At 59.8% G+C, this 57671-nt stretch carries 47 protein-coding genes and 1 pseudogene (2 of these 48 cut by a window edge); 21 read left to right on the top strand and 27 right to left on the bottom strand.

Annotated elements, in window-relative coordinates; all coding sequences use genetic code 11:
- The 3 genes from CX511_RS02680 to rarD all read left to right on the top strand — a co-directional run.
- Window positions 1-158: the 3' end of a PhoX family protein gene (locus CX511_RS02680; protein WP_045180612.1), read on the top strand. 1744 nt of this gene lie to the left of the window's left edge; only the last 158 of its 1902 coding nucleotides appear in the window; the start codon falls outside the window, past its left edge; the stop codon is at window positions 156-158.
- A gap of 205 nt (window positions 159-363) precedes the next feature.
- Window positions 364-1338 (top strand): serine/threonine protein kinase, encoded by a 975-nt coding sequence (locus CX511_RS02675; protein ID WP_045180616.1) that lies wholly within the window; start codon window positions 364-366, stop codon window positions 1336-1338.
- A 63-nt stretch (window positions 1339-1401) separates the two neighbouring features.
- Entirely contained in the window at window positions 1402-2289 is an 888-nt protein-coding gene (rarD, locus tag CX511_RS02670) for an EamA family transporter RarD (protein ID WP_045180620.1), read from the top strand.
- A 211-nt stretch (window positions 2290-2500) separates the two neighbouring features.
- Here rarD and CX511_RS02665 read toward each other — a convergent pair whose 3' ends face one another.
- A complete protein-coding gene (locus CX511_RS02665) occupies window positions 2501-3019 on the bottom strand; it encodes a glycine cleavage system transcriptional repressor (RefSeq protein ID WP_045180622.1) in 519 nt (172 codons plus the stop codon).
- Window positions 3020-3454: 435 nt separating this feature from the next.
- Here CX511_RS02665 and CX511_RS02660 point away from each other — a divergent pair, with 435 nt between their 5' ends.
- Window positions 3455-5632: a malate synthase G gene (locus CX511_RS02660; RefSeq protein WP_045180626.1), complete on the top strand. Its 2178-nt coding sequence runs from the start codon at window positions 3455-3457 to the stop codon at window positions 5630-5632.
- A 101-nt stretch (window positions 5633-5733) separates the two neighbouring features.
- Here the strand turns inward: CX511_RS02660 and CX511_RS02655 are convergent, their stop codons facing one another.
- Complete coding sequence (locus CX511_RS02655) at window positions 5734-6183, bottom strand: response regulator (protein WP_045180629.1); 450 nt, start codon at window positions 6181-6183, stop codon at window positions 5734-5736.
- A 236-nt stretch (window positions 6184-6419) separates the two neighbouring features.
- On the opposite strand from CX511_RS02655, the gene CX511_RS02650 reads away from it, so the two are divergent.
- From CX511_RS02650 to CX511_RS02615, 8 genes are all read left to right on the top strand, one after another.
- Window positions 6420-8357 (top strand): DUF294 nucleotidyltransferase-like domain-containing protein, encoded by a 1938-nt coding sequence (locus tag CX511_RS02650; RefSeq protein ID WP_045181250.1) that lies wholly within the window; start codon window positions 6420-6422, stop codon window positions 8355-8357.
- A complete protein-coding gene (locus tag CX511_RS02645; protein ID WP_045180632.1) occupies window positions 8354-9058 on the top strand; it encodes a 3'-5' exonuclease in 705 nt (234 codons plus the stop codon). Before CX511_RS02650 ends, CX511_RS02645 begins: the two co-directional genes overlap by 4 nt.
- 95 nt (window positions 9059-9153) lie before the next feature.
- Window positions 9154-9672, top strand: a complete 519-nt coding sequence (locus CX511_RS02640) for an RNA polymerase sigma factor (protein ID WP_045180634.1) — start codon at window positions 9154-9156, stop codon at window positions 9670-9672.
- Complete coding sequence (locus CX511_RS02635; protein ID WP_045180637.1) at window positions 9669-10628, top strand: FecR domain-containing protein; 960 nt, start codon at window positions 9669-9671, stop codon at window positions 10626-10628. Before CX511_RS02640 ends, CX511_RS02635 begins: the two co-directional genes overlap by 4 nt.
- A gap of 199 nt (window positions 10629-10827) precedes the next feature.
- Window positions 10828-13251 carry a TonB-dependent siderophore receptor gene (locus tag CX511_RS02630; RefSeq protein WP_045180641.1) on the top strand — a complete coding sequence of 808 codons (2424 nt, stop codon included), beginning with the start codon at window positions 10828-10830 and terminating at the stop codon, window positions 13249-13251.
- Between the two features lie 8 nt (window positions 13252-13259).
- Complete coding sequence (locus CX511_RS02625; RefSeq protein ID WP_045180644.1) at window positions 13260-14378, top strand: PepSY-associated TM helix domain-containing protein; 1119 nt, start codon at window positions 13260-13262, stop codon at window positions 14376-14378.
- Window positions 14375-14566, top strand: coding sequence for a hypothetical protein (locus CX511_RS02620; protein ID WP_045180647.1), 192 nt, complete (start codon window positions 14375-14377; stop codon window positions 14564-14566). The genes CX511_RS02625 and CX511_RS02620 overlap by 4 nt, the downstream gene beginning before the upstream one ends.
- A 69-nt stretch (window positions 14567-14635) precedes the next feature.
- Window positions 14636-17431: a dermonecrotic toxin domain-containing protein gene (locus tag CX511_RS02615; RefSeq protein ID WP_101293380.1), complete on the top strand. Its 2796-nt coding sequence runs from the start codon at window positions 14636-14638 to the stop codon at window positions 17429-17431.
- Here the strand turns inward: CX511_RS02615 and CX511_RS02610 are convergent.
- From CX511_RS02610 to glnE, 8 genes are all read right to left on the bottom strand, one after another.
- Window positions 17404-18846, bottom strand: coding sequence for a lipopolysaccharide kinase InaA family protein (locus CX511_RS02610; protein ID WP_101293381.1), 1443 nt, complete (start codon window positions 18844-18846; stop codon window positions 17404-17406). The two genes, CX511_RS02615 and CX511_RS02610, sit on opposite strands and share 28 nt — an antisense overlap.
- Window positions 18846-19598, bottom strand: coding sequence for a lipopolysaccharide kinase InaA family protein (locus tag CX511_RS02605; RefSeq protein ID WP_045180655.1), 753 nt, complete (start codon window positions 19596-19598; stop codon window positions 18846-18848). Before CX511_RS02605 ends, CX511_RS02610 begins: the two co-directional genes overlap by 1 nt.
- Window positions 19595-20329, bottom strand: a complete 735-nt coding sequence (locus tag CX511_RS02600; protein WP_045180657.1) for a lipopolysaccharide kinase InaA family protein — start codon at window positions 20327-20329, stop codon at window positions 19595-19597. The genes CX511_RS02605 and CX511_RS02600 overlap by 4 nt, the downstream gene beginning before the upstream one ends.
- A complete protein-coding gene (gene rfaP, locus CX511_RS02595) occupies window positions 20329-21135 on the bottom strand; it encodes a lipopolysaccharide core heptose(I) kinase RfaP (protein WP_045180660.1) in 807 nt (268 codons plus the stop codon). Before rfaP ends, CX511_RS02600 begins: the two co-directional genes overlap by 1 nt.
- Complete coding sequence (locus CX511_RS02590) at window positions 21132-22256, bottom strand: glycosyltransferase family 4 protein (RefSeq protein WP_045180663.1); 1125 nt, start codon at window positions 22254-22256, stop codon at window positions 21132-21134. The genes rfaP and CX511_RS02590 overlap by 4 nt, the downstream gene beginning before the upstream one ends.
- Window positions 22256-23314 carry a lipopolysaccharide heptosyltransferase I gene (gene waaC, locus CX511_RS02585; protein ID WP_045180666.1) on the bottom strand — a complete coding sequence of 353 codons (1059 nt, stop codon included), beginning with the start codon at window positions 23312-23314 and terminating at the stop codon, window positions 22256-22258. Before waaC ends, CX511_RS02590 begins: the two co-directional genes overlap by 1 nt.
- Window positions 23315-24364, bottom strand: a complete 1050-nt coding sequence (gene waaF, locus CX511_RS02580) for a lipopolysaccharide heptosyltransferase II (RefSeq protein ID WP_101293382.1) — start codon at window positions 24362-24364, stop codon at window positions 23315-23317.
- Between the two features lie 157 nt (window positions 24365-24521).
- Window positions 24522-27458, bottom strand: a complete 2937-nt coding sequence (gene glnE / locus CX511_RS02575) for a bifunctional [glutamate--ammonia ligase]-adenylyl-L-tyrosine phosphorylase/[glutamate--ammonia-ligase] adenylyltransferase (protein WP_101293383.1) — start codon at window positions 27456-27458, stop codon at window positions 24522-24524.
- A 383-nt stretch (window positions 27459-27841) separates the two neighbouring features.
- Here glnE and aceE point away from each other — a divergent pair, with 383 nt between their 5' ends.
- The 5 genes from aceE (at window position 27842) to CX511_RS02550 (ending at window position 36469) form a co-directional block, all read left to right on the top strand.
- Window positions 27842-30487, top strand: a complete 2646-nt coding sequence (gene aceE / locus CX511_RS02570) for a pyruvate dehydrogenase (acetyl-transferring), homodimeric type (protein WP_045180674.1) — start codon at window positions 27842-27844, stop codon at window positions 30485-30487.
- 13 nt (window positions 30488-30500) lie between these two features.
- Window positions 30501-32129 (top strand): dihydrolipoyllysine-residue acetyltransferase, encoded by a 1629-nt coding sequence (gene aceF, locus CX511_RS02565; protein ID WP_045180676.1) that lies wholly within the window; start codon window positions 30501-30503, stop codon window positions 32127-32129.
- A 269-nt stretch (window positions 32130-32398) separates the two neighbouring features.
- Window positions 32399-35092: a putative bifunctional diguanylate cyclase/phosphodiesterase gene (locus CX511_RS02560; RefSeq protein WP_045180679.1), complete on the top strand. Its 2694-nt coding sequence runs from the start codon at window positions 32399-32401 to the stop codon at window positions 35090-35092.
- 69 nt (window positions 35093-35161) lie between these two features.
- Complete coding sequence (msrA, locus tag CX511_RS02555; protein WP_045180682.1) at window positions 35162-35827, top strand: peptide-methionine (S)-S-oxide reductase MsrA; 666 nt, start codon at window positions 35162-35164, stop codon at window positions 35825-35827.
- A 9-nt stretch (window positions 35828-35836) separates the two neighbouring features.
- Window positions 35837-36469 carry a glutathione S-transferase gene (locus tag CX511_RS02550; protein ID WP_101293384.1) on the top strand — a complete coding sequence of 211 codons (633 nt, stop codon included), beginning with the start codon at window positions 35837-35839 and terminating at the stop codon, window positions 36467-36469.
- Here the strand turns inward: CX511_RS02550 and CX511_RS02545 are convergent.
- The 5 genes from CX511_RS02545 to rloA2 all read right to left on the bottom strand — a co-directional run bounded on the left by CX511_RS02545 (window position 36462) and on the right by rloA2 (window position 40801).
- On the bottom strand, window positions 36462-36650 hold the full coding sequence (locus CX511_RS02545; RefSeq protein WP_143527780.1) for a hypothetical protein: 189 nt from the start codon (window positions 36648-36650) through the stop codon (window positions 36462-36464). The genes CX511_RS02550 and CX511_RS02545 overlap by 8 nt on opposite strands.
- Entirely contained in the window at window positions 36647-37975 is a 1329-nt protein-coding gene (creD, locus tag CX511_RS02540; RefSeq protein ID WP_101293385.1) for a cell envelope integrity protein CreD, read from the bottom strand. The genes CX511_RS02545 and creD overlap by 4 nt, the downstream gene beginning before the upstream one ends.
- Window positions 37976-38071: 96 nt before the next feature.
- Window positions 38072-39505 (bottom strand): two-component system sensor histidine kinase CreC, encoded by a 1434-nt coding sequence (creC, locus tag CX511_RS02535; protein WP_045180691.1) that lies wholly within the window; start codon window positions 39503-39505, stop codon window positions 38072-38074.
- Window positions 39505-40188 (bottom strand): two-component system response regulator CreB, encoded by a 684-nt coding sequence (gene creB, locus CX511_RS02530; protein ID WP_045180695.1) that lies wholly within the window; start codon window positions 40186-40188, stop codon window positions 39505-39507. Before creB ends, creC begins: the two co-directional genes overlap by 1 nt.
- Window positions 40189-40297: 109 nt before the next feature.
- Window positions 40298-40801 (bottom strand): retropepsin-like aspartic peptidase RloA2, encoded by a 504-nt coding sequence (rloA2, locus tag CX511_RS02525; protein ID WP_045180698.1) that lies wholly within the window; start codon window positions 40799-40801, stop codon window positions 40298-40300.
- Window positions 40802-40981: 180 nt separating this feature from the next.
- Between rloA2 and yihG the strand changes: the two genes are divergently transcribed.
- Both yihG and CX511_RS02515 read left to right on the top strand, forming a co-directional pair.
- The gene (yihG, locus tag CX511_RS02520; protein WP_045180701.1) at window positions 40982-41869 is read left to right on the top strand and encodes a 1-acylglycerol-3-phosphate O-acyltransferase, YihG family; all 888 of its coding nucleotides are present in this window, start codon (window positions 40982-40984) and stop codon (window positions 41867-41869) included.
- A gap of 124 nt (window positions 41870-41993) precedes the next feature.
- Window positions 41994-43358: an APC family permease gene (locus CX511_RS02515; protein ID WP_045180704.1), complete on the top strand. Its 1365-nt coding sequence runs from the start codon at window positions 41994-41996 to the stop codon at window positions 43356-43358.
- A gap of 6 nt (window positions 43359-43364) precedes the next feature.
- Here the strand turns inward: CX511_RS02515 and CX511_RS02510 are convergent, their stop codons facing one another.
- The 8 genes from CX511_RS02510 to glyA form a co-directional block, all read right to left on the bottom strand.
- The gene (locus tag CX511_RS02510; RefSeq protein WP_101293386.1) at window positions 43365-43931 is read right to left on the bottom strand and encodes a DUF2780 domain-containing protein; all 567 of its coding nucleotides are present in this window, start codon (window positions 43929-43931) and stop codon (window positions 43365-43367) included.
- A 159-nt stretch (window positions 43932-44090) separates the two neighbouring features.
- A complete protein-coding gene (gene fdhA, locus CX511_RS02505) occupies window positions 44091-45290 on the bottom strand; it encodes a formaldehyde dehydrogenase, glutathione-independent (RefSeq protein ID WP_028942224.1) in 1200 nt (399 codons plus the stop codon).
- A 108-nt stretch (window positions 45291-45398) separates the two neighbouring features.
- Entirely contained in the window at window positions 45399-46256 is an 858-nt protein-coding gene (gene purU / locus CX511_RS02500) for a formyltetrahydrofolate deformylase (protein WP_045180710.1), read from the bottom strand.
- A gap of 10 nt (window positions 46257-46266) precedes the next feature.
- Window positions 46267-46899, bottom strand: a complete 633-nt coding sequence (locus tag CX511_RS02495) for a sarcosine oxidase subunit gamma (protein WP_045180713.1) — start codon at window positions 46897-46899, stop codon at window positions 46267-46269.
- Window positions 46900-46992: 93 nt separating this feature from the next.
- Complete coding sequence (locus CX511_RS02490; RefSeq protein ID WP_045180716.1) at window positions 46993-50010, bottom strand: sarcosine oxidase subunit alpha; 3018 nt, start codon at window positions 50008-50010, stop codon at window positions 46993-46995.
- A complete protein-coding gene (locus CX511_RS02485; protein ID WP_038998327.1) occupies window positions 50007-50336 on the bottom strand; it encodes a sarcosine oxidase subunit delta in 330 nt (109 codons plus the stop codon). Before CX511_RS02485 ends, CX511_RS02490 begins: the two co-directional genes overlap by 4 nt.
- A gap of 14 nt (window positions 50337-50350) precedes the next feature.
- A complete protein-coding gene (locus CX511_RS02480; RefSeq protein WP_038998326.1) occupies window positions 50351-51601 on the bottom strand; it encodes a sarcosine oxidase subunit beta family protein in 1251 nt (416 codons plus the stop codon).
- 20 nt (window positions 51602-51621) lie between these two features.
- Window positions 51622-52875, bottom strand: coding sequence for a serine hydroxymethyltransferase (glyA, locus tag CX511_RS02475; RefSeq protein WP_045180719.1), 1254 nt, complete (start codon window positions 52873-52875; stop codon window positions 51622-51624).
- A 308-nt stretch (window positions 52876-53183) separates the two neighbouring features.
- On the opposite strand from glyA, the gene CX511_RS02470 reads away from it, so the two are divergent.
- Both CX511_RS02470 and CX511_RS02465 read left to right on the top strand, forming a co-directional pair.
- The gene (locus tag CX511_RS02470) at window positions 53184-53927 is read left to right on the top strand and encodes a hypothetical protein (protein ID WP_101293387.1); all 744 of its coding nucleotides are present in this window, start codon (window positions 53184-53186) and stop codon (window positions 53925-53927) included.
- A 129-nt stretch (window positions 53928-54056) separates the two neighbouring features.
- The gene (locus tag CX511_RS02465) at window positions 54057-55097 is read left to right on the top strand and encodes a threonine aldolase family protein (protein ID WP_045180723.1); all 1041 of its coding nucleotides are present in this window, start codon (window positions 54057-54059) and stop codon (window positions 55095-55097) included.
- Between the two features lie 92 nt (window positions 55098-55189).
- On the opposite strand, the gene CX511_RS25540 is transcribed toward CX511_RS02465, so the two are convergent.
- The 4 genes and pseudogenes from CX511_RS25540 to CX511_RS02450 form a co-directional block, all read right to left on the bottom strand.
- Window positions 55190-55918, bottom strand: coding sequence for a methyl-accepting chemotaxis protein (locus CX511_RS25540; RefSeq protein ID WP_422211503.1), 729 nt, complete (start codon window positions 55916-55918; stop codon window positions 55190-55192).
- A gap of 135 nt (window positions 55919-56053) precedes the next feature.
- Window positions 56054-57082: pseudogene (locus tag CX511_RS25535) on the bottom strand (HAMP domain-containing protein); the annotation flags it as partial.
- A gap of 202 nt (window positions 57083-57284) precedes the next feature.
- Window positions 57285-57587, bottom strand: coding sequence for a cell division protein ZapA (locus CX511_RS02455; RefSeq protein ID WP_045180727.1), 303 nt, complete (start codon window positions 57585-57587; stop codon window positions 57285-57287).
- Window positions 57584-57671: the final stretch of a hypothetical protein gene (locus CX511_RS02450; RefSeq protein ID WP_045180729.1), read on the bottom strand. It continues 143 nt past the right edge of the window; the window shows 88 of its 231 coding nt (coding positions 144-231); its start codon lies off the right edge, out of view; the stop codon is at window positions 57584-57586. The genes CX511_RS02455 and CX511_RS02450 overlap by 4 nt, the downstream gene beginning before the upstream one ends.

The following is a 57671-nucleotide window of genomic DNA, read 5'->3' as shown; positions in this document are numbered from 1 at the left end:
GTATCGCTTTTGCGCCAGACCAACGCACCTTGTTCGTGGGGATTCAGCACCCGGGTGAAACGGGCGGGTCGACCTTCCCTGAGCATTTGCCCAATGGCAAACCGCGCTCATCGGTAATGGCAATCACCCGCGAGGATGGTGGGATCATCGGCGCCTGATATTTCCAACAAGACCTGGCGTTGCCCTGACTTTTGGAGACCCAGCCTTGCTGGCGATGAAAATCGACGCAGTGTCAGTTGCTGTGCAGTGCCTGCATCGCTGGCAAGGCCAGCTCCCACAAAGGCTGCATCAATCTGCAGGTACCCCTCAGGTGGGGTACCATGCCTGCATGATGCGGCCACCTGCCGCACAGCAGGAGTCGACATGTCCCACCCCTTCGAAACCCTCACTCCCGACCTGGTCCTCGACGCTGTGGAAAGTATCGGCTTTCTAAGCGATGCCCGCGTGCTGGCACTCAACAGCTACGAGAACCGCGTTTATCAGGTGGGCATCGAAGACGCTGAACCGCTGATTGCCAAGTTCTATCGCCCAGACCGCTGGACCGATGCAGCGATCCTCGAAGAGCATGCCTTCACCGCCGAGCTGGCCGAATGTGAAGTCCCTGTAGTGGCGCCACTTATTCACAACGGCAAGACATTGTTCGAACACAGCGGCTTTCGCTTCACCCTGTTCCCCCGTCGCGGCGGTCGTGCCCCCGAGCCTGGCAACCTCGACCAACTCTACCGTCTCGGCCAGTTGCTCGGGCGCCTGCATGCGGTTGGCGCTACCCGTCCGTTCGAGCACCGTGAAGCCTTGGCAGTGGATAACTTCGGCCATGCGTCGCTGACCACCCTGCTCGAAGGCAACTTCGTACCCAAAAGCCTGCTGCCAGCCTTCGAATCAGTCGCCCGCGATCTGCTCAAGCGCGTCGAAGCCATCTATGCCAACACCCCGCACAAAACCATCCGCCTGCACGGTGACTGCCACCCGGGCAACATGATGTGCCGTGACGAGGTCTTCCACATCGTCGATCTCGATGATTGCCGCATGGGGCCCGCCGTTCAGGATCTTTGGATGATGCTCGCCGGCGACCGTCATGAACGCCTGGGCCAACTGGCCGAACTAATGGATGGCTACAACGAGTTCCACGATTTCGACCCGCGCGAACTGGCCCTGATCGAACCGTTGCGCGCCCTGCGCCTGCTGCATTACAGCGCCTGGCTGGCACGCCGCTGGGACGACCCGGCATTTCCGCGCAGCTTCCCCTGGTTTGGCCAGGAGCGTTACTGGGGCGACCAAATTCTCGCCCTACGCGAGCAGATGGCAGCACTGGATGAAGAACCGCTGAAATTGTTCTGAAGCGCGTACAAGTCTGTCTACAATGGCGATGCTTTTAGATAGCTGCCTAAGCAAGGAATCTGCATGCACGCTGCCAACCCGCGCCGCGGGTACATTCTGGGCCTCACCGCCTACATTATCTGGGGTTTATTCCCGCTCTACTTCAAAGCGCTGCAAAGCGTTCCCTCGGTGGAGATCATTGTCCACCGTGTGCTCTGGTCGGCATTGTTCGGCTCGTTGCTGTTACTGGTCTGGAAGCACCCGGGTTGGTGGCGAGAACTGCGTGAAAACCCTAAACGCCTGGCGATCCTGGCCCTCAGCGGGTCGTTGATTGCCGGTAACTGGCTGACCTATGTCTGGTCGGTAAACAACGGGCGCATGCTCGAAGCGAGTCTTGGCTACTACATCAACCCGCTGATCAATGTGCTGCTGGGCATGATGCTGCTGGGGGAACGCCTGCGCCGCCTTCAGTGGGTTGCGGTGGGCCTGGCCGCAGTGGGTGTAGCCCAGCAGGTCTGGCAGGTGGGTAGCCTGCCGTGGGTTTCGCTGGTGCTGGCCTTGAGCTTTGGCTTCTATGGCCTGATCCGCAAACAGGCCCCGGTCGCAGCCTTGCCGGGGCTGGTAGTGGAAACCTGGATGCTGGTGCCACTGGCCATCGGCTGGCTCCTGCTAAACCCTCTGGCGGCCAGCGCCGATCCCAGCTTCTATACCAGCAGCGAAGCGCTCTGGCTGATTGCAGCAGGCCCGGTCACCCTGATACCACTGGTGTGCTTCAACGCCGCCGCTCGCCACCTGCCCTATACCACCCTGGGCTTCCTGCAGTACCTGGCACCGACGTTGGTACTGCTGCAGGCAGTGCTGCTGTTTGGTGAGCACCTGTCGAGCAGCACGCTGGTTGCCTTCATGTTTATCTGGGCCGGTCTTGCCCTCTACAGCGTCGATGCTTGGTTGAGCCTGCGTCGCCGCAGTTGATCAAAAAACATACAAAACCATGCAGGCCACGTAATTCGTGGCCTGCAGCAACCTCTCCCAAGGTTATCCACACCCTCATCCCCGCGCTTTGTGCACAAGCCACTGATTATTGGTGGTTTTTTGCTCAATTCCCGCAAAGCCACGGCCTGTATGGGCTGGCGCACGCTTCCCCCAGCTTATCCACAGGCCGGTCCCCGGCAAACCGGGATAACTATTCTTCCGGGCGCAACTTGAGTTCTACCATAAGATCGTCCGCCAGCGCCTCAAGCTTGGCTTGAAGTACATCCAGGGAAAGCGTCAGCGGCATCGCCAATAAGGCTTCGGCATGAAACAACGGCTCGCTGCTCATCGGCGCAGGGCGCACGTCAGTGGTAAAGCGCTCAAGATTGACCCCCTGCTCGGCCAGCAGCCTGGTGATGTCCCGCACGATGCCTGGGCGGTCGTTGCCCACCAGGTCCATGGCGATCGGCTTCCAGGTGCACGACGGTTCGATGCCGCTTTCAGCAATCTGCACCCGAATGTCGTGCTCATGCAAGGCGCGCAGCGCCTCAACTAGCTCATCATAGGATTCAGCCGGTACCGCTACGCGCAGGATCCCGGCAAATTGCCCGGCCATACGCGACATACGACTCTCCAACCAGTTACCGTTGTGCTCGGCAATGCACTCGGCAATGCGCTCGACCTGGCCTGCCTTGTCTGGGGCGATTACTGTCAATACGAGATGGTCCACACGCCATTCCTCTGCTGATTGCCTTCGGACGCCCAAAAAACAAGGGCGCGGAGAAAGTATAGGCAAGGCGCGGCAACCTGCCGCAGCAGGCTTTGATGACCAATCGTGTACTGTTTCAAGATTTATCTGGAACAATCTGCCACTTTTTTGAGAACATACTGTCTCCCAGCGTGACCCTCTGCGACCAATTGGTCGCAGAACGACGTATTTAGTCTAATTTTCACAACCGCAGCGCATCATGTAGTATGCCGCAGCGCGGACTACAAAACGTCGAATCGATGTCTGCCAAGGCGCCTGTGAAAATACGCCAATGCCCGCCAGCCTGTCAGGCTGGCAGCACCCAGCCGCCCATAGGGCATGTTCTGGTGCCGTGTTTAGAGAAGCGCGCAAGGCTTAAATAGAAGAGCTGAATAGCTGAGCAGAGTGAGGCAAGCAATGACTGAACACGTTCAAGTCGGTGGCCTTCAGGTCGCCAAAGTCCTGTTCGACTTCGTGAACAACGAAGCCATTCCCGGAACTGGCGTCAACGCCGAACAGTTCTGGGTGGGGGCAGAAAAGATCATCAACGACCTCGCTCCAAAGAACAAAGCACTGCTGGCCAAACGTGACGCACTGCAGGCGCAGATCGATGCCTGGCATCAGGCGCGCCAAGGCCAGGCTCACGATGCCGTGGCTTACAAAGCCTTCCTTCAGGACATCGGTTACCTGCTGCCAGAAGCTGCAGACTTCCAGGCCTCGACCCAGAACGTCGACGACGAAATTGCCCGCATGGCCGGCCCGCAACTGGTTGTACCAGTAATGAATGCGCGCTTTGCCCTGAACGCCTCCAACGCCCGCTGGGGTTCGCTGTACGATGCCCTGTACGGCACCGACGCGATCAGCGAAGCCGGTGGCGCGGAAAAAGGCAAAGGCTACAACAAGGTTCGTGGCGACAAGGTGATTGCCTTCGCCCGTGCCTTCCTCGACGAGTCCGCGCCTCTGGCTGCCGGCTCTCATGTTGACTCCACCGCTTATCACATCGAAGCCGGCAAGCTCGTGGTTGCCCTCAAGGGTGGCAGCAACAGCGGCCTGCGTGATGACACACAACTGATCGGCTACCGCGGCGACGCCTCGGCACCGACTGCGATTCTGCTCAAGCATAACGGCCTGCATTTCGAAATCCAGGTCGATGCCAGCACCCCAGTCGGTCAGACCGACCCCGCCGGGATCAAGGACGTGCTGATGGAAGCCGCCCTGACCACCATCATGGACTGCGAAGACTCGGTCGCCGCCGTTGATGCTGATGACAAGGTGGTGATCTATCGCAACTGGCTCGGCCTGATGAAGGGCGACCTGTCTGAAAGCGTCAGCAAAGGCGACCAGACGTTCACCCGGACCATGAACCCGGACCGCGAATACAGCGCACCGAACGGTGGCACTGTCACTCTGCACGGTCGCTCGCTGCTGTTCGTGCGCAACGTTGGTCACCTGATGACCATCGACGCGATCCTCGACAAAGACGGCAACGAAGTTCCTGAGGGCATCCTCGACGGCCTGATCACCAACCTTGCCGCGATCCATAACCTCAACGGCAACACCAGCCGCAAGAACAGCCGTACCGGCTCGGTGTATATCGTTAAGCCGAAGATGCACGGCCCTGAAGAAGCGGCGTTCACCAACGAGCTGTTCGGCCGCATCGAAGATGTGCTGGGCCTCAAGCGCAACACCTTGAAAGTCGGCATCATGGACGAGGAGCGCCGTACCACGGTCAACCTCAAGGCCTGTATCAAAGCCGCCAGTGAGCGCGTGGTGTTCATCAACACCGGCTTCCTCGACCGTACCGGTGATGAAATCCACACCTCCATGGAAGCCGGCGCCGTAGTACGCAAGGGCGCGATGAAAACCCAGAAGTGGATCGGCGCTTATGAGAACTCCAACGTCGATATCGGCCTGGCCACCGGTCTGCAAGGCCGTGCCCAGATCGGTAAAGGCATGTGGGCCATGCCGGACCTGATGGCCGACATGCTCGAGCAGAAGATCGCTCACCCGCTGGCTGGCGCCAACACCGCTTGGGTACCGTCGCCAACGGCCGCCGCGCTGCATGCGCTGCATTACCACAAGGTCGACGTATTTGCCCGGCAGGCCGAACTGGCCAAGCGTGCACCGGCTTCGGTGGACGACATCCTGACCATCCCGCTGGCCACCGACACCAACTGGTCGGAAGAAGAGAAACGCAACGAACTGGATAACAACGCCCAGGGCATCCTCGGCTACGTTGTGCGCTGGATCGACCAGGGCGTCGGTTGTTCGAAGGTGCCGGACATCAACGATGTCGGCCTGATGGAAGACCGTGCCACCCTGCGGATCTCCGCCCAGCTGCTGGCTAACTGGCTGCGTCACGGTATCGTCAGCGAGGCTCAGGTACTGGAAAGCCTCAAGCGCATGGCACCGGTGGTGGACAAGCAGAACGCCAACGACCCGCTGTACCGCCCGCTGGCACCAGACTTCGACACCAACATCGCCTTCCAGGCGGCGGTCGAACTGGTGGTAGAAGGCACCAAGCAGCCAAACGGCTACACCGAGCCGGTGCTGCATCGTCGTCGTCGTGAGTTCAAGGCCAAGAACGGCCTGTAACGCCCGAGGGCTGCATTGCAGCCCATCGCTGGCAAGGCCAGTTCCCACAGGGACGGTATACATCAGTCCTGTGGGAGTTGGCCTTGTCGGCGATGAGGCCCTCAGGTCAACGATATTCCCAATTCCCTGCGCACCAGCGCCATCAATTTCTCCAGATCGATCGGCTTGAGCAAAAAGTCGACGACACTCAAATGCATCGCCGTAATAGCGTCTGGCACATCGGCATCACCTGACACAATGATGATCGGCAACGCCGCTTTCTCCGACTCTCGAATCTGTCGAATCAGCTCCAGGCCATCGAATGGCTCCATGCGCAAATCAGTAATCAACAGACCAATGCCCCGGTCCCCCTTCAGGTACAGCAGCGCCCGCTCGGCATTTTCCGCCGTCACGCACTTGATGCCCTTGGCTTTCAGATAACTGGCCAATGCGTCACGCGCCAGCGGATTGTCATCCACGATCAATACCTTCTGCGGCACCGTCGCTGGCGCTGAAACCGACGCCAACGCCTCACGCTCGGCCTCACTTAGTATGTCGTCATGGTCGGGCATGGCTGTCTCATCATCTATGACCTGAAAAATGTCCGTTGAATCAAGTTCAGACTGCTTTCACGGCTCTTGCAACCCGCCTTTCGTCGGCTAATTGACACATGACGCCTGGGCTCAAGTGCCTGACGCTGTGTATAGACTTACGTCCAATGGGCACTGTGCATCCCGCGACCGACCATGAAGGTCGAAAACAACAAGGTCGATGTACACAGGTCGACACCACGATGCGGTAAATGCTCATGAGCAAAATGGACGCCTTCACCCAGGCCGGAAAGACTGCGGTTCTGCAGAATATCCAAGGGACCCTGCAGTTTCTGCAACGCTTTCCGCCGTTCAACCAGATGGAGAACGCCCACTTGGCGTTTCTCGTCGAACAGTGCCAACTGCGTTTCTATGCAGCCAATGACAGCATCATCAAACCCAGTGACGGGCCCGTCGAGCACTTCTATATCGTCAAGCAGGGACGCGTGGTCGGCGAGCGCCAACACGTGAGCCGCCCCGGCACCGAAACCACTTTCGAGATCACCAGTGGCGAGTGTTTTCCCCTCGCCGCCCTGCTCGGTGAACGAGCTACGCGTACCGAACACCGGGCTGGCGAAGACACTTTCTGTCTGCAGTTGAACAAGGCTGCCTTCATTCGCCTGTTTGCCCTCTCCGAAGTCTTTCGCGACTTTGCCCTGCGCGGCGTTAGCAGCCTGCTCGACCAGGTCAATCAGCAGGTCCAGCGCCGTGCGGTGGAAACCCTCGGCACGCAGTACTCACTCAATACCCGCCTGGGCGAATTGGCCATGCGCCACCCGGTTGTCTGCGAACCGCAAACACCGCTGCGCGAAGCCGTGGCGCTGATGCACGAGCAACAAGTCGGCAGCATCGTCATCGTCGACGCGCAACGCTTTCCAATCGGCATTTTCACCCTGCGCGACCTGCGCCAGGTGGTGGCTGATGCCAGCGCCGATTTTGCCCAGCCGATTGCCAGCCATATGACGGTTGAGCCTTTCTACCTGAGCCCCCAGGCCAGTGCGTTCGATGCCGCCATTGCCATGACTGAACGTCACATCGCCCATGTCTGCCTGGTCGAGGACAAGCGCTTGTGTGGCGTGGTTTCCGAACGCGATCTGTTCTCCCTGCAACGGGTCGACTTGGTGCACCTGGCCCGGACCATTCGCCATGCCACCCGGGTCGAAAGCCTGGTGTCGCTGCGCGGCGAGATCAGCCAACTGGTCGAGCGCATGCTGGCCCACGGTGCATCTTCAACGCAGATCACACAGATCATCACGCTCCTCAACGATCACACCGTGTGCCGGGTGATCGAGCTGGCGATTGCGGAAAAAGGCGATCCGGGCGTGCCGTTCAGCTGGCTGTGCTTTGGCAGTGAAGGGCGGCGCGAACAGACCCTGCATACGGACCAGGACAACGGCATTATTTTCGAAGCCCGCGATGCTGCTCACGCCGCCGAAATCCGCGGCCGCCTGTTACCGCTGGCGCAACACATCAACCAGGGCCTGGCGCAATGTGGCTTTACCCTGTGCAAAGGCAACATCATGGCCGGCAACCCTGAGCTGTGCCTGTCGCGTGCCGAATGGGCGCGGCGCTTCGCGGCCTTCATTCGCGAAGCCACCCCGGAGAACTTGCTGGCCTCTAGCATCTACTTTGACCTGCGCGTGGTGTGGGGCGATGAGGGCCCCTGCGAACAGTTGCGCCAAAGCATTTTGGAGCAGATAGCCGACAACCGTCTGTTTCAACGCATGATGGCCGACAACGCCTTGCGCCAGCGCCCGCCGGTCGGGCGCTTTCGTGAGTTCGTGTTAACCCGGCAAGGCAGTGACAAAGCCGGCACGCTGGACCTCAAAGTCCAAGGGCTGACGCCATTTGTCGACGGCGCCCGCCTGCTTGCCCTAGCCAATGGCATCAATACCAACAACACCCTGGAGCGCCTGCGCGAGCTGGTAACACGAGAAGTGATAGACCCCCTTGATGGCGCCGCCTATGAGGAGGCTTATCATTTCATCCAGCAGACCCGCATGCAGCAGCACCAGCTTCAGAGTCGGCAAAACCAGCCCTACTCCAACCGCGTCGATCCCGACAGCCTCAACCATCTGGATAGACGCATACTGCGCGAGTCCCTGCGCCAGGCCCAACGCCTGCAGAGCAGCTTGGCCTTGAGGTATCAGCTGTGAGTCTGTTTGCCTGGCTACGACCTCGACAGATCGAAGACCATATACGCCAACAGGCAGCGCAATTGGCTCCAGCAGCCTCGCTCAGTGAAGACACCCTACGCAAACAGCGCTGGGTGGTGCTGGACCTTGAAACCAGCGGCCTGAACACCCAGCGCGACCAGGTACTGTCCATTGGCGCGGTGGTCATCGAAGACGGCGCCATCGACTTCAGTCAACAGTTCGAACGCACCTTGTTCCAGCGCGACCACAAGTTGACTTCCAGCGTACTGATCCACGGCCTGGGGCCTAGTGCTATCGCCGCTGGCAGCGATCCGGCCGAGGCGTTGCTCGACTTGATGCGTTTTATTGGCGACAGCCCAGTGTTAGCCTTCCACGCGCCTTTCGACCAGCGCATGCTGGCTCGCGCTCTGAAAGACCACTTGGGCTATCGCCTGCAGCATCCATTCTTCGATGTTGCCGAGCTGGCGCCGCTGTTGAACCCGCAAATCACCTTGCGCGAGGCTGGGCTGGACGACTGGACAGCATGTTTCGGCCTGGAAGCCATCGAACGGCACAACGCCAGTGCCGATGCCATGGTCACAGCCGAACTGGCCCTGATTCTGTTCAGCCAGGCCCGACGCCAGCAACTGGACAGTCCGGCGCAACTTGACCAACACCTGCAGCGCTGGCGGCGTAGAAGGCAACAAAGTCACGTTTTCTAGGCCGATCCGATGAGCGTCAATTGCGTTCCACGAGCAGATTCTGCAACAATCGCGAATAATTCTCGTTAGTTAACGCATCTTTTTCGGGGAACGCCTTGTCGTCCGTACAAAGCCCACACAGTGAGCTGGTCGGTACGCTCTACCGCGACCATCGCAGCTGGCTGCTCGGCTGGCTACGGCGTAATATTGCCTGCGCCGAGCGTGCCGAAGACCTGAGCCAGGACACCTTCGTGCGCCTGCTCGGTCGCGATCAGTTGCCCGCACCGCGTGAACCTCGAGCGTTTCTCCTGGCCATCGCCAGAGGCCTGTTGTTCGATCACTTCCGCCGCACGGCACTGGAGCAGGCCTATTTGGCCGAGCTAATGTTGATCCCTGAAGCCGAACAACCCTCCCCGGAAGAACAACACCTGATTCTCGAAGACCTCAAGGCCATTGATCTGCTGTTAGGCAAGTTGTCGAGCAAGGCCCGCGCGGCCTTCCTCTACAATCGCCTGGACGGTCTGAACCATGCGCAAATCGCCGAACGCCTGGGTGTATCCGTTTCCAGAGTGCGTCAGTACCTGACCCAAGGCATGCGCCAGTGCTACATCGCCCTGTATGGCGAGCCGACATGAATAGCAAACCGGTTAGCACCCGCGTCCTTGATGCTGCAATCGCCTGGCAACTGTGCCTGGACTCAGGCAGCGGCAGCGCTGACGAGCGCGCCGAATTCGACCGCTGGCATGCCGCCAGTGAAGAGCACGCCCGGGCCTGGACGCAACTGGGCATGCTCGACCAGCGCTTCAGCGCCGCAGCCGGCCCAGCGCGCCAGGCCTTGCTGCAATCGCGCGCCGACCTGCGCCAACGCGTACGCAAACTCGGCAGTGGGGTTGCCAGCCTGGCGTTGGTGGTGGGACTGCTGAGCTGGGCCAGTGCCTATCAATCGGTAGGCTACTGGCTGGCCGATCAACGTACCGCCACGGGTGAACAGCGCAGCCTGCGCCTGACCGATGGCACACTGATCAGCCTCAACACCCATTCGGCGGTGGATATCCGCTTCGATGAGGAGCAACGTCTGATCGTCCTGCACGAAGGTGAAATCTCCATCGAGACTGGCCACAAGGATGACCGTCCTTTTGTCGTCGCCACCGAAGACGGGCGCATGCGCGCGTTGGGCACACGCTTTTTGGTCAAACTGGAAGACCAGGGCACGCGCCTGAGCGTGTTGCAGTCAGCCGTAGCCGCCAAGCCCCAAGACAGTGGCGACGAACAGATCCTGCATGAAGGCCAGCAAGTGCTGATGAGCCAGAATCAGCTCGGCCAGATTAACGGCCTGCGCTCCGGTGCCGATGCCTGGACTCGCGGGATGCTAGTGGTCGACAACGTGCGTCTTGCCGACTTGGTCGACGAGCTTAGCCGTTATCGCAGCGGCTACTTGGGGGTTGCACCGGAGGTGGCCAACTTGCGCATTACCGGCAGTTTCCCTCTAAACGATACCGACTTGGCCCTCACCTCGTTGCTACCCACCCTGCCCGTGCAGCTCGAACAGAACACCCCGTGGTGGGTGACGGTGGTGGCACGCCGCGATTAATCCTTAAGACCTATCGACAGCCATGCCGACGCCCACAGAACCAACCAATACCTTGTGGGAGCTGGCCTTGCCGGCGATTAGCCGCGCCTGCCGCAGGGACTGCAATCAAAATCTAAATTATTTTCACTAAGCCCTATCACTTTTCCAAACTCACTCGGCAAGGAAGCTAGTTAGCACTTATCCGTCGAGGAGCCGCTGCATGACCCGTGCGTTTAAAACCTTCCTGCGTCCCAGTTTGCTGGCCATGGCCATTGCCCTGTCCGCGCCGCTGGCAAGCAGTCCGTTGATCGCCGCTGAGCAGTCCGCCATGCGCAGCTACAACCTGCCTGCCGCGCCACTGTCGAACACGCTGAATCAGATCGCCAGCCAAGCTGGCATCGCCCTGACCCTCGACCCAAACCTGGCCAGCGGCCGTACTTCGGCAGCGGTCACTGGCCAATACAGTGGCGTCGGCGCTCTGCAGGCCGCCCTGCGTGGCACCGGCCTGCAACTGCAACAGAGCAGCGCGGGCACCTATACCCTGGTGGCAACCCCCGAAGGCACACTGGCCCTGCCGGAAACCAGCATCAACGCCACCGGCGACTTTGAAAGCGCCTGGGGCCCGGCCACCGGTTTCACGGCTACCCGTACGGCTGCCGGCACCAAGACCGATACGCCAATTGTCGAAATTCCGCGCTCGATGTCCGTCATCACCCGCGAGCAGCTGGATGACCGCCAGGTCCTCAACCTCAACGACGCCCTGCGCTACACCGCTGGCGTACAAAGCAGCGGCTACGCCTCCGACCCTCGCGCCGACTGGCTGCGAGTGCGCGGTTTCGACCCGACCCAGTTCCTCGATGGCCTACCGCTGCCCAAGGGCTCGTTCGCCAACCCGAAGGTTGAACCTTGGAACCTTGAGCGTATTGCCGTACTGCGCGGCCCGGCTTCGTCGGTCTACGGCCAGACGCCTCCAGGCGGTATGCTCGACATGGTCAGCCGTCGCCCACAGGAACAAAGTGCTCACGAGATCGAAACCCAGCTCGGCAGCAACAACCATCGCCAGATCAACTTCGACAGTACCGGCAAGATTGATGACGAGGGCCAGTTCCTCTACCGCGTCAGCGGCGTCGTTCGCGACAGCAGCTCGCCGACCGACCATGTTCCAGACAAGCGCTACAACATTGCGCCCAGCCTGACCTGGAACATGGATGAAGACACCAAACTGACCTTCATTACCCAGTACACCCGCGACGATACCGGTATCTCCGGGCAGTTCCTGCCGCTACAAGGCACCAAGCTGGACTCACCGGCCGGTGATATTTCCCATCATAAGAACCTGGGTGATCCGGACTGGGAGTTCTACGATCGCACCTACTACGCGCTGGGCTATGCATTCGAGCACCGAATCAACGATGTCTGGCAGTTCCGCCAGAACCTTCGCTATACCAAGAGCGATCTGTCGTTCCAGGGCGTCAACGTGGCGACCAACAATCTCGGTACCGTCCAACCTGACGGCACCGTCCCGCGTGAAACCGGCATCGTCAACGAAGACATCAGCCAGTTCGCCGTGGACAACAACTTCCAGGCCGACTTCCAGACCGGAGAATTGATCCACACCCTGTTGATCGGCCTTGATCACCAACGCTCGAACACCAACTACGAGTGGTTGTACGGTCTGCCCGCCAGCGTGCCGCCCGGTAATGTGATCAAGCCGCCCTACGGCCAGGACTTCTCCAAGGTCGACTACTTCACCATGTACGACTATGCGCAGAAGACCTACCAGACCGGTTTTTATGTGCAGGACCAGATCGCTCTGGACAACTGGCGCCTGACTCTCGGTGGTCGCGAAGACTGGGTGCACACCGGCACTACGTTTGAAAACCAGGGTGACGCCACCAGCACAGAGCGCGACAAGGCCTTCACCGGTAACGTCGGCCTGAGCTATGTATTCGACAACGGCATAACTCCCTATTTCTCCTACACCGAGTCGTTCCAACCGACCACGGGTGCAGCAGTCAACGCCACACAGTCGTTCAAGCCGACCGAAGGACGCCAATATGAAGTGGGCGTGAAGTACCAGCCGGTGGGCAGCAAGAACCTGTACACCGCTGCGGTCTACGATCTGCGCCAGGAAAACGTGAAGGTAGCTGAAGGCAACCTCACCCGTCAGGTAGGCGAGCTACAGGTACGCGGCCTCGAGCTGGAAGCCACGACTCAAGTCACCGACAACCTCAAGCTGATCGGCTCCTACAGCTACACCGACACCGAAATCCTCAAGGGAGCGGCCAACGAAGAAGGCAATCGCATGGCCCTGATTCCGCGCAACCAAGCCACCCTGTGGGCGGACTACACCTGGAATCTCGGCGTGCTGGACGGTTTCGGTATCGGCGGCGGCGTGCGCTACGTCGGCGACACCTATGGCAACACGACCAACACCGATCTTGGCCACGTTGGCTCCTACACCGTCTACGATGCCTCGGTGCATTACGACCTGGGTCGCAAGATCAACACCCTCAAGGGCCTGACAGTAGCAGTCGAAGCCAAAAACCTGTTCGACAAAGACTACCTGGCCAACTGCGACGGTTACTGGTGCTACTACGGTGACGAGCGCAACGTGGTTGCCAGCGTGAACTACAAGTTCTAAGGCAACTAATGAAAAGCCAGACCATACGCCGCTGGTCCTTCGTCCACACCTGGACCAGCCTGATCTCTACCCTGTTCCTGCTGATGCTGGCAGTGACCGGCTTGCCGCTGATCTTTCACCACGAGATCGACCACTTGCTCGGCGATGCACCGGAACTGAAGGAGATGCCTGCCGACACACCGAAACTGGACTTGCAGCAGTTGGTCCTCAAGGCCCAAGCGCACCGCCCGGGCGAGGTCATGCAGTACTTCGGCTGGGATGAGGACGACAGCAACGGGGTGATAGCGATCATGGCTGCGACCGCTGGGACGGAGCCGAACTCATCGCACACCTTCATGCTCGATGGCCGCACCGGCGAAGCGGTGGAAATGCCCTCGGCCAACGGTGGTTTCATGATGACCATGCTGCGCCTGCACGTGGACATGTTTGCCGGCTTGCCCGGCAAGTTGCTGCTGGCCTTCATGGGTTTGCTGTTTGTCGTGGCGATCATCTCCGGCGTAGTGCTTTATGCACCGTTCATGCGCCGCCTGAAGTTCGCCACGGTGCGCCATGAGAAATCACGACGTTTGCGCTGGCTCGATCTGCACAACCTGATCGGTATCGTCACCTTGACCTGGGCCCTGGTGGTTGGCGTGACCGGAGTGATCAGCGCCCTCTCGGACCTGGTCATCGCCGCCTGGCGCAACGATAGCTTGAGCGCCATGGTCGCGCCTTACCGCGATGCTCCACCATTGACCGAACTTGCCCCCGTCAGCCGGGTGCTGGATATCGCAGCCGAAGCGGCACCCGGCATGGTGCCGGACTTCATTGCCTTCCCCGGCACCCGCTTTTCCAGCGAGCATCATTACGCAGTGTTCATGAAAGGTGGAACACACCTGACCGCACACTTGCTGACACCGGTACTGATCGATGCGACGACACTGGCGGTAACCGCTGTCGGCGAGCGGCCTTGGTACATGGATGCGATGGGGTTGTCACAGCCGCTGCACTTCGGTGACTACGGTGGCCGGCCGATGCAGATCCTCTGGGCTGTGCTCGATGTGCTGACCATTATTGTACTAGGCAGCGGCCTGTACCTGTGGTGGGGCAAACAGCGACGCACTCGGGTGCAGGAGGTGGCAGCATGAGCCACCGCTCACAATCCACCCGCAAGGTCTTCGCCTGGCCGTTGCTGATCAGCCTGCTGGGGGCGGCTGGGCTGTTCGCCGCCCTCCTTGGTGATGGCTGGTGGGATGCGCTGGCCTGGCTGGGGCTGGGTATCCCCGCCGTGCTGGGCCTACGTGGACTGTTGAAGCCCAGAGCAACAGTGACATAACAGTGTACCGACTAAGCGCTCCAGCGCGGCCCTAGCATGGCCAGCTCCTTTTTCTGCAGGAGCTGGACCATGACCCCCCTTGAACGTATCGAAACCCTGGATCAGCAGATCACAGACCTGCTCAAAGACCTCCCCAGAGCGGAGCAGTCTGTGGACGGCAGCCATCAGGCGCGCCAACGCCTGCATGGCGCACTGGCGGGTTTCTGGTCGGACCCCGGCCCTGATGGTACAACGCGCAAGCAGCAGTTGCTGACACTGCACCGCGAACAACTCTTCGCTGAAGTCGACCTGCGTATTGCCGACCAAACCCTCGATGTCGATCATGCCAGGCAGATGCGTACCTGCCTGGAATTGCCACACTCCTGGCAACGGCGGCATCTGCCACAGCAGCAACGCCCACAGATTTATCGGCCGCTGCTGGAGAGCAGCCGACCGAACTGGCGCAGCTACTTGCATGGCGCGCTGGTCATCACTGTCAATGCCCCAGAAGGCAGCCTGTTAGAGCCGAGAGACACAGACGGCCAGGCGCTGCTGTGCAGCTTGTCCCATGGCATCGAGACCTATACCTCGCTCGCTGAGCTGCACACCGAACTGTGCGAACGCCTGGACGATCCACTGCAAAGCAAACCCTTGCTCCACCTGCTGAACAACGAAGAAGATGCCGAACATGGACGTCATGCCGAGCGGCTGCGCTATGACTGGTTCGCCTATGATCTGCTCGAAGAACAGATCGAGCGCCTCCTCGACACCCAGCGACAGCGCCTGAACAGCGCTTGGCTTGAAGGCCAGCACGGCCAGCTCATGGACCGCCTCAACAACGCAATAAGCCTGAAGGAAGACATTGGCGCTAAGGCTGCGCTGAAGACCCGCTATTCATTGCTTCTGGAGAAGCACTTGCCTTCATGGCTGCGCAACACCACCCGCCAAGGGCTCAGCCACATCATGCAGACCATGCAACAACTGGTACTGGCCACGGAAAGAGCGACCGCCCCCGGCATCCTCAACCTCTCCCAGTTTCAACAGCAACATAACGTGCTGGCTTGGACTCGGGAGCGTCTGCAAACACGTATCCGAAACGATCTGAATGTAGTGCTTGACCCTGAACAGGTGAGGGTCAACATCACCCACGGGCTGCAGACCGGGCCCCACCTGAACCCACTGAACCCATCAAGTTACGTCACCTGGCAAGGTACAGTGCGCGTTGGCGACGAATTGGTGCAGAGGGTCACCCAGAGCTTCCCGTTGGACATACTGGCCTTACACAACCTGCCGTGGTTCGATTTCGACTACTGGCTGACGGCGAGAGTTTCTCATGCGCAAGGAGAGGCGATTCCCGCCGAGCTCTCTCCCGACTACGTGAAAGCGCTTATCCGTGATCTGAACGTCGGTGGCAGCTACGCTGAGTTCCTCTATACCCAGTTGATCGAGTCCCGTGCAGGCCGATGGCGATTACAGGCGCATGCCGGCATCAACCGTGCACGAATGCGTGCCGAAGCAGCCAAAGCCCGCTATGCCCGTCATTTCGCCGAGGACCGGCTGGAGCGCGGTTACCGCTGGGTTAGCACGGTGCTGGACTATCCTGACAATGACTACCGCCCACCAGTAGAGGGCCACCGGATTCAGGTTCGGCAGTTACTGATCAAAGGACATACGTTACAGGGCGTACTCCTGATCAACGCTCAAGAGCAAAGTATCCCCTCGTTTGTTCTTTACACCCCTGACGCACCAGACAGGCGAGCCTGGCGCGAATTCGGCAGCGTTCGAGAGCTGCTGCGTGCTCTGCGCAGCAGTCCGAGCCTGCGCCAGTACGTTACCCAGCGCCTCCCCCTGCTCAAACCAGGCGCTATAGAGCAATTATTGACCAAGGGGCGACTCGGACCGCACTTCACCAGACCCGCCATCGCCGGCGAACTTTTCTTCGCCTACTACATGGCGGAAGTACGCAGTTTGTTGGCTATCGCCAACGCAAGCAGTCGAACGACCACCGAGGTCAATGCCCAATCGGTCATGGACAGCGCTTGGCTGATCATCGACCTGATCAGCCTGGTACTGCCCAATCGCGCCATGGTGCCGTTGTCCATTGGCCGCTTGGCCATTGATGTCTGGGATGGCCTCGACGCCTACAACCGCGAAGACTGGGAGGGTGTGCTAAGACACGCCTACAACGCACTTAGCCACGCCAATGATGCAGCGACCAGCTACGTAGGGTCAGGCTTCATGCGTCGAGCCCTACGCAGCACACCCAAGCGGCCACCATTGCCAATGCCCAGTCGCTATCAGGTCAGCACCGAGACCAGCACACTGCGCTACCGAATCGATGGCATCTATGGCGAAGGGGTGTACGAAAAGGCGTCGGCATTCGAAGGGATATCACAGTACTTCGTCCAGGATAACCATGGCCGCTTCTACAAAGTCAGCTTCGATGGCCAGCGTTGGCGCGCGATCGATCCCGACCAACCGGATGCTTACCTTCAACTCCCGCTCAAACGCCGTGAAGATGGCGACTGGGTTATCGATTCACCCGTGCTCTGGTACGAAGGCCTGCCCGACCTGGAACGTCTGCTCGATGACTGTCGCTTGGTAGACCTGCTTGAGGGGCAGCCCGTCGATGGTGGCCACGGTGTATATGAGGACGACGGCCAGTTGTACTTCCTGACCGCCGGGAAACAGCTCCCCCTACGCAGACACCTGCTCGATAATCACTACCACCTGATCATTGCCCACGCTCAGCGCGCCATGGTCGCCGCATGGGCGGTGCTACGCTGGCATGAAGGCCAATGGCGCATCAGGGTGCGCCAGGCCGGTCGCAGCAGCGACTGGCTGGCGATGCCTGCACGTTACTCCGAGATACGGGGCAGCACCTGATCCAGGCGCTGATGAAGGGCACTGCTACTCGGCCAGTTACGCAACAACCGCGCGCGGTCGCGGGCAAAGGCCGGGGCGAAGCTGAGTTGGGTAGCATGCTGGCACATGGCGTCGAGATCGATCAGTGACCACTGACCATCCTGCCAGAACAGGTTGTGGCCCTTCATGTCGCCATGGCTGATGCGCTCGTGAATCAGTTGTTTGAGCAATGCCTGCAAGGCCTGAAGCTGCGCCTCAGGCACTTCGCCGCTATCAATGTAAGGAGCGAAGCATTCGATCAGGTCCGGCCCATCGGCGTACTCGGTCACCAGGTAAGCACGACTGCGCAGGCCCATGAGCCGATGCTCCAACACCGCTAAGGGTCGCGGTGTGGCAATGCCGAGAAACTCCAGGCGGTGCCCTTCAATCCACGAATGCCAGGCCCGGCTTGGGCGCCAGAAGCGTTTGAACCAATGTGCGGTGTTCTTGATGTTATAGCGTTTGAGCACCAGTGGCCGCCCGTCTACATCAATCCGCGCAACACTGGCGGCACCACCGGTTTTATACAGGTGGCCCTGGTCGATCAATATGTCGGCCTGCTCCAGGACCGGCAGCAAGGCTGGCACTTCGGCGCGACGAATCGAGCGTAAGCCGGAGGGCCCACGCTCGACGCTGAACAACGTGCACTCACGCCCGGCCTTCTCCAGGTAATCCTTCAGGCGCCAGCTGCGCACCTTGTCGATCTGCTTCTGCAACGCTTCCAGTGGCAGGGCATGCTCGCCGTTGGCCAGCAAGTAATGCACCAGCAGCTCTTCAATGAATGGTTCCAGGCGCTTGGGCAGTTGCGCGAACAGGACGCCAAGGTTCTGCAGCACTTGTGGGCGCGACAGTGGCTTGCCCAGCGTTTCAGCCTTGATCCCGGCGCCATCAATCAGGTACAGCTGGCCGTTGTGACGCAGCAGGTTGTCCAGGTGCAGGTCTTCCTGCCACAAGCCCTTGGTGTGCATATGTCCAACGGCGGCCAGTGCTTCACCGAGCACTCGTTGCTGTTCATCGGCCAGTGGCGGTAACGCTTCGACTGCTGCCCAGGCATCCGCAAGGCTCTGAGCGCCCTCGAGGTATTCGAACAGCAACCAGCCACCCTCACCTTCGCGCAAGCCATCGGCGAGCAACAATGGCGTGGTCAACCCTTGTGCGGCCAGCAGACGCGCCCCTTCGAGTTCGCGCTGGAAGTGCCGGGAAGCACTGTTACCCACCAGCAGCTTTGCCAGCACCGGCGTACCGCGCCAGATACCGGCCCCCACATAACGCTGCCCTGGGAGCACCCGTAGCAGGCTGAGCAGTTGCAGATCGGCATCGCCAGCGGCGTCGGCCAGGCTGATAGTCAGGGGCAGATCCGGGTGTCGCCCGGCATCTTTGAGTTCGGACAAACGCATCAGCGAGCCTCTTTCTCACGGCGGCGGCGCGTCAGGCGCTGCAGCCAGGTATCGACCAACGGGCTGTCGGCAGGCTGTTCCAGATAGGCAGACAGCATCACACGTACTTCAGCTTCGCTCCAGACCAAGGCACGACGCAACAACGGCTCCAGGTCCTTGAGTCGATCTCGCATGCCCAGCAGCAGGGGTCGGGTTTTTTCCAGGTCGATCAGTTGTGCCAGCCAACCCTCACCCCGCTCCCGCAGAAAGATGTGCTTGGGGTAGAAACACCCATGCACCTGGCCGGCAGCATGCAGCGTACGCGCCAACAGGCCGCAGGCACGCAGGATCTCCTGGCGCTGGCCAATGCTCAATGTCGGCCATCGCCCAAGCAGGCCGTCCAAATCGCTCCAGTCGTCCAGGGCGCGAGTCAGCAGAATCGCCCGACGTTCGCCGTCGACTTTGCGCTCGGCGTAAAAAACCGCCTGCAGCGCCGGAATCCCCAGCTTCTGGTAACGGTTTATATTACGAAACTCACGGGCAAAGGTCGGCTCACCGAATGGCCGGTGCAAGGTGCGGGTCAGGTAGTCGCTCTGTCGCTTGAGGTAGTAGCCTTTGCCCTCCAGCTCCAGGCGGTAGACGCTGCTCCAGCCACCACGCCCGGTATTGGGCTCATCCACCGCATCAAGCTGCAGCGCCCAAAGCTGGTCGAAACCGTTCAGGCCATGGCGCTCAAGCAGTGCCAACTCCGCACTGGCGAGGAAATCAGTCATTCACGCCCCTCAAAAAACGTCACGATATGCCGGATGCGGCGCTTGTCTGCGGCATTCAGGCGCTCGCGCCCGCGATACTGCAGGTAGAAGCGCAAGCGCTGAGTGGCCGACAGGTGATACTTGGCCACTTTGTCCAGGCATGCCAGGTCCTTGGTAATCCGGTAGCGCAGCATGAACCCCCACCAGAAGTCCCCGGTCGGGCAATCGATGAAAAATAGCCTGGCCTGGTCGTCGACCAGCAGGTTGCGCCACTTCAGATCGTTATGGGTGAAGTGGTGATCATGCATGATCCGGGTGTGGCGGGCCAACTGACGGCTGATGTGATCAACCCAGCCACGATCAGTCAGGCGTATATCTTTGCGCTCGGCCAGCAACGACAGGTCTTCGGTGCGTGGCAACTCACGGGTGATCATCGCCCCGCGGCCAAAGGCCAGGCCGTTACGCTCCAAGCCCCAGGCAACCACTTCGGCAGTGGGGATATCCCACTTGGCGAATTGCTTGAGGTTCTGCCACTCGGCTTTGATCCGCGGGCGCCCCACATAGCGGCGCAAGCCTTTGCCAGCACCGGTGTAACGCTTGACGTAATAGTTGACCCCGTCACGCTGAACGCGAATAACTTCACTGAGCGGGTCGTGAGTCAGGCGCTCGCCCTTGAGGGCGAAAACCGCATCGATGCTGCCAAAATCCGTCGCCAGTGCCTGGTATCCAGACGCCAGTGTCCATCCCGCCATCAGAGCGCGTCCCCGTATCGTTGTTTACGCTCGTAGAGCTTCTGCGCCTTGCCTTCCAGCCAGCGCAGCAACACTGCTTCTTCAGCCAGGATCTGGCGCAGCGGTTGCTGGAAGTAACCGCGCAAGAAACGCAGTTTGTCGCGCGGGGTCAGGCCAATGTCCAACGCCGAGAAATACAGCGCGGCCAGGTCCTTGTTACGCCAGCGCCGGGAGATGGTCGCCCGGGTTTGCGCACGGTGCAGGTCAATAACCGACAGCTTGAAGTCATCGGCCGTTACTTCACGGTCGGTGTGCAGCAAAAAGTGGCAGATGTAACAGTCGCGGTGATTCACCCCAGCACGGTGCATCATCCCGGTCATGCGCGCCACTTCGGCAATCAGCGCATGTTTCAAAGGCGCTGGCGGTGGTTGCTTGACCCAGTCGATGCTGAAGTCTTCCAGGCTAATGGTCGGCGCCAGTTCTTCGGTAACGATAAACGAATGCTGCCCGGCTGGATTGCTGCCGCGCTCGCCATAGGCCACCGCGGTCATGGTCGGCACGCCAACTTCATGCAGGCGTTCGATCGCCTTCCATTCCTGGCCAGCGCCCAGCACTGGCAGCTTGGCGGTGAACAGGTTCTTGAAGATCTCGCCCCAGCCGATGCCGCGGTGAATCTTGACGAAATAGCCACGCCCCTCGACTTCGGTACGCAGCGTGCGACGACCTTCGAGCTCGCGGTACACCTGACCCTGCAGGCCCTCCACGGCATCGAAAGCGTCACGCCCGGCCCATAGGCGTTTGAACGGCTCGGCCAGTATCAGTTTCATTTACGCTCCGGGGCCAGAATCACATCGGCAGCATGCTCAGGCATGCTGTAGAGGTCGGCAGTATCGGCGAAAGCCAAGCCATTGCGTGCCCAGGCGCCGCGCGCGGCGCCGTCTTCGAGCATGCGTTGCAGGTACTGGTTGAGCTGCTCCTGCTCGAACGGCTCATCGAGGACCAGACCACTATCGGCTTCGGCAATGTAATGGGCGTAGCCGCAGACCGCCGAGACCAATACCGGAAGGCCGGCGACCAGTGCTTCAAGCAACACCGTGCCGGTATTTTCGTTGTAGGCCGGATGAATCAACAGGTCAGCACCAAGCAGGAAACGCGGGATATCACTGCGGCCCTTGAGGAACTGCACCTGGTCGGTCAAGCCGAGGGTCGCGCTCTGCAACTGGAATACCTTTGGGTCATCCTGACCGATGACCATCAGCCGGGTACGCTTGCGCAGTGCCGACGGCAAGGCCGCTAAGGCCTTGAGGCTACGGTCGACGCCCTTGGTCTTGAACCCGGAACCGATCTGCACCAGCAATAGCTGATCGTCCTTAAGGTCGAACTCGCGGCGAAACTGGGCGCGGATCTCGGCGGCATTAGCCGGTGCCCGGCGGTCTTGGGAGATACCCGGCGGCAGCAAATGGAAACGCTCCAGTGGCGTGCCGTAATGCTTGATGAACAGGGGTTGCTGAACCTCAGAAATCATCAAGACTTCGGTCTTGGCGTCCTTGGCAAACACTGCCCGCTCATACTCGGCAAAGTGCCGGTAGCGGCCCCAGCGCCGATACAGCGAGTTACGCAGGTTCTGCGCCTTGTCTTCAAAACAGCCGTCGGCGGCGTAGTAGACATCGAGCCCCGGCATCTTGTTGAAACCGATCAAGCGGTCGACTGGGCGCTTGGCCAGATCGGCCTCCATCCAGGCGCTGAGCTTCTCGTTGCGCCGATGGTTGAACAGCGCCTTGACCGGCGCCACCAGCACTTCGAAACCTTCAGGTACATCACCTTCCCAGATCAACGTGTAGACACGGATCTGATGGCCACGGCGCTGGCATTCCAGGGCAATACGCATGAAGTCGCGCTGCAGGCCGCCGAAGGGGAAGTATTTGTACAGCACAAAAGCCAGTTGCATTAACGAACATCCTCAGCCAGCAGCAACGCGCGCAATTGGCTCGCCACACGCTCGGGATTCAGGCGAGTGAAGCACAGTGGCCACTCGCGTTTGAGATCGAACCGGCGCTGATCATCAGCGCTCGGTTTATAAGTACATTTCTTCTGCAGGCATGGCGCGCAGGCAAAGTCGCTGGCCAGGTGTACCTGAGACTTGCCGTAAGCACCGGTCAGCCCCGGGTTGGTCGGGCCGAACAACGACAAGGTCGGCACATCCAATGCCGCCGCCAAGTGGCCAAGCCCAGTATCCACCGCAACACAGGCTTTGGCGGCGGCCAATACGCGAGCAACGCCTGCCAGATTCAATTTGGGCAGTACCTGGCAGTTGTTCAAGCCTTTGGCGATTCGCTCGGCGCGAGCCTGCTCGGTCGGGTTGCCCCACGGTAGGCGCACCTCAAGACCTTGCTGCCCCAGGCGTTCGGCCAACTGCCGCCAGTAGGCCTCAGGCCAGTGTTTGGTCGCCCAGGTAGTGCCATGCAGGAACACCACAAAGGGCGCTGCGGGGGGCAACTGCAGGCGGTTGAGGTCCAGGCCGTAGTCACCCAGGCCGGCGGGCAGGTCGTAGCCCAACGCCAGGGCAAACAGTTGGCGCACCCGTTCTACAGCGTGCTGCCCACGCTGCACCGAAAAACGTCGGTCATAAAAGCGGCTGGACAGCCCTTCACGCGCCGAATAACGGTCGAGCCCGGCCACCGGAGCCTTGACGTAACGGGTCAGCCAAGCCGATTTGACCAGGCCCTGGGCGTCGATCACCAGGTCATATTGGGTTTCCCGCAGACGCTGCTTGAACTGGCGCCATTCACCGCTCTTGAAAGTCTGCCAAAGGTTCTTGCGCCAGCGGCGGATGGCTACCGGAATAACCTTGTCCACGGCCGGATGCCAGCTAGGGATCTCGGCAAAGCCTTCCTCGACCACCCAATCGAAGCGGATACCCGGAATCGCCCGGGCCGCATCGGTCAGCGCCGGCAGCGCATGAATCACATCGCCCAGGGAAGAGGTTTTGATCAGCAATACCCGCACTTAGTCGACCTCAGCCATGACATCGATCAGCGTTGGGCCATTGAGGCGCTGCAACGCAGCCTCTACGGCCTCAGGCTCAAGCTGTCGCAGGCAGTTGTAGTGGCCAAAGCGGCAGGTGCGGTCGAAACACGGACTGCATTCCAAGCCCAGGCGAACCACTTCAACCTGATCGGCCAGCGGCGGGGTGAAGCCTGGTGAAGTCGAACCATAGACAGCCACCAGCGGACGGTTGAGCGCGGCAGCCACATGCATCAAGCCCGAATCATTGGACACTACCGCATCGCTGCATGACAGCAGATCAATGGCTTCGGCCAGCGACGTTTCGCCGCTGAGATTAGAAGCCTCTTCGCGCAGACCAGGAATAAGCCGATCACGAATCGACTCGCCCACCGCATGGTCGTTCTTTGAGCCGAACAGCCAGACTTGCCAACCCTCACGGATCTTGGCCTCGGCCACTTTGGCGTAATGCTCCGAAGGCCAGCGCTTGGCTTCGCCGAACTCAGCTCCCGGGCACAGCGCCAACACCGGACGGTCCAGGCTCAGGCCGAACTTGGCCAGTGCAGCATCACGGCTGGCGGCCTCGATCTGCAGGCTCGGGCGCGGGTAAGGCTTGGGCAGCTCGGCGCTCGCCGGGTAGGCCAGGGCCATAAAGCGCTCGATCATCAACGGGTAACGCGCCTTGTCCAGCTTGCGCACATCGTTTAGCAGGCCAAAACGCAACTCGCCGCGCCAGCCCGTGCGCTTGGGGACACCGGCGAAGAACGGCACCAACGCTGATTTCAGCGAATTGGGCAGCAAGATGGCCTGGTCATACTGACCGGCCAGGGACTTGCCGATGCGTCGACGGGTCGCCAGTTCAAGCGCGCCGTGGCCGAGCGGAAAGCTCAAGGCCTGGCGAACTTCAGGCATGCGTTCGAGGATCGGCCGGCTCCACTCAGGGGCCAGCACGTCGATCACACACGCCGGATGTTGCTGCTTCAGGCAATGGAACAGGGTTTGCGCCATTACCATGTCGCCCACCCAGCTCGGGCCAATGATCAAAATTCTCATGCTTTATCCAGAAACGATCAGGGAGGCTGCAGCCTGTCCGCAAACAGCCTGGCCTCCCCTCTTTATATTCAGGCTATATAACGACCAGTGTACGCCACTCGGGCAGTAGTGTGGTCCTGGCAGGCTTCCTGCCGCCTGATTCGCCTGGTTCAACCGCTTAGGTCAGTCCCAACTCAGCCCAGATCCGCCGCACTTCACGACGCTCCTGCGCAAACTGCGAAGCATCGATCACCCCGGCCTGCTTTTGCAGAGCCTGGCGGTGTGCCGCCGAGCGAAACGCCTTGTACACCTCCCGCAGCAGCACAGCATCACTGGCGGGCATCAGGCCGGCCTGTTCGAGCTCTTCGAGGATGCGGATGTTGTCGGTCCAACGCAGCAGTTCTGGATGGTCGTGAGACCAGGCCAAAGCGGCGTATTGCACCATAAATTCGATATCGACGATACCACCGGCATCCTGCTTGATGTCGAAGGGCACGCCAGGCTCATAGGCGTTGGCGCCGGTACCGGCCGCACTGAGCTTAGTCCCCAGGTTGTCGCGCATTTTCGCGCGCATTTCACTGACTTCAGCCTGAAGCTTGGGCAAGTCACGCGCCCGTCCAAGAATCCGTGCCCGCACCGCCTCGAACGCCGTACCCACCTTAGAGCAACCTGCGAGCACCCGTGCCCGCACCAGTGCCTGATGCTCCCAGGTCCAGGCCTCGTTCTGCTGATAACGCTCGAAGGCGCCCAGCGAACTGACCAGCAAACCCGAAGCCCCCGAAGGCCGCAGACGCATATCGACGTCGTAGAGTTGCCCGGAGTTGGTCTGGGTGGTCAACAGGTGAATGATGCGTTGACCCAGGCGGGTAAAGAACTGGGCGCTGTCGATGGGCTTGGCGCCATCGGTTTCGGCCTGGGGATCACCGTCATGGATGAACACCAGATCAAGGTCCGAGCCATGGCCAAGCTCGATGCCCCCTACCTTGCCATACCCAATAATGATGAAGCCCGGATCGCATAGGCTGCCATCACTGCGCTTGGGTTGCCCATGACGAGCTACAGTCTGGCGCCAGGCCAGGGCCAGTACTTGGTTGAGAATGGCTTCAGCCAGCCAGGTCAGGTAATCGCTGACTTTCATCAGCGGCAAATTGCCGGCAATCTCCGAGGCGGCGACGCGCAGGCTGTGGGCCAACTTGAAGTGGCGCAGCGCTTCCATCTGCTGTTCAAGGTCGTCCTCGGGGATTCGCGTCAGACGCTCGCGCAATTCAGCGGCCAGTTCCGGCGCCAGCGGTGGGCTGAACAAACGACCTTCATTCAGCAACTCATCGAGCAGCAACGGGAAGCGGGTGATCTGCTCAGCGATCCATGGGCTTGCTGCGCACAAGGTCAACAAGCGCCGCAACGCTCCAGGGTTTTCGGTCAAGAGCACCAAATAAGCCGAACGGCGGGCCACCGCTTCAACCAGTGGCAATACCCGTTCCAGCACCAGGTCCGGATCTGCATGCTCCACAGCCTGGGCCAGCAAACGTGGAATGAAGGCGTCCAGACGCTCGCGGCCTAGCCGCTGCATGGCACGCAATTGTGGGCTCGCGCGCAGCCCAGCGAGCTGTTTGAGGGCTTTTTCCGGGTCGGCGAAACCGGCATTCTGCAATTGGCGACAGGCCGCCTCCTCATTCTGAGCCTCTTCCCACAGTGGCAACCATTCGCCGCCGACGATGACTTCGCCCTCTTCGTTTTCATCTTCATCAGGATCGGCGATGACTTGCCGGAAGTGCCAGTCGATCCGCCCGCGCCAGTGCATCAGCTGGGCATGGAAGCTGGCCCAGTCGGCGAAGCCGAGCATAAAGGCGATACGCGCGCGGTCCAGCTCATCATCCGGCAACATCTGCGTCTGGCGGTCGGCAATGGCCTGGATCGCGTGCTCGGTATAACGCAGGAATTCATACCCCTCGCGCAGCTCAGCCACCACCGCAGGTGGCAGATAACCTTGGCCCTCAAGGGTCGCAAGGACCTTGAGCAAGGGGCGCTGCTGCAAGCTCAGGTCACGTCCACCATGAATAAGCTGAAAAGCCTGGGCGATGAACTCGACCTCACGAATACCACCGGCCCCCAGCTTGATGTTGTCGGCCATGCCCTTGCGCCGCACTTCCTGCTGGATCAGCTGCTTCATGGTGCGCAGCGCTTCAATGGCCGAGAAGTCCAGATAGCGCCGATAAACGAAGGGCCGCAACATATCCAGCAACTGCGCCCCAGCCACTTGATCGCCGGCCACCACCCGCGCCTTGATCATCGCGTAGCGCTCCCAATCACGACCTTGATCCTGGTAGTACTGCTCCAAGGCATTGAAGCTCAATACCAGCGCGCCAGCCGAACCGTAAGGACGCAAACGCATGTCCACGCGGAACACGAAGCCGTCGACCGTGATCGGGTCCAGAGCCTTGATCAAGCGTTGCCCGAGGCGGGTGAAGAACTCCTGATTATCCAGCGAGCGTTTGACCCCTTCGGTCTCGCCACCTTCGGGGAAGGCGAAGATCAGGTCGATGTCCGATGACAGGTTCAGCTCCACCGCTCCCAACTTACCCATGCCCAACACCACCATGTGCTGTGGCAGACCGCTGCGATGACCAATGGGCGTGCCGAACTGCTGGCAGTGGCGTGGATAGAGCCAGTTGTACGCTTGGTCGATAGACGCATCGGCCAGGTCTGACAAATCGCGACAGGTCTGCACCAGGTCCGCCTGACGATTCAGGTCTCGCCAGATGATGCGCACCTGCTGGCGACTGCGTTGGCGACGCAGGTTGCGCGCCAACTCGTCTTCGCTCTCGGCTGCCTGGGTGGCGTTTGCAATCTGCGCACACAATTCTCCCGGCGCAAAGCTGCGATCCAATTCACCGCTGGCGACCAGATCGAGCAGCATGGCCGGATCGCGCAGCGTCTGTTCGAGGACAAAATCACTGGCTGCCGTGACCCGGGCGAACTGTGCCCAACGCTCAGTTGTCCAGCTCTGCACAGTTAATGAAGGCTCTTGGGCCACTGCCGCACGAAACGATTGCTCGTTGCGGCTGACCAATGGCGTGAGAGTGGCTGGCAGTTCGGCAAGCATTGGCAGGCTCATGGTCTATCCTTGATCGGCGAGAAAAGATTGGCAGCGAGCGGATAAGAGAACCCTGGCCACGGTTGGACTGTCATACAAAAGTTAGAAATAGCTGAAAAACCTGATTCTCTGGCAGAAACCATCGCAGCAAACCTTTTCGTAACTTGCTTTTAACCACCGGTATCGTTTTTTCCCACAACCTGAACAGCGGCCACGAGCCATTTTTGTGTAGTTTTACTACTGCTTCTTCACTTCAAAAGCATGAAATGGTGATTCATTTGTAGTAAAACTACACAACGCCGGTACACTCTCCGGTAATCCAAGAATTTCATGTCGTCTGCCCAAAAGGCCAGTCGCAAACTCAGGCAACCGATTCTGGAAGCCTTTCCGCCCTGGAGCAAGCCATGCAAGACCTCGATCCCGTCGAAACCCAGGAATGGCTGGACGCCCTGGAGTCGGTTCTCGACAAAGAAGGCGAAGACCGCGCTCACTATCTGATGACCCGTATGGGCGAGCTGGCCACCCGTAGTGGCTCCCAGCTGCCGTACGCCATCACCACGCCATACCGCAACACCATCCCTGTTACCCACGAAGCACGCATGCCTGGCGACCTGTTCATGGAACGCCGCATTCGCTCGTTGGTCCGTTGGAACGCGCTGGCCATGGTGATGCGCACCAACCTGAAAGACTCGGACCTGGGCGGCCACATTTCGAGCTTCGCCTCCAGTGCCACCCTGTACGACATTGGCTTCAACTACTTCTTCCAGGCGCCGACCGACGAGCACGGCGGCGACTTGATCTTCTTCCAGGGCCACGCCTCGCCTGGCGTCTACGCCCGCGCCTTCATGGAAGGTCGCATCAGCGAAGACCAAATGAACAACTTCCGTCAGGAAGTTGATGGCAAGGGCCTGTCGTCCTACCCGCACCCATGGCTGATGCCTGATTTCTGGCAGTTCCCGACCGTATCCATGGGTCTGGGTCCGATCCAGGCGATCTACCAGGCACGCTTCATGAAGTACCTGGAAAGCCGCGGCTACATCCCTGCAGGCAAGCAGAAAGTCTGGTGTTTCATGGGCGACGGCGAGTGTGACGAGCCGGAATCCCTGGGCGCGATCTCCCTGGCTGGCCGCGAGAAGCTGGACAACCTGATCTTCGTCATCAACTGCAACCTGCAGCGCCTCGACGGCCCGGTTCGCGGCAACGGCAAGATCATCCAGGAACTCGAAGGCGTGTTCCGTGGCGGTGGCTGGAACGTCAACAAAGTGGTCTGGGGCCGTTTCTGGGACCCACTGCTGGCCAAAGACGTCGACGGTATCCTGCAGCGTCGCATGGACGAAGTCATCGACGGCGAATACCAGAACTACAAGGCCAAGGACGGCGCGTTCGTCCGTGAGCACTTCTTCAACACCCCAGAACTCAAGGCCATGGTCGAAGACCTGTCCGACGACGAGATCTGGAAGCTCAACCGTGGTGGCCACGACCCGTACAAGGTCTATGCAGCCTACCACCAGGCGGTCAACCACAAAGAGCAGCCGACCGTCATTCTGGCCAAGACCATCAAGGGTTACGGTACCGGTGCTGGCGAAGCCAAGAACACCGCGCACAACACCAAAAAGGTCGACGTCGACAGCCTGCGTCACTTCCGTGACCGCTTCGACATCCCGGTCAAGGACGAAGAGCTGGAAAACCTGCCGTTCTTCAAACCAGAAGAAGGCAGCGCCGAAGCCCGTTACCTGGCCGAGCGCCGCAACGCTCTGGGCGGTTTCGTGCCTCAGCGTCGGGCCAAGAGCTTCAGCATCCCGACTCCGCCACTGGAAACCCTCAAGGCTATCCTCGACGGTTCCGGCGATCGCGAAATCTCCACCACCATGGCCTTCGTGCGGATCCTCGCGCAGCTGGTCAAGGACAAGGAAATCGGCCAGCGCATCGTCCCGATCATCCCGGACGAAGCCCGTACCTTCGGTATGGAAGGCATGTTCCGTCAGTTGGGCATCTACTCGTCGGTCGGCCAGCTCTACGAGCCAGTCGATAAAGACCAGGTGATGTTCTACCGCGAAGACAAAAAAGGTCAGATCCTCGAAGAAGGCATCAACGAAGCAGGCGCCATGTCCTCCTTCATCGCTGCCGGTACTTCGTACTCGAACCACAACCAGCCGATGCTGCCGTTCTACATCTTCTACTCGATGTTCGGCTTCCAGCGTATTGGTGACCTGGCCTGGGCCGCTGGCGACAGCCGTACCCGTGGCTTCCTGATCGGCGGTACCGCCGGCCGTACCACCCTCAACGGTGAAGGCCTGCAGCACGAAGACGGTCACAGCCACATCCTGGCCGCGACCATCCCGAACTGCCGCACCTATGATCCGACCTACGGCTACGAGCTGGCGGTGATCATTCAGGACGGCATGAAGAAGATGACCGAAGAGCAACAGGACGTCTTCTACTACATCACCGTGATGAACGAAGCCTACACCCAGCCTGCAATCCCAGCCGGCGCCGAGGAAGGCATCATCAAGGGCATGTACCTGCTCGAGGAAGACACTCGCGAAGCAGCACACCACGTCCAACTGATGGGCTCCGGCACCATCCTGCGTGAAGTGCGTGAAGCGGCGAAGATCCTGCGTGAAGAATTCAACGTCGGTGCCGACGTCTGGAGCGTCACCAGCTTCAACGAACTGCGTCGCGACGGCCTGGCCGTAGAGCGCAGCAACCGTCTCAAGCCTGGTCAGAAGCCACAGATCACCTATGTCGAAGAGTGCCTGGCTGGCCGTAAGGGCCCGGTCATTGCCTCTACCGACTACATGAAGATGTTCGCTGAACAGATTCGCCAGTGGGTGCCGAGCAAAGAGTACAAAGTCCTGGGTACCGATGGTTTCGGTCGCAGCGACAGCCGTAAGAAGCTGCGTCACTTCTTCGAAGTCGACCGTCACTTCGTCGTGCTGGCTGCCCTGGAAGCCTTGGCTGACCGTGGCGATATCGAACCTAAGGTCGTGGCTGAAGCCATCACCAAGTTCGGCATCGATCCGGACAAACGCAACCCACTGGACTGCTGAGGAGTATTTTTAAGTGAGCGAACTCATTCGCGTACCTGACATCGGCAGCGGTGAAGGTGAAATCATTGAGCTGTTCGTCAAAGTCGGCGACCGCATCGAGGCTGACCAGAGCCTGCTGACCCTGGAGTCCGACAAGGCCTCCATGGAGATCCCGGCCCCTAAGGCCGGCGTGATCAAGTCGCTGAAGGTCAAGCTGGGCGACCGCCTGAAAGAAGGCGACGAACTGATGGAACTGGAAGTCGAGGGTGCAGCTGCTGCACCTGAGGCTCCGGCTGCTGCTCCAGCTGCGGCGGCGCCTGTTGCTGCCCCGGCTGCAGAGGCTGCTCCTGCCCCGGCAGCGGCACCGGCTGCTGCCGCTGTCCAGGACATCCACGTTCCGGACATCGGCTCTTCGGGCAAGGCCAAGATCATCGAAGTACTGGTTAAAGTCGGCGACACCGTCGAAGCCGACCAGTCGCTGATCACCCTGGAATCGGACAAAGCCTCGATGGAGATCCCGTCTCCAGCCGCTGGCGTGGTCGAAGCCGTGATTGCCAAGCTGGACGACGAAGTCGGTACCGGCGACCTGATCCTCAAGCTGAAAGTGGCTGGTGCTGCGCCGGCTGCTGCTCCAGCTCCTGCCGCTGCCGCTCCGGCGCCAGCCAAGACTGAAGCTGCAGCGGCAGCCGCTCCTGCACCAGCAGCCCCTGCTGCCGCTCCGGCTGCTGCCCCTGCCGCTACCAACGGTGCCAAAGTTCACGCCGGCCCAGCCGTGCGTCAGTTGGCCCGTGAGTTCGGTGTCGAGCTGAGTGCTGTATCGGCTACTGGCCCGCACGGTCGTATCCTCAAGGAAGACGTGCAGGTTTACGTCAAGGCCATGATGCAAAAGGCCAAGGAAGCTCCAGCCGCCGGTGCCACCGGTGGTGCAGGCATCCCGCCGATTCCGGAAGTGGACTTCAGCCGCTTCGGTGAAATCGAAGAAGTGCCGATGACCCGTCTGATGCAGATGGGTGCTACCAACCTGCATCGCAGCTGGCTGAACGTGCCTCACGTTACCCAGTTCGACTCCGCCGACATCACTGAGCTGGAAGCCTTCCGCGTTGCTCAGAAAGCGGTTGCAGAGAAGGCTGGCGTCAAGCTGACCGTACTGCCACTGCTGCTCAAGGCCTGTGCTCACCTGCTCAAGGAACTGCCGGACTTCAACAGCTCGCTGGCGCCTAGCGGCAAAGCGATCATCCGCAAGAAGTACGTCAACGTCGGTTTCGCGGTCGACACTCCGGATGGCCTGCTGGTCCCGGTAATCAAGAACGTCGACCAGAAGAGCCTGCTGCAACTGGCTGGCGAAGCGGCGGCCCTGGCTGAAAAAGCCCGGACCAAGAAGCTGTCGGCTGACGACATGCAAGGTGCCTGCTTCACCATCTCCAGCCTCGGCCACATTGGCGGCACCGGCTTCACGCCGATCGTCAACGCGCCGGAAGTGGCGATCCTCGGTGTTTCCAAGGCCACCATCCAGCCAGTCTGGGACGGCAAAGCCTTCCAGCCTAAGCTGATGCTGCCGCTGTCGCTGTCCTACGATCACCGCGTGATCAACGGTGCAGCCGCTGCGCGCTTCACCAAGCGCCTGGGCGACCTGCTGACCGACATCCGCACCATGCTGCTGTAATGCTGTTCCCTGTCTCCCTCTGCCGAGGGAGACAGGCTCCCTTTTCGAGCTGCCACGCTCGTACCTCAACCCCGTCACTTTGGCGGGGCTTTTTTTGTCCGCGCCCACCGAATCCCGCCCTATTTAAGATTCCAGCCACAATGCCGACACAGTTAATACAGGAAACTCTGTATCGCTTGTCAGCCTCAAGCGCATCATGCAACCTTGCCAAAACGCCGAGTAGCAGATTGCGCTATCTTCGCGAACAGCCTTCTTGAAGCGAGCTCTCCATGAAAAGCCAACCCGATGCCGCCAGCCGTATGGTGGCCGAGGTCGTGACGCAGCTGCCCGTGCCCTCTCGGCTCGGCATGTTGCGTTTCGAACGGCTGAATGAAGCCAGCTGGGCCCTGCTGTACCTCGACCCCGCCTGCGAACGTCAGTTCGGCCTGGCTGCAGTCGAGCTCTGCGCACTGGTCGGCTCGCCCTACGCCAGCTTGATGGAGCCCGAGGCTCGTTACAAACTGCATGACACCATCCAACTGCAGTTGGGGCAGCGTTCGCATTATCTGGTGCGTTACACCCTGCACACCGCACAAGGACCGCTGCACTTGCTGGAACTGGGCGAAGCCTACAAGCAGCACAACCGTCAGTTGTTGCGCGGTTACCTGATGGTGATTGACACCCAGCCCGGTGATGGCCCGGACCTCAGTGCCGCCGACCTGGAAACCCGCAACAATCGCCTGCAGATCGCCCTGCAACTCAATCAGCAGGCCCAACAGGAACAGCTCGAACACCTGGAGCGGGTACGCGCCCAGCAAGAGCTGATCCTGCACCTGGCCCGCCATCGCTACAACGCCAGCAACTCGCTACTTGAGGCCGCCGAGCTGATCACCCGCAGTGCTTGTGAGATCTACAAGATCGACTGTGCGAGCATTTGGTACCTGGAAGGACAGCGCCTGGAGCCGATTTCCGCCTACTACCGCAACACCCAGGAATACCGCCTGCCCGACCCCATCGACGCCAGCCGCTTTCCCGACTACCTCGATGCCCTGCACACCAGCCGCGCTATCGACGCCCACAATGCCAGCCACGACCCACGCACTCGGGAAATGGCCGAAAGCCTTCGTCCGCGCGATATCAACGCCATGCTCGATGCCAGTATCCGCATCGATGGCCAGGTAGTCGGCGTACTGTGCCTGGAGCAAACCGGCTCTGCACGGGCTTGGCAGTCGGACGAAATCGCCTTTGCCGGCGAGCTGGCCGATCAATTCGCTCAGGTCATCAACAACCACAATCGCCGCACTGCCACCAGCGCCCTGTACCTGTTCCAGCGTGCAGTAGAGCAAAGCGCCAACGCCTTTTTGCTGGTTAACCGCGACGGCGTGGTCGAGTACGTCAATCCAAGCTTCACGGCCATCACTCAGTACAGCACTGACGAGGTCCATGGCCATCGACTGTCGGAGCTGCCGGCCCTGGAAAACCTCAACGAGCTGTTGTTCGACGCGCCGTCGAGCCTGGCCATGAGCAACAGCTGGCAAGGCGAGTTCAAGAGCCGCCGCAAGAACCTCGAACCCTACTGGGGCCAGTTGTCGATTTCCAAGGTCTACGGTGACAACCGCGAATTGACCCATTACATCGGCATCTACGAAGACATCACCCAGAGTAAGCTGGCTCAGCAACGCATTGAGCGTCTGGCCTACACCGACAACCTGACCAACCTGGGCAACCGTCCGGCATTCATCCGCAATCTTGATGAACGTTTCGCCTCCGACAACGACAGCCCGATCTGCCTGCTGCTGGTGGACATCGACAACTTCAAGCGGATCAACGACAGCCTCGGCCACCAGACCGGCGACAAACTACTGATCAGCCTGGCCCGCCGGCTGCGCAACAGCCTCAGTGCCGGCGGTAGCCTGGCGCGATTTGCCAGTAACGAATTTGCCGTGTTGCTGGAAGACACCGACCTCAAAGGCGGCCAGCAGATTGCTCAGCAACTGCTCAAGACCCTCGACAAACCGCTGTTCGTCGACAACCAGCTGATCAACGTCACTGGCTCCGTGGGCCTTGCCTGCGCGCCGCTGCATGGCCGTGACCCGCAGACGCTGATGAAAAACGCCGGTCTCGCTCTGCACAAGGCCAAGGCTAACGGCAAACATCAGGCTCAAGTGTTCACCGAGGCACTGAATGCCGAAGCCAGCTACAAGCTGTTCGTCGAAAACAACCTGCGTCGCGCCCTGACCCAGAACGAACTGGATGTGTTCTATCAGCCCAAGCTGTGTCTGCGTAGCGGTCGCCTGCTAGGCCTGGAAGCGCTGCTGCGCTGGAACCATCCCGACAAGGGCATGATCCGCCCAGACCAGTTCATCAGCGTTGCCGAAGAAACCGGACTGATTATCCCGATAGGCAAATGGATTGCCCGCCAGGCCTGCCGCATGAGCCAGCAACTGCGTACTGAAGGGCTGGGTAACCTGCAGGTGGCGATCAACCTGTCGCCCAAACAGTTTTCAGACCCGGACCTGGTCGCCTCGATTGCCAACATCCTCAAGGAAGAGGCTCTGCCACCACACCTGCTGGAGCTGGAGCTGACCGAAGGCCTGCTGCTCGAAGCCACCGACGACACTCACCGCCAGCTCGACCAGCTCAAGCAACTGGGCCTGACCCTGGCTATGGACGACTTCGGCACCGGTTATTCTTCGCTCAGCTACCTGAAGAAGTTTCCGATCGACATCATCAAGATCGATCGCAGTTTCATCCATGAAATCCCCGACAACCAGGACGACATGGAAATCACCTCAGCGGTAATTGCCATGGCCCACAACCTCAAGCTCAAGGTAGTTGCCGAAGGTGTCGAGACCGCCGAGCAACTGGCGTTCCTGCGCCGCCATCGCTGCGACGTCGGCCAGGGCTATCTGTTCGACCGACCGATTCCGGGCACTGAGCTGGTCAGTAAACTCAAGCGCTATCCACGCGGCCCCGGCGCCTGACAGCGGCGTAACACTCGGGCACACTACGACTCTATCCCTTATTGTCCTATCTTGAAGAGGAATGGGTTCATGGTCCTGCGCTCGGAAATCCTGGTGAACAAAAACGTCCTGCCTACCGCTGAACAGGCCCTGCCTGGCCGCGAAACTCCGATGACCCTGCCGGAGAAACACTTCGTCTTCAAAGACACACCACTGCTGGGGCCGTTCTTCGAGAACGTCGACTTTGCCATTTTCGGCCTCGGTTGTTTCTGGGGTGCCGAGCGGCGCTTCTGGCAGCGTGAAGGCGTGGTCAGCACTGTCGTCGGTTATGCCGGTGGTTTTACCCCGAACCCGACCTACGAAGAGGTCTGCTCGGGCCTGACCGGTCACACCGAAGTTGTACTGGTGGTATTCGACAAGGACAAGGTCAGCTACAAAGAGCTGCTGGCGATGTTCTGGGAACTGCACAACCCGACTCAGGGCATGCGCCAGGGCAACGACATCGGCACGCAGTACCGCTCGGTGATCTACTGCACCAGCCCGCAACAGCTGGAAGAGGCACTGGCAAGCAAACACGCCTACCAGGCAGAATTGACCAAGGCCGGTTTCGGCGAGATCACCACCGAGATCGACCAGGCGCCGACCGTCTATTTCGCCGAGGCCTATCACCAGCAGTACCTGGCAAAAAACCCCGAAGGCTACTGCGGTATTGGTGGTACCGGTGTCTGCCTGCCGCCTAGCCTGCAAGGCAACTGAGGGTTCGCCATGTCTACCGCGAGCATGACCCTGTTCCACTCACCGGCTTCGCCGTTCGTGCGCAAAGTCCTGGTGGTGCTGCACGAGACCGGGCAGACCGACCGAGTGGCGCTGCAAACCGTCAACCTGACGCCGGTCAGTCCGGTTGCCGAGCTCAACCAGGGCAATCCAGCCGGGAAAATCCCGGCCTTGCGCCTGGCCGACGGCACTGTTCTGCACGACAGCCGGGTGATCTGCGAGTACCTCGATCAGCAACATGTCGGTAATCCTCTGATCCCTAAGGAAGGCTGGCCGCGCTGGCATCGCCTGACCCTGGCCTCGCTGGCCGATGCGATCATGGACGCGGCGGTGCTGACGCGTTATGAGACCTTCCTGCGCCCCGAAGACAAGCGTTGGGACAGCTGGATCGACGCGCAGCAGGACAAGATTCGTCGTGGTCTGGCCAACCTTGAGCAAGAACACATTGCCGAGCTGACCGCAGTGTTCGACATTGCGGCTATCGGCGTCGCCTGTGCCCTGGGTTACATCGACCTACGCATGCCAGAGTTTGGCTGGCGTGAGCAGCAGCCACAACTGGCAGCCTGGTATGCCCAGGTCAGCCAGCGGGCTTCGATGCAGGCGACGGATCCTTCTGTCACCTGACTGGCTTCACCCCTCGTGGGAACTGGACTTGCCAGCGATGCAGACGCCGCGCCATACCTGACACCGCAGCGATCTCATCGCCGGCAAGGCCGGTTCCCACACTGACCTGCGCAGTCCACAGGTTGGCAATACCCAGCGCCAACACCATCCCCAAGCGCCTTTCCTCGCGCAAGCCGCTCATTGTGAACGTCCCACGCTAGACCAATCCAAGCGGCGCGTCAGCACCATGAACACACCCAGCAGGCCGAACAGCAACAACGAGCCCATCAGCAAGGCATAGTCCTCGGCGCTGAGCAGGCCGTAGAGCATGCCGTAGAGCACCGCCAGCCCCAAGGCAAAGCCCAAGGCTCGCAGCAGGCTGTGCAGCACGTGGCTCAGGTAGAAGCCAATCAGCAACACACAGGCCCCGGCAGACAGTAGATAGGCAGGACCAAAGCCCAAGTGTTCGGACAACGACAACAACAACAGATAGAACAGCGCCAATGCTGCACCGACCAAGGCGTACTGAATCGGATGCACGCTGAGGTTCTTGAGAATCTCGAAGAGGAAGAAGCCTGCGAAGGTCAGGGCAATAAACAGCAAGGCATATTTAATCGCCCGCTCACTTTTGAGGTACTGATCCACCGGGTCCACAAAACTGACACCGAATGCCCGGCTATTGAATTCCTCGCACCCTTGACTGTTCACACACCGGCTCAGGGCGTCCTCCAAATTGGTGGAGAAGAACGAGGTCTGCCAGCGCGCCGAAAATCCACCCGCGTCAACCTTGCGGTTGCTCGGCAAGTAGTTGCCGACAAAACTTGGGTGTGGCCAGTTAGCCGCCATGCTGACACTGGTGCTGCGCCCTACCGGCAATACTTGCAGCTGGCCGGTGCCTTGCAGGCTGAGGTCGAAGGCATAGTCGAACAAGGTGTCAGCTTTGCCGTCCAGGCTGTTGAGGACCACATGGACACCACCGCCAAACCAGCTCAGCCGAGTACCCGCCTGGAAGTCCAGACGCTGATCGTTGAACTGCAGTTGCAGGCCCTTTTCGATACCGCGAATGTCGCTGATCCCTACCGCGAGAAAAGCAGGATCGAAACGGTAATCCTCAAAGTCTTGGGTTATCCCCCAATTGGCCGGTACTTTGAATTGGCCGCTGATGTGGTTATTGGCATGGAACAGACGCGTTTGGTAGATCCCTCGCGAGCGCAACTCGGTATCGATGCCCGCCTTGAGCTCGAAGGTTTCCGGCAGAAAATACAGATAACCGCTGACTTGCTTGGTTTCCTTGAAGGTTTTGCCCTCTTCGGTCTTCCAGCGTCGTTCGGTCTTACGGTACGGCACCACCAGCATTGGCCCGCTGATTTGCTGACTGAAGCTTGCGCTCTGGGCGATGTTTTCAACAACGTTGTCACGCAGCTCCTGGCGTTCGCCAATCAGGCCACTGATCATCAGCAGCGGGATCAGCAGCAGCACAATCAGGAAGGCGATGGCGCCAAGTTTGACACTCAAGGTTCGGTTCATGGGGGCAGGACTCCGGTTTCGATGGGCAGAGTCTGCGCAATCAACATGGAGCCCTTGGGGAGTTGTGTGGAGTCAATGTGCAGAGTGTGTGAAGTTTCAGTCCACGCGCTTGGCCGGCAGCCACAGGCGCACACGTACACCGTCCTCGACGTTGGCCACTTCAAGCGAACCGCCGTGCAGTTGCATCACCTCTTCGACGAAGTTCAACCCAAGCCCGGTGCTTTTGCGTCCACTGGATGGGCGCGGCAACGAATAGAAGCGCTCGCTCAAGCGCCCCAGCGCATAGTCGGGAATCGCCTCACCCTGGTTGAACAGGCTCAGAGCCACACGTGCGTCCTGCTGCTCCAGCTCGAACAGCAGCAGGCCACCAGGCGGTGTGAAGTCCAGGGCATTGTCCAGCAGGTTGGCAATGGCCTGACGCATGAGAAACGGCTCACACAGCAACCGGGTATTGGCTGGTACGCGCTGACGCACTTGCAAGTTGTTGCTTTCGATTCGCGCGCTCTGGGCCAATAGCAACTCGTCGACCAAGGTCGCCAGTGACACATGCTGCTGCTCTTCCAGGGCTTGCAGTTGTTCGACCTGGGCCAGGTTGAGCAAGCGCTCGATCAGTTGCTGCATGCGCGCGCTTTCGCTCTCGATATTGTCGGCAAAGCGCTGACGCTGCGCCTCCGGCATCGGCCCCTGCAACAGCTCTGATGCGCCTCGAATAGCCGCCAGAGGGCTCTTGAGCTCATGGGTCAGGGTATGCACATAGCGCTCGACATAGTCCTTGCCCTCCAGCTGGGTACGCATGCGCTCCACCGCCGCCGCCAGTTGCCCCAGCTCGCCACCGCGATAATGCGGCAGGGCGGTGCGCTCACCTTCGCTGACCGCCTGGGCGTAATGGGTCAGGCGGCGTAGCGAACGGGCCAGCCACCACGACAGCGCCGCACCGACCAACAACCCTAGACCGATCAGGCCCAGACCCAGGTACAACAACCGCCGCTCGGAGCGGTCGATATAGGGCTGCAGCGATTTGTTCGGCTTGGCCACAGTGACCACACCAATGATCTTGCCCTCATCGAGAATCGGCGCGGCCACGTGCATGACTGAAGAATCCGGGTCATCCGCGTCACTGCGAGTCGAGCGCGCACCATACTCACCGCGTAAGGTCAGGTAGACGTCGTTCCAGCGTGAATAATCCTCACCCACAGCCACGCCACTGGAATCGAGCAGAACCTTGCCCTTGGCATCGGTGACATAGATGCGGTGGTTGACCTGATTTTTCGACAACCCCCAGATATCCGCTTTGGGCTGCCGCTGACCGTAGGCACGCAACAGTTGAGGCAAACGGCTCTGGCCCAGGGTGCCGGCCTTGACATCATCGTGGAGGATTTCAGCGAGCAGGTTGGCCGTGTCCACCAGCGTCTCTTCGGTGGACTGTCGCACCCCAGGGCGAATCTGTTCACGCACAGTGCTGAGAATGAAAAAACCGGTCAGCCCGACAAACAGGAAATAGACCAGGAAAATCCGGATCCCCAGGCGCATTAGCTGTGGCTCGGGCTGTAGCTGTAACCCAGGCCACGATGCGTCTGAATTGGTTCGGCTTCGGCCGCCACCTGACGCAGCTTGGCACGCAGGCTCTTGATGTGGCTGTCGATGCTGCGCTCATAACCGGCATCAGCGGCCACCCCGACAGCATCAAGCAACTGCTCACGGCTGAGCACGCGTTCGGGCTGCTCCAGCAGACTTTGCAATAAACGGAATTCGTGGCGAGTCAGGCTCAGCGGTTGACCGTGGTAGCTGATCTGCATGCGCAGGGTATCCACCTGAAACACCTCAGGCGTGCTGCTCAGCGGTACTGCACGCGGTGTCATACGTTTGAGAATCGCCCGTACCCGCGCGGCCACTTCACGTGGGCTGAAGGGCTTGACCACATAATCGTCGGCGCCGATTTCCAGGCCCACGACCCGATCAATTTCACCATCACGGGCACTGAGGAACATCACGGGCACTTCGCTGAAGCGCCGCAATTGCCGACAGGTTTCAAAGCCGCTGATATCCGGCAGACCGATGTCGAGAATGATCAAGTCAGCGGGTCGCTGACGATGTTGCTCAAGGGCAGCACTGCCCAAGGTCACCCACTCGGTACTGTGACCATCACCTTGCAGGGCAAAAACCAGGGTATCGGCGATAGCCGCTTCGTCTTCGACAATCAATATGTGGGGCATCTGGAGCTGCAAGCCTCAAGCTACACGCTTCAAGTAGAAGCAGATCGCGTGACGTTACACTGAACTGCTTGTTCTTGCAGCTTAGCGCTTGAAACTTGCAACTGCGCCATTAGCACTCAGGTTTGCCGGCCGTGAATCGCCGCGCAGGGTTCACCGCTGCCTTGAACTCGCGCAGGGCCTTGGCACCAATCAGCAACGGATAGTTGAAGCTGCTGCGGTCGGTCAGGTTGACTTCGACCGTACGCTTGACGTCACCAAGGCACAGCTCAAGGTCCACTACCGGACGTTTGCTGACTTCTGCGCCCTCTCCATCTTCATCTTCATCGGCGCGGTTCTTGATTTTGCTGATACGCGCCAGTTTGTGCTCGTAGACTTTGCCGCTGGAGTCCTTGGTCGCCAGACGGAAACGCACCCACTCTTCACCATCACGGGTGAACAGCTCGATGTCTTTGGCCGACAATGACGCGGTCAGGGCGCCAGTGTCCATCTTGGCCTTGAGGGTTTCACCACCAAACTCGGGCAGCGTGATGTATTCGTAACGGCCATACAGGGTCGGCTCAGCAGCCATCACCGGCAGAGCGAGTAGCGACAACAGGGCAAGTACAGATTTCACAGGATCCGCTTCCTTGAGATAAGACAGTGTTTAGACTGCGAAGGCAGGATAGGTTCGCGCCAATAGCTTATTCAACACAATGTGAAACATTTGTCTCGCGCCAGCAGACCTGAGGATTTGGCGTAAGCCGATAGGCTGCTTATCATTGCCGACCGCTTACTTGAATATAAGAGTTTTCTTATGCGCCGCTTACTGACGGGCATTCTTGTGACCACGCTGTTGCTGCTCAACACCTTGGTCCTGATCGGCCCATTGATGGTCTTTGCCCTGTTCAAACTGGTCCTGCCCGGCCGTTACCGCGACTATGCCTCTTGGGCAGTGATGTGGATTGCCGAGACCTGGGCCGAGATCGACAAACTGATTTTCCGCCTGTGCATTCCTACGGTGTGGGAGGTGCGCGGCGCAGAGGGCCTGCGCCTGGAGACCTCATATCTGGCCATCAGCAATCATCAGAGTTGGGTGGATATCCCCGCGCTGATCCAGGCGCTCAACCGGCGCATTCCATTCTTCAAGTTCTTCCTGAAAAAAGAACTGATCTGGGTGCCGCTGCTGGGGCTGGCTTGGTGGGCGCTGGATTATCCGTTCATGAAGCGCTACAGCAAGGCCTTCCTCAAAAAGCATCCAGAACTCAAAGGCCAGGACCTGGAAATCACCAAGGCCGCCTGCGAGTTGTTCAAGCGCCAGCCGGTAACCGTGGTCAACTACCTGGAAGGCACGCGCTTCACCGAAGCCAAGCGTACTGCTCAGCAGTCACCCTACCAACACTTGCTCAAACCCAAGGCCGGGGGCGTCGCCTTCGTGCTGGCAGCACTGGGTGAACAACTTGATGCCCTGCTCGACGTCACCATTGTTTACCCCGGCGACAAGGCCCCAGGGTTCTGGGACCTGCTCAGCGGTGCGGTACCAAAAGTGATCATCGACATCCAGGTCCGCGAGCTGGACCCGGCGCTGTGGAGCGGTGACTACGAAAACGATCCAGTTGTGCGCCAGGCAGTGCAGGACTGGGTCAACCAGTTGTGGCACGACAAAGATGCGCGGATCGAAACCTTGCGCACAGAGCTACGCTAAACAACCACGTTAACCGATTAAAATCTGTATTAATAATTAAGATAAGGGAATCTTTGTTTGCTATTGCTGGTTTAACTGGATAAAAATCGATCAACAAACAATTACAAAAAGCCAGGATCGATCAATGGCCAAGCAACCAAGCAACACTGCCCAGGCAGACTCCGCCCAACTGCGCCGTGTCCTCGGCCTCCCCGCCCTGGTGTTCTTCGGCCTGGTTTACATGGTCCCGCTGACCATCTTCACCACCTACGGCATCGTCACCGAACTCACCGGTGGCCGTACTGCCGGGGCCTATCTGGTAACGCTGCTGGCCATGCTCTTCACGGCGACTTCCTACAGCTTCATGGTCCGGCGTTTTCCGGTCGCCGGCTCCGCCTACTCCTACACCAACCTGGCCTTTGGACCGAGCATCGGCTTTCTTGCCGGCTGGTCGCTGCTGCTCGACTACCTGTTCATCCCGATGATCAATTACCTGCTCATCGGCCTGTTCCTGAACATCGCCTTCCCGAGCATTCCGGTGTGGACCATCATCCTCGCTTCGATCGCTCTGGTTACCGTGCTCAACGTAGTCGGCATACATTCGGTGGCCAAGGCCAGCAACCTGATTGTCGGTGCGCAGATCATCTTCATCGGCGTGTTCGTCGCGCTGTCGTTCAAAACGTTGGGGGGTGGTCAGCCGGTCGATTTCCTCGCGCCACTGCTCGGTGATGGCAGCCAGCCGGGCTTCAATCATTTGATGGCAGGTGCGGCCGTGCTGTGTCTGTCGTTCCTCGGTTTTGACGCTGTTTCGACCCTCGCGGAAGAAACCAAGGATGCACAGCGTACCGTGCCGCGAGCGATCATCCTCACCACACTGGGCGCCGGCGTACTGTTCACCCTGCTCGCCTACATCAGCCAGTTGGTGCTGCCCGGCAGCCATTTCGCCAATACCGACGCGGCGGCCAACGAGGTGATGTTCAAGGCGGGCGGGCAGTTCCTGGCCAATTTCTTTACCGCCGCTTACGTCGCTGGCAGCCTGGGCTCGGCCCTGGCTTCGCAGGCTGCGGTATCGCGGATTCTCTACACCATGGGTCGTGACAGGGTCTTGCCACAACGCTGGTTCGGTAATTTGTCGCCGCGCTTCGGCACACCGGTTACCGCTACCCTGGTGGTCTCGGCATTTTCCCTGCTGGCCTTGGTCATCGATCTTGCCACCCTCGCTTCACTCATCAGCTTTGGTGCGCTGGTGGCGTTCTCAGCGGTGAACTTGGCAGTGATTCGCACCCACTTGATCAACGAGACCTGCCATCGCAACCTGACAGGGTTGCTGCGTTATGGCCTGGTCCCGCTGGTGGGCATGAGCCTGACCCTGTGGCTGTGGACCAGCCTGTCGACCTTGACCCTGACCATTGGCCTGAGTTGGTTCGGTCTGGGCCTGGCCTACCTGATGGTGCTCACCAGCGGCTTCCGACGCCCGGTGCGCATGGTGGACTTTTCCGAAGCGGCGTAAGCGTCGTTACACTGAAGGGGCGGCAGCGGGCGTGCCCCAGAGGCCGCCCAGGCTCTGCAACAGCGAACCGGCAACGCCCTGCTGACCGAGGTACTGCAGGATCAGCGGGGCAAACTGACCGATCATGCCGGTATCCATGCCCAAGGCGCTAAAGGCGTTGTTCAGGTCATCGGTGCTTTTAACGTTATCGCCCAAGGCATTGCTCAGGGCCGACGAATTGCCGCTCTTGCCGAGCAGATCACCCAAACCGCTCAATCCGCCCAAGGCGTTTTCGCCGGAGAGCAGGTCCAGGCCGGGAACGGCTTTGCTTAGTTGTTCGTAGTCGGTGCTGCTCAGTTGATTACGAGCAAGACCGAGCAACGCGCCGGTGCCACCGATGGCTTGTTCCGGGGTGATTTTCAGCTCACTGCCGAGGGTATTGAGCAAGTTCGCCGAAGCGGCTGGCGCCTGCACCGCAGCACCGTCCTTGTTGCCTTGCATGGCGGAAACGGCGTTGGCCGCATCGCTGAGGTTGAAGGCGAATACCGGGCTGGCAGCCAGAGTCATCAGGGTGACCAGTGCAAAACGTTTCATGAATAGACCTCGTCAGCCGTAAAGGCAGGGGAAAACGAGGGTTGGACCTTGTAGGCGAGGGAATGTTCCGTTTTCTCTGATGGCCTTTTCGCCGGCAAGGCCGACTCCCACAGTGTCCCATGGCAGCCGGGCTTGTCGCGATAGGTCGCCTAGTGGCTATCAGGCCGCGCTGAACAGCTTGTGCGGATCGATCACGAATTTCTTTGGAACCCCTGCATCAAACTCGCCGTAGCCTTCCGGTGCCTGGTCCAGGCTGATCACCTGTACGCCCACCACTTCGGCAATGTTGATACGGTCCCACATGATCGCCTGCATCAGTTGACGGTTGTACTTCATCACTGGGGTTTGCCCGGTATGGAAGCTGTGCGACTTGGCCCAGCCCAGGCCAAAGCGGATGCTCAGGCTGCCAATTTTCGCTGCAGCATCCACTGCACCCGGATCTTCGGTGACGTACAAGCCGGGAATACCAATCTTGCCCGCCACCCGCACCACGCCCATCAGCGAGTTGAGTACGGTAGCCGGGGCTTCATGCTTAGCACCGGCATGACCATGTCCACGGGCTTCGAAACCCACGGCATCGACCGCGCAATCCACTTCCGGCTCACCTAGGAGGTTGGCAATTTGCTCATGCAGCGGGGTGTCCTGGGACAAGTCGGCGATTTCGAAACCTTGGGCCTTGGCGTGCGCCAGGCGCACCGGGTTGACGTCACCGACGATCACCACCGCAGCACCCAGCAGACGCGCTGAAGCTGCTGCGGCCAGCCCCACAGGACCGGCACCGGCGATGTACACCGAACTGCCAGGGCCAACGCCCGCTGTCACTGCACCGTGATAACCGGTCGGCAGGATGTCGGAGAGGCAGGTCAGGTCGCGGATTTTCTCCATGGCCTTGTCACGGTTAGGCAGTTTCAGCAGGTTGAAGTCGGCATAGGGCACCAGCACGTATTCGGCCTGGCCACCGGTCCAGTCGCCCATGTCGACATAGCCATAGGCACCCCCAGCACGTGCCGGGTTAACGGTCAGGCAGACGCCAGTGTGTTGTTCTTTGCACGAGCGGCAGCGGCCACAAGCGACGTTGAACGGCACCGAGACCAGATCGCCGATCTGCAGGTTTTCCACGTCGCGGCCCTTTTCGATCACCTCACCGGTGATTTCATGGCCCAGCACCAGGCCGACTTGAGCGGTGGTGCGACCACGGACCATATGCTGGTCAGAGCCACAGATGTTGGTGGAGACCACCCTGAGGATCACCCCGTGCTCGATCTTCTTGCCACGCGGATCCTGCATTTTCGGGTAGTCAATTTTCTGCACCTCGACCTTGCCAGCGCCGAGATACACCACACCACGATTACCAGACATGCTTTTACCTCGCTAAAGTTTGTTGTTATGTAGCGGTGCAAAGTGCGCCGCCCGAGGGCCGCGCTGAGTTACTGGAATCTGTTCTGGCCTTGCCGGCGATGGCGTCAGTCAGAGCACTACTGTCCTGTTGGCGTTCAAGAAGACCCGCCGTTCAATGTGATAGCCCACCGCTCGCGCCAGAGTCAGGCACTCGATGTCGCGGCCCTTGGCGATCAGGTCTTCCGGGTAATGGCTGTGGTCGACCGACTCGACGCCCTGGGCAATGATCGGCCCTTCGTCGAGGTCGTTGTTGATGTAGTGAGCGGTAGCGCCCACCAACTTCACGCCCTTGTTATAGGCCTGGTGGTAGGGCTTGGCACCTTTGAAACCAGGCAGCAGCGAGTGGTGAATGTTGATCGCCCAGCCATCAAGCTTGCGGCACAGTTCCGGCGACAGCACTTGCATGTAGCGGGCAAGGATCACCAGCTCCGCACCAGACTCTTCGATCACCTGCAACACCTTGCGCTCCTGCGCCGGTTTGTCATGTGGGTCAAGGGCAAAGTGGTAGTAGGGAATGCGGTGCCAGTGGGCTAGCGGCTCAAGGTCCGGGTGATTGGAGATCACCGCCACAACGTCCATGCTCAATTGCCCGATGCGCTGGCGGTAGAGCAGGTCGTTGAGGCAGTGGTCGGCCTTGGACACCATGATCACCACTTTCGGCCGATGCTTGGGAGCGGTCAGTTCGAACAGCATACCGAAGGCTTCGCCGCGCTCAGCGAGCCCCGCGCGAAAGCTGGCTTCGTCGAAGTCATCCGGCTGACGGAATTCCACACGAATGAAGAAGCGCCCGGACAGCCGGTCATCGAACGAATGATGTTCGGTGACATAACACTGTTGCTCGTACAGATAACGCGTCACCACGTCCACCGTACCGAGCAGGCTCGGACAGTCAGCGGTGAGAATCCAAGTGTCCGGTGCTCGGCTCATACGACTCCCCTTAGGCCTCGATGCTCAAACCGTATTCGGCTGCCGCGTCCTGCAGCCACAGCCACCAATAATCGGAGAAGCTGCGACGGATCAGCAGCTCCCAGGTTTCCTCGCCGGTACGACGGATCACCAATTGCGACTTGGCGAACACCGTGCCCACGGCTTTGCCGACGGGGAAGTTGTTTGGATGTACATCGTAGCTGGTGGATTTCATCAGCACTTCGCGCACGTTGCGGCCACTTAGTTCTAGCAGGGTTTGTCCGCCGCTGACGTTGACCACCTGGATATGCTGACCTTCAAGGGCATCGCGCAGTTTCTGCTCGACAGCGAGCTCCTGACCACCGGGGACAATCAGCAGCCACTCATCCGGACCCAGCCACTGCAGAGACATGTCGCCGTTGGCGACCACTGTCAGCGCAACAGGCAATTCCAGACCCAGGGCCTTGAATACGCCACCGGCGAAAGCCGGGTCGCGCCCATCGCCGCGCAGGGTCAGGTGGCCAAGGAACTTGTGCTCGCGCAGGGTGACTCCGGCGTTCTTGCGGCCCTTGCCGATCAGGCTGGGCAGGTCGGCGTGATGCAGTGGCGACTCGGCCTTGGCATCGTTGCCGGGGCGTTGCTGGTAGACGTTGACTGTGCTCATTACTCACCTGCCTTGAATTCGTGTTCTGTAGGGCGATTACCGTGTGGGAGTCAGCTTGGCGGGCTCCCACAGGTCATCAAGCCGCCAAGTTGACTAAACGTTCTGCCGCTCACCCTTCGGATCGAAGAACACCGATGAACAGATTTCCGCTTCGATCACGCTGCCATCGGCCTGAGGCGAGTAGACCCGCTCACCCAAACGCTTGAGTCCGCCTTTGACCACACCCATGGCGAAGGAATAACCCAGGGAGTTGCTGGCGTAGCTGGAGGTCACGTGACCGACCATGTCCATCGGGATCGGTTGTTTCGGGTCGAAAACCAGTTGCGCACCTTCCGGCAACCATTGGTTCGGGTCGACCGGTTTGAGACCGACCAACTGCTTACGGTTTTCACGCACGCAATCTTCGCGATTCATCCCGCGCCAACCGATCCACGAGAACGGCTTGGTGCGCCCTACACACCAGCCCATGTTCAAGTCGTCCGGGGTCATCGAGCCGTCGGTGTCCTGACCGACGATGATGAAGCCCTTCTCGGCCCGCAGGACGTGCATGGTTTCGGTGCCGTACGGGGTGAGGTTGTACTGTTTGCCCGCCTCGGCAATTTTCTCCAGCACGCCCATGGCGTAGTTGGCCTGGATATTGACCTCGTACGACAGCTCACCGGTGAACGAGATACGGAACACCCGTGCCGGTACCCCGGCGACCAGGCCTTCCTTCCAGGTCATGAACGGGAATGCATCCTTGTCCAGGTCGATATCGGTCACTTCGCTGAGCAGCTTGCGGCTGTTCGGGCCTGACAAGGTCAGGGTCGCCCAATGGTCGGTAACCGAGGTGAAGTACACCTTGAGCTCAGGCCATTCGGTCTGTTGGTAGATCTCCAGCCACTGCAGCACGCGGGCCGCGCCGCCAGTAGTGGTGGTCATGATGAAATGGTTTTCGCCGACGCAGGCAGTTACGCCGTCATCGAAGACCATGCCGTCTTCCTTGCACATCAGGCCGTAGCGCGCCTTGCCGACGTCGAGCTTAGTCCAGGCGTTGGTGTAGATGCGGTTGAGAAACTCACGCGCGTCCGGGCCCTGGATGTCGATTTTGCCCAGGGTCGAGGCATCGAGCAGGCCAACACTGTCACGCACCGCTTTGCATTCACGGGCCACCGCGGCATGAATGTCTTCGCCATTACGCGGGAAGTACCAAGGCCGCTTCCACTGGCCGACGTCTTCAAACTCGGCACCGTTCTTCAGGTGCCAGGCGTGCAGCGCGGTAAAGCGCACCGGCTCGAACAGATGACCGCAATGGCGCCCAGCCACCGCGCCGAAGGTGATCGGCGTGTAGTTGGGGCGGAACATGGTGGTGCCCATTTCCGGGATGGTAATACCCATGGAGCGTGCAGCAATGGCCAGGCCGTTGATGTTGCCCAATTTGCCTTGGTCGGTACCGAAGCCCAGTGCCGTGTAACGCTTAACGTGTTCGACCGACTCGAAGCCTTCACGGGTAGCCAGCTCGATGGCGGCCGCGGTGACGTCATTCTGCTGGTCGACGAACTGCTTCGGTGCACGTGCTGTGTTCTTGTCATGGGGCACCTGGAACAGTGCCAGGGTGGCCTCTTCTTGACGTGCCAGCACCTTTGGCAAGCTGCCTGCCACTGCCTTGAAGCCTGCTTCGGTGGCAGCGCGTACGCCACCTTCAAAACCGTCTGCCAGGCTGTCGCCCAGCGCGAACACGCCGTTGATGCCACCGACACACACGCGTTTCTGCGGGGCGTCGCCCGGTACGAAGCCAAGAATGTCTTCACGCCAAATTGGTTTACCGCCCAGGTGCGAAGCCAGATGCACCACCGGACTGTAGCCGCCGGAGGTGGCAACCAGGTCGCAGTCCAGCCACTCGCCGGGGCTGGCAACTTTATGCGCTTTAACGTCGATAGCAGCGACACGGGCAGCGGTAACATGCTTGCTGCCACGGGATTCGATCACCGCGCTGGAGGTCAGGATGCGAATGCCCTTGGCCCGCGCCTCTTCTACCAGCGAACCACGTGGGTTATGGCGGGCGTCAGCGATGGCGACTACTTTCAGACCAGCGTCATGCCAGTCCAAGGCCACACGATAGGCATGGTCGTTGTTGGTCGACAGCACCAGGTTACGGCCCGGCGCCACGCCATAACGACGCACGTAGGTCGACACCGCCCCAGCGAGCATGTTGCCCGGCACATCGTTGTTGCCGTACACCAGCGGACGCTCATGGGCACCCGTGGCGAGCACCACACGCTTGGCCCGCACCCGATGCATGCGCTGGCGCACAGTACCGATCGGCGCGCGATCGCCGAGGTGGTCGGTCAGGCGCTCGTGGATAGTGAGGAAGTTGTGGTCGTGATAGCCGTTGACCGTTGACCGCGGCAAGAGGGTGACTTCAGGCAGTGTCTTGAGCTCGGCAACGACCGCGGCGACCCATTCAGCAGCAGGCTTGCCATCGAGGGTTTCTCGGCTGTCGAGCAGACTGCCGCCGAACTCTTCCTGTTCGTCAGCGAGGATCACTCGCGCACCACTGCGCCCTGCGGCCAAGGCTGCAGCAAGGCCGGAAGGGCCGGCGCCAACCACCAGCACATCACAGTGCTGGTTCATGTAGTCGTAGCTGTCCGGATCGTTTTCCAGGGGCGCACGACCTAGGCCTGCGGCCTTGCGGATGTACTTCTCGTACGTCATCCAGAACGACTGCGGGTACATGAACGTCTTGTAGTAGAAACCCGGCGGCATCAGCTTGCCGCCGACCTTGCCGAGAATCCCCATGACGTCGGTGTTCACGCTCGGCCAGCCGTTGGTGCTGGTGGCGACCAGACCGGCATACAGTGCCTGCTGCGTGGCACGCACGTTAGGCACCTGGGTGGCTTCAGTGGCGCCGATCTGCAGGATCGCGTTCGGCTCTTCGGAGCCTGCAGCGATGATCCCGCGTGGGCGCGAGTACTTGAAGCTGCGCCCAACGATGTCGACGCCGTTGGCCAGCAGTGCTGCGGCTAAAGTGTCACCGGCATAGCCCTGGTAGGTCTGGCCATTGAAGGTGAAGTTCAAGACTTTGCTGCGATCAATGCGACCGCCATTGGACAGGCGATAGACCTGGCTCATACCTTTTCTCCCTGACCACTGACTGCCAACTGCGGGCTGGTGCTCTTACCGGTCACTTGCGGTTTGGCGCCGATCGGATAGGTTTCCAGAATTTCGTAGGTCAACGTGTCACGGGTGGCGTTGAAGTATTGGCGGCAGCCAGCGGCGTGAATCCACAGTTCGTGGTGCAGGCCACGCGGGTTGTCGCGAAAGAACATGTAGTCGCCCCACTCCTCGTCAGAGCAGGCGTTAGGGTCCAGCGGCCGCGGAATATGGGCCTGGCCTGCGGCGTGGAATTCTTCCTCGGAGCGCAGTTCGCCGCAGTGGGGACAGAAGATATGCAACATGGGGATTTCTCCTGTTAGTGGGCGACAGCGGCGGCGCCGTGTTCGTCGATCAGGGCGCCGTTGTGGAAACGGTCGATGGAAAAAGGTTTGGCCAGCGGGTGCATTTCGCCCTTGGCCAGACTGGCGGCAAACACGTTGCCCGAGCCCGGCGTGGCCTTGAAGCCACCGGTACCCCAGCCGCAGTTGAAGAACATGTTCTTCACCGGGGTCTTGGAGATGATCGGGCAAGCGTCTGGCGTGGTGTCGACGATGCCGCCCCACTGACGGTTCATCCGTACCCGGGAAAGAATCGGGAACATTTCGACAATGGCTTGCAGGGTATGCTCAATCACCGGGTACGAACCGCGCTGGCCGTAGCCGACCCAGCCGTCGATGCCCGCACCGATTACCAGGTCGCCCTTGTCCGATTGGCTGATGTAGCCGTGCACGGCGTTGGACATGATCACGCTGTCGATGATCGGCTTGAGCGGTTCGGACACCAGTGCCTGCAGTGGATGCGATTCGATCGGCAGACGGAAACCGGCAAGCTTGGCCATGTGCCCGGAGTTGCCGGCAGTGACTACCCCGACGCGCTTGGCACCAATAAAGCCTTTGTTGGTCTCGACACCGATGACCACGCCATTTTCCTTACGAAAGCCGATCACTTCAGTCTGCTGGATCAGATCCACGCCCAGCGCGTCCGCGGCGCGGGCAAACCCCCAGGCCACGGCGTCATGACGGGCGACGCCACCACGTCGTTGCACGGTGGCACCGATGATCGGGTAGCGGGTGTTTTTCGAGCAGTCCAGGTAAGGGATTTCTTCGGCTACTTGCTGGGCATTGAGCAGCTCACCGTCCACACCGTTGAGGCGGTTGGCGCTGACCCGGCGTTCGGAGTCGCGCATGTCCTGCAGGGTGTGGCAGAGGTTATAAACCCCGCGTTGGGAGAACATCACGTTGTAGTTAATGTCTTGCGACAGGCCTTCCCAGAGCTTCATCGCGTGCTCATAGAGATGCGCCGACTCGTCCCACAGGTAGTTGGAACGGACAATCGTTGTGTTGCGCGCGGTGTTGCCGCCACCCAACCAGCCCTTTTCGACTACCGCGACATTGGTGATGCCATGCTCCTTGGCCAGGTAGTATGCAGTGGCCAGGCCATGCCCGCCGCCACCAACAATAACCACGTCGTAGACCTTTTTCGGGGTCGGCGTGCGCCACATGCGCTGCCAGTTTTCGTGATGGCTGAGCGAGTGTTTGAAGAGGCCGAAGCCCGAGTAACGTTGCATAGTCTCTACTCCTGAACCACTCAGCGATAAACCGGAAAATCTGCACACAGTGCCGATACGTTCTTCGCAACATCGGCCTCGACATCGGCATCGCCAAGGTTGTCGAGGATGTCGCAGATCCAGCCGGCCAGCTCCACGCACTGGGCAACCTTGAAGCCACGGGTGGTGACCGCCGGGGTGCCGATCCGCAAGCCCGAGGTGACAAATGGCGATTGTGGATCGTTGGGCACAGCGTTCTTGTTGACGGTGATGTGAGCACGACCTAGGGCAGCATCGGCGTCCTTGCCGGTCAGGCCTTGGCGAATCAGGCTGACCAGGAACAGGTGGTTGTCAGTACCGCCGGAGACCACATCAAAACCACGCTCGATAAACACCTTGGCCATGGCTTGAGCGTTATCGATCACCTGCTGTTGGTAGGTCTTAAAGCCTGGCTCCAGCGCCTCCTTGAAGCACACTGCCTTACCGGCGATCACGTGCATCAGCGGGCCGCCCTGGGCACCGGGGAAGACCGCGGCATTGAGCTTTTTCTCGATTTCTTCATTGCCGCGCGCCAGGATCAGGCCGCCACGTGGACCGCGCAGGGTTTTGTGGGTGGTCGTGGTAACCACGTCGGCGTAAGGCAGCGGGTTCGGGTACAGACCAACGGCAACTAGACCGGCGACGTGGGCCATGTCGACAAACAGATAGGCGCCGACTTTGTCGGCAATCTGCCGGAAACGAGGAAAATCGAGGGTTTTTGAATAGGCCGAGAAACCGGCGACGATCATCTTCGGCTTGCACTCAACCGCCAGGCGCTCGACTTCGTCGTAGTCAATCAGCCCGGTATTGGTGTCGATGCCGTACTGCACCGCGTTGTACAGCTTGCCCGAGGACGACACCTTAGCGCCGTGGGTCAAGTGACCGCCATGGGCCAGGCTCATGCCCAGAATGGTATCGCCGGCCTGCAGCAGGGCCAGGTACACGGCGCTGTTGGCCGAAGAGCCCGAGTGCGGCTGGACGTTGGCGTAGTCGGCGCCGAACAGTTGCTTGGCACGATCAATGGCCAGTTGCTCAACTTTATCCACATGCTCACAACCGCCGTAGTAGCGCTTGCCCGGATAGCCTTCAGCGTATTTGTTGGTCAGGCCGCTGCCTTGGGCCTGCATGACACGCTTGCTGGTGTAGTTCTCCGAGGCGATCAGCTCAATGTGATCTTCCTGGCGTTGTTCTTCGGCATTCATCGCCGCCAGCAGTGCGTCGTCGTAACCCTGGATCTGGTCTTGCTTGCTGAACATTGAGAGTCTCCCGGCAGCGATCATTTCTTGTCTGATAGGCCCATTGAGCCTTTGCAGCGATGGTATGACCGGCGCGGGGTACCCAGATGCCTACGCACGCCTTGCAATGGTGCGTTTACGACATGGGGGGGCGCTTTCAATCCAGGATGACTGAAGCAGGCACTTCGCCCCCTTCAGGAGCGCGCCGTAGACGGCGAAGTTCACCCTTCAATAGCAGACAATTGGGCATTTTCAACCTGACAGATATGCCAGTTACGGCTAGCAATGCGATCGGATACGGTGATACCTCCATTAGCAGGAGATAGGTCATGAAATACGATCCTTTAGAACCCCCGAAATATAATTACTTGAAAACCGTGGGTTCTCAATTTCGCGTCGAACCTAGCGATACCAATACCTCCATTGACGAAAAACTTTTATATGCCAACACTGGCAGCTATTACGTTAGCCAAGATAGAAACCCAGAAAGTGAAGGTTTTGTCGTATTAAGAGTCATCGAACCTATTAGCATGTCTGAAGCTCAGATCACTATCCGACTGGACAGTGGATATGAAACTTATGCCACCGTTAACCGCACAACGGCGTATATGACTTGCGACCACCTGGACCTGATTCTAGATAATGGCAACTACGCCACCATAGATGCAAAGGTGGTCTACTACCCGGAAGGCTCCAACAATCTCAGCGTAGATTTACATTTAGTCCCCATCCCCCCCTGTGCGGCCGAAGAGGGTACTGAAGCAGACTTCGCACTATTCATGTCTCGAGGTAGTCACCCATTAATAGATGGTCAATTTGACCGTATTCTTAATAGGACTTTGCGCGTTCATGAACTGGATGAACACGCTACCTTCACCGTGAACACTGAGAAGGGAAACACCTATTACAAGACAACAACCAAACACGATGCCATTGCCAAGGCAGTCCCCGGGGACTTCTTCGCTGACCGCGCCGTAGACTGCTTAAGTTACGTGTTGAGCAAACGAAATCCTCTAGGCCTTTCCATACCAGAAATCTTGGACACCCCACTTGACCTTGAACGACGCAAATAGCTCTTGCTACGGCGAGGCCACCACACCTCGCCGCCACCCCGAAAGTGACATTTTCTGACTCAAGAATACATGACGCCGGGTGGCGTCTTTCGCTAGAGTCATAACCTGTCCACTTGCAGGGAAACGGTGATGAGTAACAACAGCCAACAATTTGCCAGCGACAACTATTCCGGCATCTGCCCTGAAGCCTGGGCCGCCATGGAAAAAGCCAACCATGGCCACGACCGCTCCTATGGCGATGACCAGTGGACCGCCCGGGCCGCCGAGTACTTTCGCAAACTGTTCGAAACCGACTGCGAAGTGTTTTTTGCCTTCAACGGCACCGCCGCCAACTCCCTGGCACTGTCATCCCTGTGTCAGAGCTATCACAGCGTCATCTGCTCAGAGACCGCTCACGTCGAGACCGACGAGTGCGGCGCACCGGAGTTTTTCTCCAACGGCTCAAAGCTGCTCACCGCCCGCAGCGTGGCTGGCAAACTGACGCCAGAATCGATCCGCGAAGTTGCCCTCAAACGCCAGGACATCCACTACCCCAAACCGCGAGTGGTGACCATCACCCAAGCCACCGAAGTCGGCACCGTCTACCGTCCTGACGAACTCAAGGCAATCAGCGCCACCTGTAAGGAGCTAGGTCTGAACCTGCACATGGACGGCGCCCGTTTCAGCAACGCTTGTGCCTCCCTCGGCTGTACACCTGCCGAGCTGACCTGGAAGGCCGGGGTCGATGTCTTGTGCTTTGGCGGGACCAAAAACGGCATGGCGGTAGGTGAAGCGATCCTGTTCTTCAACCGCAAGCTGGCCGAAGATTTCGACTATCGCTGCAAACAGGCCGGTCAACTGGCTTCGAAAATGCGCTTTCTGTCGGCGCCTTGGGTCGGTTTGCTGGAAAACGACGCCTGGCTCAAGTACGGCCACCACGCCAATCGCTGCGCGACCTTGCTCAGTGAGCTGGTCAGTGACGTGCCAGGTGTCGAGCTGATGTTCCCGGTGCAAGCCAATGGGGTGTTCTTGCAGATGTCGGAACCGGCACTGGAAGTCCTGCGTAGCAAGGGCTGGCGCTTCTACACCTTCATCGGTAGCGGTGGGGCGCGATTCATGTGTTCGTGGGATACCGATGAGGCGCGAGTGCGGGAATTGGCGGCGGATATCCGCGAAGCCATGGGCGCCTGACGGTGCCATCGCCGGCAAGACCGGCTCCCACAGAGTGCTCAACTGAAGCCTGTGTGGGAGCCTGCCTTGCCGGCGATGAAGTTCACACCCACCTAGAGCCGGAACCCACCCATCTGACGCGCCAGGTCATCAGCCAACCCTCGCAAGGCCTGGCACTCCTCCCGACAGCCCTGCACATCCGCCGCCGTCTCCCGGGCGAGGTCGGAAATCCCCTGCACAGTACGATTGATCTCCTCGGTTACCGCCGACTGCTCCTCGGTCGCCGTGGCCACCTGATGGTTCATGTCGCTGATATGCTCGACCTGATCGGTGATGGTGCTCAGTGAAGCACCGGTCTGCTGACTGGACTGCACACCCGTTCCCGTCGCTGCCTGCCCGGCCTGCATCGACGCAACGGCACTGCCGGCGCCATGCTTAAGGCGCAGAATCATCTGCTGCACTTCATCGGTCGAAACCTGAGTACGCCGGGCCAGTGTACGCACTTCGTCAGCAACCACAGCAAAACCACGCCCCATCTCCCCGGCACGCGCAGCTTCAATCGCCGCATTGAGCGCCAGCAGGTTGGTCTGTTCGGAGATACTTCGGATCACCGCCAGGACTTCGTCGATCGAAGCGACTTCACTGGCCAACTCGCCCACAGCATTGGCGGCCTGACCAATTTCACCGGACATGCCTTCAATATGTGCAATCGAGCGCCGCACCACTTCGCGAGCCTCAAGCGCTTCCGTGCGAGCCGTTTCCGAAGCCTGTGCTGCATTGCCCGCATTCTGGGCGATGTCTTGCACGGTCAGGCCCATCTCATGCACCGCAGTGGCGACCATTTCGGTCATTTCCTGTTGACGCCCGGAACGCTCGGCGGTGTTCTCCACTACCTGGGTCACTTGCGTGACCGAGCTGTGCAAGCGCTCAGTGGTGCGCAGCACTTCGCCGATCAACTCACGCTGGCTGTTGAGAAAGCGGTTGAAGCCCCGCGCCAGGTCGCCCAGTTCATCGGCACGCGTTTCATCCAGGCGCTGAGTCAGGTCACCACCACCATTGCCAATTGCCATCAACGCCCCAGTGACCCGCCGAATCGGCCGGACAATACCGCGAGCCAACAGCACCACCAGCAGCAACGACACCAGCGCCACAGCCGCGCCAATCAGGCTGGTCAACCAGACCGTCTCGCGTACCGGGGCGTAGATCTGCGCCTGCGGCACTTCTGCAACCAGGGTCCAGTTGAGGTCGCGCAATGGCAGGCTCAAGGCCAGGTACTCTTCGCCCTCACGCTCGAAGCGGCTGCTACTCACCCCCTGCTCTCGGTTCAACAGCGCCTTTGCCGCCGCTTCGCCAATCTGCTCGGCGAGCTTACGCTTGCCGCTGAACTGTTGCTCTGGGTGAACCTGAATGAGCCCGTCATTACGAACGAGGAAAACCCTTCCTCGCTCACCAAAGCTGAAGTTGTGAATCAACGCCGACAACTCGGTCATGCGCAAGCCGAGCCCGGCAATGCCCACCAGCTTCCCGGCTTTTTCCACTCGGTAATCGATAAACAGCGCCAGTTCTCCAGTACTGCCATCGGTATCGATGTTGAGCAGGCGCGGATTGCCGCTGTCGATAAAGCCGTAGAACCACTTGTCTGCAGGGTTGCTGCGACTCAAGGTGCGGTCCAGGCCTTTTTCGTTGTAATAGTGGTTAGTTTCAGTGGCCGCAAACAGTGCGGTGAACGCCTGATTCTTCTGCCGCAAGGCTTCGAGGTACTCGATGAACTGCGGCGCCTGGGCTGGATCTTCGCCCGCCGCCAGCCAGTCACGCAGCAAGGTGTTGTTGGCAATATCCGAGGCCGCGGTGAGCGGGCGGCTCAACATCCGTTCGATGTCGTTACGAATTGCCTCAATGCTCGCCGGCAAAGCGGTGTCGACCAGGTAACGTTCGGTCAGGCGATTGACCGCCACCGAGTAGATCGCCACGACGATAAGAATGCTCACCAACAGGGCTGCGCCCATGCTTGCGATCAGTTGCCACTGGATACTGCGCCGCCAGAACTGCATGAACCTTCCCCTGAGTAAATAAACCTTGTGCTGCAATAGCCAGGCCAATTGTATACAGATGGAAATACAATAATTCCATTGACCCACGACAATGCTGCCCACTGCCGAAAAGGCAGTGAGCAAGCAAAAGAACGTAGAACGGTTTAGCGGGGACCTATCAGTTGTTGCCGATAGTCCGGGCAATGACATCGACCGTGGCGCTGACTTGCTCTTGGTAACGGTCGAGGGCCTGCTGGTGCTGCTGTTGCAGATCGATCTGCTGCGAGCACAGGTTGAGGGCTGCCAGAACCAGCAGCTTGTCACCGATCAGGGTCGGGTATTTGCGCTTGGTCTCGGCCAGCGACGCATTGAGCATCTGCACGGCCTGCGCCAGGGCCTGTTCCTGGCCTTCGGGGGCCTTGATCGAATAGTCACTGCCAAGAATCGACACGACATTGATCGGCTGTGCTGAAGTTCTCATGCGTTGACGGTACCGCCGCTGGCGCGCTCAACCAGCGCCTGGATGCGTGCGGCAGTAGCGCCGTGCTTTTCTTCCTGCTCCATC

It is taken from the genome of Pseudomonas sp. S06B 330 (assembly GCF_002845275.2).
GTDB lineage: Bacteria > Pseudomonadota > Gammaproteobacteria > Pseudomonadales > Pseudomonadaceae > Aquipseudomonas.
This window is presented reverse-complemented; position numbering and strand designations above follow the sequence as displayed.

Excerpts from the sequence above, each read along its gene's own strand:
- CX511_RS02490 (WP_045180716.1), bottom strand. The coding sequence starts at position 50,010 with ATGAGCCAGGTCTATCGCCTGTCCAATGGCGGTCGCATTGATCGCAGC.
- creD (WP_101293385.1), bottom strand. The coding sequence starts at position 37,975 with ATGAACCGAACCTTGAGTGTCAAACTTGGCGCCATCGCCTTCCTGATT.
- CX511_RS02625 (WP_045180644.1), top strand. The coding sequence starts at position 13,260 with ATGAAAAGCCAGACCATACGCCGCTGGTCCTTCGTCCACACCTGGACC.
- CX511_RS02510 (WP_101293386.1), bottom strand. The coding sequence starts at position 43,931 with ATGAAACGTTTTGCACTGGTCACCCTGATGACTCTGGCTGCCAGCCCG.
- CX511_RS02650 (WP_045181250.1), top strand. The coding sequence starts at position 6,420 with ATGAGCAAAATGGACGCCTTCACCCAGGCCGGAAAGACTGCGGTTCTG.
- CX511_RS02515 (WP_045180704.1), top strand. The coding sequence starts at position 41,994 with ATGGCCAAGCAACCAAGCAACACTGCCCAGGCAGACTCCGCCCAACTG.
- CX511_RS02560 (WP_045180679.1), top strand. The coding sequence starts at position 32,399 with ATGAAAAGCCAACCCGATGCCGCCAGCCGTATGGTGGCCGAGGTCGTG.
- CX511_RS02485 (WP_038998327.1), bottom strand. The coding sequence starts at position 50,336 with ATGTTGCATATCTTCTGTCCCCACTGCGGCGAACTGCGCTCCGAGGAA.
- CX511_RS02545 (WP_143527780.1), bottom strand. The coding sequence starts at position 36,650 with ATGAGCGGCTTGCGCGAGGAAAGGCGCTTGGGGATGGTGTTGGCGCTG.
- CX511_RS25540 (WP_422211503.1), bottom strand. The coding sequence starts at position 55,918 with ATGGTCGCCACTGCGGTGCATGAGATGGGCCTGACCGTGCAAGACATC.
- CX511_RS02480 (WP_038998326.1), bottom strand. The coding sequence starts at position 51,601 with ATGCAACGTTACTCGGGCTTCGGCCTCTTCAAACACTCGCTCAGCCAT.
- CX511_RS02605 (WP_045180655.1), bottom strand. The coding sequence starts at position 19,598 with ATGACTGATTTCCTCGCCAGTGCGGAGTTGGCACTGCTTGAGCGCCAT.
- waaF (WP_101293382.1), bottom strand. The coding sequence starts at position 24,364 with ATGAGAATTTTGATCATTGGCCCGAGCTGGGTGGGCGACATGGTAATG.
- CX511_RS02455 (WP_045180727.1), bottom strand. The coding sequence starts at position 57,587 with ATGAGAACTTCAGCACAGCCGATCAATGTCGTGTCGATTCTTGGCAGT.
- msrA (WP_045180682.1), top strand. The coding sequence starts at position 35,162 with ATGGTCCTGCGCTCGGAAATCCTGGTGAACAAAAACGTCCTGCCTACC.
- CX511_RS02620 (WP_045180647.1), top strand. The coding sequence starts at position 14,375 with ATGAGCCACCGCTCACAATCCACCCGCAAGGTCTTCGCCTGGCCGTTG.
- CX511_RS02635 (WP_045180637.1), top strand. The coding sequence starts at position 9,669 with ATGAATAGCAAACCGGTTAGCACCCGCGTCCTTGATGCTGCAATCGCC.
- glnE (WP_101293383.1), bottom strand. The coding sequence starts at position 27,458 with ATGAGCCTGCCAATGCTTGCCGAACTGCCAGCCACTCTCACGCCATTG.
- CX511_RS02600 (WP_045180657.1), bottom strand. The coding sequence starts at position 20,329 with ATGGCGGGATGGACACTGGCGTCTGGATACCAGGCACTGGCGACGGAT.
- CX511_RS02615 (WP_101293380.1), top strand. The coding sequence starts at position 14,636 with ATGACCCCCCTTGAACGTATCGAAACCCTGGATCAGCAGATCACAGAC.
- rarD (WP_045180620.1), top strand. The coding sequence starts at position 1,402 with ATGCACGCTGCCAACCCGCGCCGCGGGTACATTCTGGGCCTCACCGCC.
- purU (WP_045180710.1), bottom strand. The coding sequence starts at position 46,256 with ATGAGCCGAGCACCGGACACTTGGATTCTCACCGCTGACTGTCCGAGC.
- creC (WP_045180691.1), bottom strand. The coding sequence starts at position 39,505 with ATGCGCCTGGGGATCCGGATTTTCCTGGTCTATTTCCTGTTTGTCGGG.
- creB (WP_045180695.1), bottom strand. The coding sequence starts at position 40,188 with ATGCCCCACATATTGATTGTCGAAGACGAAGCGGCTATCGCCGATACC.
- CX511_RS02590 (WP_045180663.1), bottom strand. The coding sequence starts at position 22,256 with ATGCAACTGGCTTTTGTGCTGTACAAATACTTCCCCTTCGGCGGCCTG.
- CX511_RS02630 (WP_045180641.1), top strand. The coding sequence starts at position 10,828 with ATGACCCGTGCGTTTAAAACCTTCCTGCGTCCCAGTTTGCTGGCCATG.
- CX511_RS02465 (WP_045180723.1), top strand. The coding sequence starts at position 54,057 with ATGAGTAACAACAGCCAACAATTTGCCAGCGACAACTATTCCGGCATC.
- CX511_RS02675 (WP_045180616.1), top strand. The coding sequence starts at position 364 with ATGTCCCACCCCTTCGAAACCCTCACTCCCGACCTGGTCCTCGACGCT.
- fdhA (WP_028942224.1), bottom strand. The coding sequence starts at position 45,290 with ATGTCTGGTAATCGTGGTGTGGTGTATCTCGGCGCTGGCAAGGTCGAG.
- rfaP (WP_045180660.1), bottom strand. The coding sequence starts at position 21,135 with ATGAAACTGATACTGGCCGAGCCGTTCAAACGCCTATGGGCCGGGCGT.
- glyA (WP_045180719.1), bottom strand. The coding sequence starts at position 52,875 with ATGTTCAGCAAGCAAGACCAGATCCAGGGTTACGACGACGCACTGCTG.
- CX511_RS02495 (WP_045180713.1), bottom strand. The coding sequence starts at position 46,899 with ATGAGCACAGTCAACGTCTACCAGCAACGCCCCGGCAACGATGCCAAG.
- CX511_RS02470 (WP_101293387.1), top strand. The coding sequence starts at position 53,184 with ATGAAATACGATCCTTTAGAACCCCCGAAATATAATTACTTGAAAACC.
- CX511_RS02610 (WP_101293381.1), bottom strand. The coding sequence starts at position 18,846 with ATGCGTTTGTCCGAACTCAAAGATGCCGGGCGACACCCGGATCTGCCC.
- aceE (WP_045180674.1), top strand. The coding sequence starts at position 27,842 with ATGCAAGACCTCGATCCCGTCGAAACCCAGGAATGGCTGGACGCCCTG.
- yihG (WP_045180701.1), top strand. The coding sequence starts at position 40,982 with ATGCGCCGCTTACTGACGGGCATTCTTGTGACCACGCTGTTGCTGCTC.
- CX511_RS02660 (WP_045180626.1), top strand. The coding sequence starts at position 3,455 with ATGACTGAACACGTTCAAGTCGGTGGCCTTCAGGTCGCCAAAGTCCTG.
- CX511_RS02655 (WP_045180629.1), bottom strand. The coding sequence starts at position 6,183 with ATGCCCGACCATGACGACATACTAAGTGAGGCCGAGCGTGAGGCGTTG.
- CX511_RS02550 (WP_101293384.1), top strand. The coding sequence starts at position 35,837 with ATGTCTACCGCGAGCATGACCCTGTTCCACTCACCGGCTTCGCCGTTC.